Here is a 57035-nt window from a genome sequence, read left to right on the forward strand (position 1 = left end):
GTCCGGCCTCAGCGCCGCCGCGGCCCCGGCGTGACCGACACGACGACGGCCCCGGCGACCGCCACCGGCGAGGGCCCGGCAGACGCACGCCTCCTCGCCGCGGCGGCCAGGGCGGTCGACGCGCCGGACCTGGTGCTCGCGGTCAGCCGGAGGGGGGCGCGCACGGTCCACGCCGGCGGGTCCGCGGAGCCGGGGCCGGTGGGCCGGGAGCGGCTGGTGTACGAGCTGGGCTCGGCGTCGAAGCCGTTCGCGGGGCTGCTGCTGGCCCGGCTGGTGGCCCAGGGCCGGGTGCGCTACACGGACCGGGCGGCGGATCTGCTGGCCCCGGGCCTCCCGGTGCACCCGGCGGTCCGCCGCATCACCCTGCGCCATCTGCTCACCCACACCTCGGGGCTGCCGGGCCTGCCCGCCGACTTCTACCCGCAGGCGGTGCCGCGCTGGTCCACCGACCCGTACGGCGGCTACCCGGCCGACCGGGTGGTCCGCGCCTTCCTGCGGGCCCGCCCGCGCCACCGGCCCGGGACCCGCTGGCACTACTCGAACTTCGCCGTCTCGGTCCTCGGCCACACCCTGGCGGCGGCCACCGGGACCCCGTGGGAGGTCCTGCTGCACCAACAGGTGCTGGCCCCGCTGCACCTGGACGCGACCCGGATGCGCCCGGGGCCGGCGGGCACGGAGGCGGTGGGCCACCGCCGCGACGGCACGCCGGTGCCCGCGCTGGACACCGGGGGGTTCACGGCGGCGGGCGCGGTCCGGGCGTCCCCGCTCGACCTGCTGACGTTCCTGGAGGCGCATACGGGCGGGCCGGGGGACGCCGGGCCGCCGGTGGACCCGACGCTCGCCGCCGCGCTGGCGGAGGTGGCCCGCCCCGTGCTGCGGCGCGGCTGGCGGCACGCGCACACCCACACCCTCACGTGGTTCCGCCACCCGTCCCCGTACGGCCCGGTCCTCTTCCACGCGGGAGCGACCCTGGGCCAGCAGGCGTTCCTGGGCTTCCGCCCGGACACGGGCCTGGCGGTGGCGGCGACGGCGACGCGGCGGGTGCACCGGACGGACACGTTCGTGGCGACGGCGTACGCCCTGCTGACGGAGACGCCGTAGGCGTCAGGGCTTCGGCAGAGCCGCCTTCTCGGCGTTCTCCTCCACGGACTTCTCCACGGACTTCTCCACGGACTTCTCCGGGGATTTCGCCATGGACTACTCCACGGACTTCGACTCGGCCTTCGCCGCGGTCTTGGCGGCGACCACCGCGTCGAAGACGTCCCGCTTGGGCAGCCCGGCGGCAGCGGCGACGGCGGCGATGGCCTCCTTGCGTCGCTCCCCCGCCTCCTCGCGCACGCGCACGCGCCGCACGAGCTCCTCGGCGTCCAGCCCCTCGTCGCCGGAGTCGGTCGCGCCCTCCACGACGACGGTGATCTCCCCGCGTACGCCGTCGGCGGCCCACACCGCCAGCTCACCGAGCGGCCCGCGCTTGACCTCCTCGTACGTCTTGGTCAGCTCCCGGCACACGGCGGCGCGACGCTCGGCGCCGAAGACCTCGGCCATCGCGGCGAGGGTGTCGTCGAGCCGGTGCGGAGCCTCGAAGTAGACCATCGTGCGGCGCTCGTCGGCGTTCTCACGGAGTTTGGAGAGCCGTTCACCGGCCTTGCGCGGCAGAAACCCCTCGAAGCAGAACCGGTCCACGGGCAGCCCCGAGAGGGCCAGAGCGGTGAGTACGGCGCTCGGTCCCGGCACGGCGGTGACCCGGATGTCCTTCTCCACGGCGGCGGCGACGAGGCGGTAGCCGGGGTCGGACACGGACGGCATGCCCGCGTCCGTGACGAGCAGGACCCGCGCCCCGCCGGTCAGCGCCTCGACGAGTTCCGGGGTACGGGCGGACTCGTTCCCCTCGAAGTAGGAGACGACACGCCCCGAGGTGTGGATGCCGAGCGCCTGGGTGAGCCGGCGCAGCCGCCGGGTGTCCTCGGCGGCGACGACGTCGGCCCGCTCCAGTTCGGCGGCGAGGCGCGGCGGGGCGTCCGCCACGTCACCGATGGGGGTTCCTGCGAGCACGAGCGTTCCAGTCGTTCCAGTCACACCGGCCATCCTCGCAGCACGGCGGCACCCTTCGCACAGAAGCGTTCCCTACGATGGCGCGGTGACGAGTACCGCACCCGAGACCCAGCGGGGCCACGACGCCGGGGACCCGCTCGGCGAACAGCCGACCCTCTGGCAACGGCGGCTGCGCCGCTTCGGCCATGTCCCCCGCCCGGAGACCTCGCTCCGCGACCGGCTGGACCCGCCGTACACACGGCCCGGACGGCAGGTGTGGTCGGTGCTCGCGATCCCCCCGCACGTGGCCGACCGGCTGGTGCGGTGGTCCGGCTGGGGCGGCCCGCTGCTGGTGACCCTGGTCGCCGGGCTGCTGCGCTTCTGGCGGCTGGACCAGCCGCACGCGGTGATATTCGACGAGACGTACTACGCGAAGGACGCGTGGGCGCTGGTCAACCAGGGGTACGAGGGGTCCTGGCCGAAGGACGTCGACAAGCAGATCCTCAACGACCCCTCGTCCGTCCCGATCCCGGCCGACCCCGGTTATGTGGTGCACCCGCCGGTCGGCAAGTGGATCATCGGGCTCGGCGAGCAGCTGTTCGGTTTCACGCCGTTCGGCTGGCGGTTCATGGTGGCGGTGCTGGGCACGGTGTCCGTGCTCCTGCTGTGCCGGATCGGCCGGCGGCTGTTCCGCTCCACGTTCCTGGGCTGCCTGGCGGGCCTGCTGCTCGCCGTGGACGGGCTGCACTTCGTGATGAGCCGGACCGCGCTGCTCGACCTGATCGTCATGTTCTTCGTGCTGGCCGCGTTCGGCTGCCTGGTGGCCGACCGGGACCGCTCCCGGCGCCGGCTCGCCGACGCGCTGCCGGTGGACGAGGAGGGGGTGCTGCGCCCGGACGCCCGGATCGCGGAGACCCTGCGCCTGGAGTGGCGGCCGTGGCGGCTGGCGGCGGGTGTGATGCTGGGCCTGGCCTTCGCCACGAAGTGGAACGGCCTCTACGTCCTGGCCGCGTTCGGCCTGATGACCGTCCTGTGGGACGTCGGCGCGCGCCGCACGGCGGGCGCGGTGCGGCCGTACCAGGCGGTGCTGCGACGCGACCTGGTCCCCGCGTTCGTCTCGACGGTGCCGGTCGCGATCGTCACGTACGTCGTCTCGTGGACCGGCTGGATCGTCACGGACAAGGGCTACTACCGCAACTGGGCGGCCACCGAGGGCAAGGACTCCTCCTGGAGCTGGCTGCCGGACTGGCTGCGCAGCCTGTGGCACTACGAGAACCAGGTGTACGACTTCCACGTCGGCCTGACCTCGGGCCACACGTACGAGTCCAACCCCTGGAGCTGGCTCGTCCTGGGCCGGCCCGTCTCGTACTTCTACGAGGAGCAGACCGGCTGCGAGGAGTCGGCGACCGGCAAGTGCGCCAGCGAGGTCCTCGCCATCGGCACCCCGCTGCTGTGGTGGCTGGCGTGCTTCGCGCTCGCGTACGTGCTCTGGCGCTGGTTCTTCCGCCGCGACTGGCGGGCCGGTGCGATCGCCTGCGGTGTGGTCGCGGGCTGGCTGCCCTGGTTCTTCTACCAGGAGCGCACGATCTTCCTCTTCTACGCGGTGGTGTTCGTGCCGTTCCTCTGCCTGGCCGTGACGATGATGCTCGGCGCGATCGTGGGCCCGGCGGCGGGCACGGGCGCCCGGGCCGAACTGGGCCTCACCGCACCGGACCCCTCCGGCGAACGCCGTCGCACCCTGGGGGTGATCGCGGTGGGCGTGCTGGTGCTGCTGGTCATCTGGAACTTCATCTACTTCTGGCCGCTCTACACCGGGACCTCGATCCCGGAGGACCTGTGGCGGGACCGGATGTGGCTGGACACGTGGGTGTAGCGGAGCGGGTGTGACGGGAAGGGCCCGGCGCCGTGCCGGGCCCTTCCCGTCGCCGGGGGCCTCAGCCGCTGTCGGAAGCGGTCCGCGTGAGGCGCCGCAGCAGTGCCCGCCCCCACAGCGTCAGCCCGACGACGGACGCGATCACCGCCACTGCGACAACGACGGGGATGGCCCCGATCAGGAGAAAGGCGACCAGCAGCTCCCCCCAGGTCGGCTCCTCGCCCATCGTGCGACCTCGTCGCCCTCCGCGAGCCAGCCGCCCGCGGCCGGGGCGAGAACAGCCGGGACCGCCGCCTTCCGGCAGGATCTCGGCCGGCAGATGCTTGATGGGGTAAGCCGTCACCGGACCACCGCCGCACGCCCCCGCACGCCCATGTCGCACGCCCCCCGACGCTCGATCCTCGCGCACTCCCCCGTGCACTCCCGGCCAGTCCTGCCCACTACGGCCCTCGATCACACGGCAGCCCCCGGCAGCACCCGACGGGGGCGTTTCCGGCCAAGCATTCCGGTCCGGTAACAACGTCCTCGCTGCCCGCCACCACCCTTTAGGGTTCCTCACAGTTGCCCCTTGAACATGTTCCGGGGGCTCTCCTGGGGAGGGGGACGACAGGAATGCACAGCGGAGCGAAGGTAGCCGTGATCGGCGGAGCGTTCGTCCTGGTGGCCGGCGGGATCGGCTACGGGGCGTACAGCATGCTCGGGGACGCGGTCGGCGGGGACGGCGGTACGCGGAGCGCCTCCGAGTCGTCGGAGGTGAAGTCGGGACCGCCGAGCGCGGAGGAGATAGCGAAGACGTCGAAGGGCTTCTTCGACGCGTGGGCGGCCGGGGACGCGACGGCCGCCGCTCTCCTCACCAACAACGAGTCGGGCGCGGAGCCGGTGCTCGCCTCGTACGGCGAGGACGCCCACATCGGCAAGGTGAAGATCACCCCGGGCCCCGCCGTCGGCACGAAGGTGCCCTACGAGGTCGAGGCCACCGTCTCGCACGACGGGAAGTCCAAGCCCCTCTCGTACGCCTCGGAGCTGACCGTGGTGCGCGGCCTGACGACGGGCAAGGCCCTGGTCGACTGGGCCCCCACGGTCGTGCACCCGCAGCTGACGGAGGGCGCGACGCTGAAGACGGGCACCTCCTCGACGCCGACGATCGAGGCCGTCGACCACAACGGGACGGTGCTGACCAAGAAGAAGTACCCCTCGCTCGGGCCGATCCTGGACGCCCTGCGTGAGAAGTACGGGGAGAGCGCGGGCGGCTCGCCCGGCGTCGAGACCTGGATCGAGCCCGCCGACGAGACCCAGCCGGACATCAACCTGCTCACGCTGGCCGAGGGCGAGCCCGGCACGGTGCGGACCACGCTCGACGCGCGCGTGCAGGCGGCCGCGGAGCGGGCGGTGAAGAAGTTCGACGAGTCCTCGGTGGTCGCCGTGAAGCCGTCCACCGGGGCGATCCGGGCCATCGCCAACCACCGCGCCGACGGCTACAACGCGGCCATGACCGGGCAGTTGGCTCCCGGGTCGACGATGAAGATCGTGACCGCCGCGATGATCATCCAGCATGGCCTGGGAAGCATGAACGCGAAGGTGGAGTGCCCGGCGACGGTGTCGTGGGAAGGGGTGACCTTCCACAACCTCGACGACTTCTCCATCGCCGACCCCACGCTGCGGGAAGCGTTCGCACAGTCCTGCAACAGCACCTTCATCAAGCCGATCAAGCCGCTCGGCGACCGGGCCGGAACGGCTCTCGGCCAGGAGGCCAGGGACTACTTCGGCCTCGGCCAGGACAACTGGCAGACGGGCGTGGCCTCCTTCGACGGCAGCGTCCCGGAGTCCTCGGGCGCCGAGACCGCGGCCTCGTACATCGGGCAGGGCAAGGTGCTGATGAGCCCCCTGAACATGGCGTCGGTGACCGCCACGGCGAAGAGCGGCGCCTTCAAGCAGCCGTACCTGGTCGCCCGGGAGCTGGACAACCGGCCGTTCGCCACCGCCCGTCCTCTGCCGGCCGGTGTCGGGCAGCAGCTGCGGGAGATGATGCGTTACACCGCGACCAGTCCGACCGGCACCGCCACCAAGGCCATGGCGGGCGTCGGCGGCGACAAGGGCGCCAAGACCGGTTCGGCGGAGGTCGACGGGCAGACGTCGAACAGCTGGTTCACCGGCTTCAGCGACGACCTCGCCGCGGCGGCGGTCGTCCAGTCCGGCGGCCACGGTGGCGACGCGGCCGGCCCGGTCGTCGCGGAGGTGCTGCGGTCGGGCGGCTGAGCCGGGCGCGGCCGGCGCCGGGCCGGGGACGCGTGCGAGAGCCCGGGCCCGGCCCGTTAGCGTGCAGCCATGAACGCTTGCGAACCCCCCGAAACCGCTCCCTCCGCACCTGTCTCCCACGCCCACCCCCGGTTCGCCGAGGCACTGGCCGGGCTGGGCCTCCAGGTCGAGGTGCGCCGCTTCCCCGACGCGACCCGGACCGCCGCCGAGGCCGCCGCCGCGGTCGGCTGCTCGCTGAGCGAGATCGTGAAGTCGCTGGTCTTCACGGCGGACGGGGCGCCGGTGCTGGTCCTGATGGACGGCTCCTCGCGGGTGGACGTCGAGCTGGTGCGGCGTGAACTGGGCGCGGGCAAGGTCAAGCGGGCGGACGCGGATCTGGTCCGGGAGACGACGGGATACGCCATCGGGGGCGTACCGCCCTTCGGCCACGCCACCCGGACCCGGGTGCTGGCGGACCGGCGGCTGCTGGACCACGCCGTGGTGTGGGCGGCGGCGGGCACCCCGCACACGGTGTTCCCGCTCGACCCGAGAACACTGATCGCCCACGCGGGCGCGACCGTCGCGGATGTGCGCGAGCCCGCCAAGTGACCCCTCTGGTCGCGCTGGCGGTCCTCGTGGCCGCCGTCACGCACGCCAGTTGGAACGCCATCGCCCACGCGATCAAGGACCAGCTGCTCTCCTTCACGCTGATCTCCGGCGGCGGTCTGGCGATCGGCGTGGCGATCGCCCTGTTCGCCCCGTTCCCGGCGGCCGGGGCCTGGCCCTACCTGGTGGCCTCGGCCGCGCTGCACGTGGTGTACATGCTCCTGCTGATGCGCTCGTTCACGCTCGGGGACTTCGGGCAGATGTACCCCATCGCCCGGGGCACGGCCCCACTGGTGGTGACGGTCCTGGCGGCGGTGTTCGTCGGCGAGCGTCCGGACGGCTGGGCCACCGCGGGCGTGGCGGTGGCCTCGGCCGGGCTGGTCGGGCTGGCGCTGTGGGGCATCCGGGGCGCCGGCGAGCGCCCGCACTGGCCGGCGATCGTGGCGGCGCTCGGCACCGGGCTGGCCATCGCCGGATACACCACGGTCGACGGGGTCGGGGTCCGCGCCTCGGGCACCCCGCTCGGTTACGTCGCCTGGCTGATGGTCCTGGAGGGCCTGGCGATCCCGGCGTACGCGTACTACCGCCGCCGCGCCGGACTCCTCGCGCAGCTACGGCCGCACGCGGTCCGCGGCCTGCTGGGCGCGGCCCTGTCGGTGGCCGCGTACGGGCTGGTGCTCTGGGCCCAGACGAGGGCCGCGCTCGCCCCGATCGCGGCGCTGCGCGAATCGTCCATCATCGTGGGCGCGGCGATCGGCACCTTGTTCTTCAAGGAGCGTTTCGGGGCTCCGAGGATCGCGGCGGCCGGTCTGATGGTCGTCGGCATCGGCTTGATGCTGCACACGAGTTGACGCATCGCAGGTCCGGGCGGGCACGCGTGACGCCCGCTCGCCGGGCCGGCATGCGCGATGCCCCCCGCCCCTGCGGAAAGGCAGGGGCGGGGGGCATCGGGTGAGGAGGGGCCGGGCTCAGACGGTCACCTTCGTCGGCTCGTCGTCCTTGTCCCCGTCCGTTCCGCCGGCCTTGCGGGTGCGGACGTATTCGAGGAAGGTGTCCAGCTCCCGCTTGACGACGGGTGCGAGGAGGTAGAGGCCGATGATGTTGATGACGGCCAGGGTGAAGAGCACCGCGTCGGCCAGGTCGATGAGGGTCTGCAGGGTGAGCAGGGAGCCGGAGACGGCGAACAAGGTGTAGAGGGCCTTGTAGACGGTCTCGCTGGTGCGGCTGCGGCCGAAGAGGTACGTCCACGCCTTGAGGCCGTAGTAGCCCCAGGTGAGGACCGTGGAGAACGCGAAGAGGATCACCGCGACGGTCAGGACGTACGGGAACCAGGGCAGCACGGTCTCGAACGCGTCCGAGGTGATCGTCACGCCGCCGATGGAGTCGTCGTTGCGCGCCTCGCCCCAGCTGGCCGGGTTGGCGATGACGATGGTCAGCGCGGTCATGGTGCAGACGACGACCGTGTCGATGAACGGCTCCAGCAGGGCGACGAGGCCCTCGCTCGCCGGGTGCTTGGTCTTGACCGCCGAGTGGGCGATCGGTGCGGAGCCGAGACCGGCCTCGTTGGAGAACGCGGCCCGCTTGAAGCCGATGATCAGCGCACCGAGCACACCGCCCGCGACGCCCTCGGGGTTGAACGCGCCCTCGATGATCGTGCCGATCGCGGCGGGCACGGCGGTGACGTTGACCAGGATGACCACGAGACACGCGGCGATGTAGATGCCGGCCATCGCGGGGATGAGCCGGCTGGTGACCGAGGCGATGGAGCGGATGCCGCCGAGCAGCACGATGCCGACGAGGGCGGCGACGAGGATGCCGAAGAAGAGGGCGCCGGCGGACGAGCCCATCGCTCCGTCTTCGCCGCCGGTGACGGAGACGAGCTGGGCGTAGGACTGGTTGACCTGGAAGAGGTTGCCGCCGAAGAGCCCGAAGAACAGGATCATGATCGAGGCGAGCACGGCGAGGATCTTGCCGAAGGTCTTGCCGTTCTTGCCGAAGCGTTCGGCCAGCCCCTTGGGCAGGTAGTGCATCGGCCCGCCGGAGACGGTGCCGTCGGCGTGAATCTCGCGGTACTTCACGCCGAGGGTGACCTCGACGAACTTGGTGGCCATGCCGAGCAGGCCGCAGAGGATCATCCAGAAGGTGGCTCCGGCGCCACCGATGGAGACGGCGACGGCCACACCGGCGATGTTGCCGAGTCCGACGGTGCCGGAGACGGCGGCGGTCAGGGCCTGGAAGTGGTTGACCTCGCCGGCCGAGTCCTTGTCGTCGTACTTGCCGCGCACCACGTCCACGGCGAGCCGGAACTTGCGCACCTGGACGAATCCGAACCAGCCGGTGAAGACGAGGCCCGCCACCACCAGCCAGGTGACGATGAGCGGCACTTCTGCCCCGGCGATGATGACGGAGTAGAAGACGATTCCGCCGAGCCAGTCGGCTATGGGCTCGAAGAACCCGCTGACGGATTCGTCGATGTTCTGGGTTATGGAGTCGAGTGTCACGTTGGCTACCTCGATAACGCAGGAGCGGCGGACTGGGGGGCCTTAGCCGGTCGATGTGCGATGGGGGGATGAACGAACGACGCTGTCCGGTGGGCGATCCGGCGCGCCACATGGGGCGGACGACGACGGTGATCGCTCTGGCCTGGTACTGCCGGATCGGCTCCGGCGCTCCGCCTCGGCGGCCCTGCCACCTGCGAAGTTGGGCATTTGTACCACGCCGTTTACCTAACTCTTAGTGACCTGGATCACATTCTGCGATAATACGAGTGAAGATGCTGGGCAGGTGACGTCATCGTTATACGGAAGGCCGGATACGTTTATCGGACACCTATCGGCCGGGCGCGCGGATGCGGGCAGCCGGTGGCGAGGCCGGGCGCCGAAGGCGTCAACCGGCGGGACGCCTCAGCCTCCCAGAGCCGTGCGGAAGCCCTCCACCACGGCGGAGACCTCGGCCGGCGCCTCGTCCGGCAGCAGGTGTCCCGCCCCCTCGATCACGCGGAACTCGGCCCCGAGGCGACGCCGCGCGGCCGGATCGAGGACGTGCGGGGGCAGGAAGGGATCGAACCGCCCCGTGGCGACCAGCGTCGGCACGGAGCGCCGTTGATCGAGCAGCTCCGCGGGCAGAGGGGGCGGAGCCAGACTGGTGCGGCAGCAGCGGGCGACCAGCTCCATCCACGGCCCCAGGTGGCCGGGGATGTTCCCCTGCCCCGGAGCGGCCATCCGGCGTAGCAGCGCCGTCGACCGGGCGACCGTGGGCCGCAGGAGCCACGGGAGAGTGGCGGCCATGAGCGGAGCGGAAACCCGCAGTCGCGTGATGCCGGCGCTGGAGAGCAGCACGCGGCCGGCGATCCGCGGCGAATCACAGGCGAGCGCGACCGCGCCACCCAGGGAATGCCCCACCACAACGGCCGGCCCCGGAACGGCCAGCGCCAGGGCCTCGCCCAGCCACTCCCCGTACCAGGACATGCGCCCGGCGCGAGGCCGCCCGCCCGCGCTGAGCCCCGGCTGACCGGGCAGGTCCAGGACCGTGACGCGCCCCTCCCGGGCCAGCAGCTCCACCAGAGGCAGACACAGGGCGGCGTTCATGTTCGTCCCCGGCAGCAGCACGACACTCGGCTCCCCGTCGCCCGGCTCCGGGCCCGAGGTCAGGACGCTGGTGCTCCCCGCCGACGTCACGACCTCGTGGCGGACGTGAGCGGCGCCCCGGTCCGCGATCCGGTCCACACACCAGGACCGCACCGCTCTCCGCGCCTTCTCGCTCCTGTATACCGATCTCACGCTACCGCCCCGCTCCTGTTCGCTATCGGCATCGGCATCGGCGGAGGCGCGCTTCGCGGTCGGCCGGGGGCCGGTGCTCTGCGGCGTACGGGACGAAGCCGGCCCACACGGCGGGCGCGAGGGAGAGACGGGGACCACGCCTTGTCCTTCAGCACCCTCATCTCACCGTCCGTTCCCGCGCGTTCGCGACCTCGCGCGCTGATGGCTCCCGCCGGGTCGTGCGCCCGCACGCCCCGGTCACCTCGCCGCGCGTCCCGACCGGATCGTCCGGCACCGCGACCCGGCGACGCGCGACATCAACTACCCAAAGAACCAGAGGAAACAACCCCACCCGACCCACCCCCGGCAGCCACCTGACGGACCCCGGGGCGCCCTCGGGCCTCGTCACCCACACGGGTGAGTTTTTCCAACTCCGCTCGCTTTCGGGCTGGTTGTCCGGCATATGCTCACGCCAGCACAACCCAAGACATGCTTCGGCCCCCGACCGGGACTGCAATCCCAACCGAGGGCCTGGCCACCAAGGAAGAAAGCCGCTTCCCGATGGATACCCAGCAGAATACTGCGCTCACGCGCGCCCTTGCGGAGGTTCCCGGACCTCTGCCCGCCTCCGGTGTGATCCACATCGTCATCCCGCACACCAGTCGCTTCACCGTCGTGGGCAACCACCTCGCCCAGCACCCCGACCTCAGCTGCACCGCCGTCGGCATCGCCGTACGCATCCAGTCGCTGCCGCCCGGAGCCCGGGTCGGCATCAAGGAACTCGCCGCCCGCTGCCGGGAAGGCGAGAAACGCGTGGCCGCGGCCCTGCGCGAACTGGAAGCCTGCGGTTACCTGCAACGGGCCCGGGTCCGCCTGCCCGGCGGCCGGATCGTCACCCGCACGGTCTTCTGCAACCAGCCGACCGCACTGCTGCGCCCCCGACACCCGCATGCAGCCGTACAACAACGCCCCGCGCCCGTCCAGGCGCAAGCCGAGGCTCAGCCGCCGGCACCGGCACCGGCACCAACCCAGGCGTCGGCCCCGGCACCGGCAGCGCCCGCAGCCCGACCCGTGACTCCCCCCGCACCGCCCCCGCCCCTGACCCCGCCGCCTGCGCCTCCCCAGCCGCCGGCTCTCCCCTTCGTCCCGCTCGTACCGCCCCCGACCGCGCCCAAACCGCCCCCCACGCCCCTCCCCCGGCCCAGCGGCCCCACCCCGGAACTCGACCGCGCGGCCACCGCGCTCCTCGGCGACCTGCGCCGCCACGCACCGCAGTTCACCCTCTCCGAGACCGACATCCGGCAACTCGCCCCCGGAGTCGCGGCCTGGCTGGAGCGCGACGCCCACCCCGACACCATTCGCCACACCCTCACCAACGACCCGCCGCACCCGCTGCGGCACCCCGCCAAACTCCTCAGGCACCGCCTCACCGCCCTGCTCCCCCCGCCCCTCCCCGGCAGCCTCGATCTGGTCGCCCCCACGCGCCCCCGCATCGCCGTGACGCCCTTCCAGACCTGCGACGACTGCGACCGGGCCTTCCGCTCCTCCGCCCCCGGCCACTGCCGCGACTGCCGCGAAGACCGCGCGCACCGCGCTCACCGGACCGAGGACCGCGCGGGCCGGACCGAGGACCGCACGGGCCGGACCGAAGGCGTGCGGACCGCCGCATAGGACCGTCCACGACCGTTGCACCGTCAGCGAGCCGTCCGCACCAGCTATTTGACCGGTCGTTCCAGTATCGCCTAGGGTCCACACGTGGCCAGAACCAAGGAATTCGACCCGGAAGCCGCGCTGCACGCAGCCCTTGAGCTGTTCTGGCAGCGGGGCTACGAGGCGACCTCGATGGCGGACCTGGTCGACCACCTCGGCATCGGACGCGCCAGCATCTACGCCACCTTCGGCAACAAGCACGAGCTGTACCTGAAGGCACTGGACCGGTACGACGAGAACGGCGCCCCTGGCCTGCTCCGGGAGTTGTCCCAGCCGGGCCCCGCACTGCCCGCCGTGCGTGCGACAGTGCGGCGATTCGCGGCCGAGGCGAGCGCCGACGGCCTTCGTTCGAAGGGGTGCTTCGTCACCAACACGGCCGCCGAACTGGGCCCGCACGACCGGGCGGCGGCCCGCCGGGTCGAGGCGAGCTGGGGGCGCATCGAGACCCTGCTGCACTCGGCGCTGGTACGGGCCCAGGCGCAGGGGGAGCTGCCCGCCGACCGCGATCCGCGCGCGCTCGCGCGCATGCTCCTGGTGCTGATGCAGGGTTTTCGGGTCGTCGGCAAGGCGTCGGACGATCCGGGCCGGGTGCGGGACGCCGCCGAGCAGGCGCTGAGCCTCCTCGACTGATCAACACCCCCCACGGGAGGCGTTTTCTCCAGCCGCATTGCAGAACGTTCGGTCCAGTATCGACAGAGGAATGTTCCCCACCAAAGGAGTCATCACCATGACCGCACGCTTCACCGGTCAGGCCGTCCTCGTCACCGGCGCGGGCTCCGGCGTCGGCCGGGCCGTCGCTCTCGCCTTCGCCGCCGAAGGAGCCTCGGTGGCCGCGGCCGGACGCACCGCCGCGTCGCTCGACGAGACGGTCGCCCTGATCAGGAAGGAGGGCGGTTCGGCAGCCGCGATCACCGCTGACGTCACCCGCTCCGAGGACGTCGGGACGATGGTCCGACGCGTCGTCGAACTCTTCGGCGGTCTTGATGTCGCCGTCAACAACGCGGGCGTCTTCCGGGGAGGCGCGCCCATAGCCGACCTCCCGGAGGAGGACTGGCGCACGCTGCTCGACACCAACGTCACCGGTGTACTCCTCAGCCTCCAGGCGGAAGTGGCCCGGATGCGCGAGCAGCCCACCGGCGGCGCGATCGTCAACATCGCCTCCAACCTCGGCGCGCACAGCCGCATCCCGGGCGTGGCCGGCTACATCGCCACCAAGGCGGCGGTTTCCGCCCTGACCCGGGCCGCCGCCCTGGACCACATCGCCGACGGGGTCCGTATCAACGCCGTCAGCCCGGGCCCGGCCGACACCACCATGTCGCTCCTGCCGGGCGAGACCGACGCCGACCGCGCCCACCGGATGAAGGGCGCGTCGCCGCTGGGGCGGATCTCCTCCACCGCCGAGGTCGCGGCAGCCGTGCTGTACCTGGCCTCGCGGGACGCCGCTTCCGTGGTCGGCAGCGACCTGGTCGTCGACGGCGGCGCCTCCGCCTGACCCCGGACCCCGGTCGTGCACCGCTCCCGTACGGGGCGCCGACGGACAGGGCCTGAGCCCGTCCCGCCCCGTACGGGCTCAGGCGGAACCCTCCTCCCACGCGCCGCCGGAGCGGCGGAGGGGCACCGCCCGGTCACCTGCCGTCAGGTCGCACGGGCGAGGCGCGACCACGGGTTCACGGCTGGGCCATCGCCTGCCGGAAGCCCGTGTTGACCGCGAGGATGCCGCCGTCCACGCGCAGCGTCGTCCCGGTGATCCAGGCGGCGTCCGTGGAGGCGAGGAAGGCAACGGCGGACGCGATGTCCTCGGGGGCGCCGACCCGGCCGAGCGGGTAGAGGGCGGCGGCCCGTTCCAACTCGGCGTCGCGGCCCGCCCAGGCGTCGGTGCGGATCGTGCCCGGGGCGACGAGGTTGACGCGTACGCCGCGGGGGCCTGCGTGGCCCGCCAGCGTACGGGTCAGGCTGGTCAGGCCCGCCTTGGCGGCGCTGTACGCGTGGCCGCCGAAGTCCTGTTCGCCGTTGACCGAGCCGATGGTGACGATCGCGCCCCGGCCTGAGGCGACCAGGTGCGGGAGCGCGGCGCGCGCGCAGCGGAACGGGCCGGAGAGGGTGATGTCCAGGTCGCGTTCCCAGACCTCGTCCGTCTCGTCCTCGAAGAGCGGGGCGTCCTGGCCCGCCGCGTAGGCGTTGTTGACCAGGACGTCGAGCCGGCCGAAGGCGGCGACGGCGTGGGCGACGGCCGCCTCGACCGCTGCCCGGTCGGCGACGTCGCAGGCCAGGGACTCGGCGGTGCCGCCCGCCTCGCGTATCGCCGCCGCCGTGTCGGCGGCGCGCTCCGCGTCCAGGTCGGTGACGAGGACCGAGGCGCCTTCCGCGGCCAGGCGGCCGGCCGTCGCCGCCCCGATGCCCTGGCCGGCGGCGGTGATCAGGACGCTGTAGCCGTCGAAGCGCCGTGACGTGGCGGGAGTCGCTGGTGTCCCAGCCGTCGCAGAAGTCATAGCGCCGACCGTACTGCCCTGACCAGTGCCTGGGCACGGGGGTCGGCGGTGACTCCCTTCTGGAGTCCGTTGGTCACGTAGCCCAGCGCGATGCCGGACTCGGGGTCCGCGAAGCCGAGGGAGCCGCCGCGTCCGGGGTGTCCGAAGGAGCCGGGGCCCAGGAGCGGGGCGGCCGGGCCGTGCAGCATGTAGCCGAGGCCGAAGCGGGTGCTGACGACCAGGACCCGGTCCGGGCCCGCCGACTCCTCGGTGCGGGCCAGGGTGAGCGTGGCGGGGGCGAACAGGCGGCGGTGGCCGTCGACGGGGCCGATCATCGCGGCGTAGCAGCGGGCCAGGCCCCGGGCGGTCGCGATGCCGCCGGAGGCGGGGAGTTCCGCCGCGCGGTAGGCGGGGTCGTTCTCGTCGGGGAACGGGTCGATCGCGCCGAACGCCCTGCGGGTGAGGGAGTCCGGGTCGCGGTACGCCTCGACGACGGAGCGCTTGGGGCGTACACGCAGGGCGCCCGACGCGGCGGAGACGGCCGGGGGGTCCACCGGGCCGACGCGGCCGACGCGGTGGGCCTCGTCGGCGGGCAGTCCGAACCAGAAGTCGAGGCCCAGCGGGCGGGCGATCTCCTCGGCGATCCAGCGGCCGATGGTGCGGCCGGTGGCGCGGCGGACCAGTTCGCCGATCAGCCAGCTGTAGGTCTGGGCGTGGTAGCCGTGGTCGGTGCCGGGTTCCCACTGCGGGCGCTGGGCGGCGACGGCCGCGGGCCCGGAGACGCCGTCGGCGGCCTCGGCGGGAGTGAGGGCGGTGTCCAGGGCCGCGACCCCGGCCCGGTGGGCGAGGAAGTCGCGGACGAGGACGCGTTCCTTGCCGTTCGCCGTGAACTCCGGCCAGTAGGTGGAGACGGGGGCGTCCAGGTCGACCTGGCCGCGCTGGTGCAGCAGCAGGGGCACGGCGGCGGCGATGCCCTTGCCCGCCGAGCGGACGATCTGGACGGTGTCGACGGCCCAGGGCTCGGTGCCGTCGACGTCTTTCGTGCCGGCCCACAGGTCGACGACCTTGCGCCCGTGGCGGTAGACGGCGACGGCCGCGCCGCGCTCCCCGCGCTGCTCGAAGTTCCGGACGAACGCGTCCGCGACCGGTTCGAATCCGGATGCCACCGTGCCCCGTACGTCCACGCCCGCGCCTGCTCCCGTGCGTGCCGCCGGTCCGCCCGCTCCCGCACCCGTGACCGGTTCACCCGCCCCCGTACCCGTAGTTGCCGCACCTGACACCGCGTTTGCCGCTGCGCTCCCGCTCATCCCCCCATGGTGCACGCCCCGGCGGGATGCTCGGTTGGCGGGTCGCCCCGGCCGGCTGCCCGTTCCGCCTCCGTGACGCGAAGGAGGCGGCCCCCACCCCGGCGGTCGCGGGAGGTGCGTCGATGAAACCATCGGGTACACGCACGGGACGGCTCCGCTCCCTGCGGGGCCCGCTCGGTCTCCGCACCCGTACGGACGTGACCCGGCGCGCGGCGGATTCAGGAATCCACCGTCCGGTGAGCGCTTGCTCACCGTGCCACTCGCGCGAAATATGGGACATTAGTGAACAGAGCTATACATATAGGAGGAGCCGGCCTATGTCCCCCGTCATCGAAGTCCATGCCCGCGCCCGGCTCATCACGGACGGCCCGCTGACCCGTCCGGTCCCCGTCGACCTGCGCTACGACCCGGCCGACGAGCGCCGCACCGTCCACTTCGGGCTGCCGGACGGCACCGACTGGGCCTTCGGACGCGATCTGCTGGAACGCGGCATGCGCACCCCGATCAAGCGCGGCTCCGTCCGCGTCTGGCCGTGCGGCCGTACGCAGCTGATCGTGGAACTGCACTCGACGGACGGTGTCGAGGTGTTCCAGTTCGAGATCCGGACACTGATGCGCTTCCTCGCCCGCACCCGTGCCCAGGCTCCGGCCACGCCGCCGGAGACCGGCCGGGAGCCCCGGCCCCCGGCCCGAGCCGCCGGCCCGGAGAAGGGCGTCCAGGCGGCCCGCGGCTGAGGCCCCGCCCGCTCGCACGCGTGCGGCGGGAAACGAGGAAGGCCCCCGTGCGGTCGCACGGGGGCCTTCACCCGGTGGAGCCCCTCACCGAGGGGAGGGGGTCAGACGCGGGCGAACTCGCGCTGCCCCTCGCCACCGTCCCCGGGCCCCGCGGAGCCCGGCTCGTCGGTCAGCTGCTTCTGCAGCTTCTCGCCCTCCACGTCCACGTTGGGCAGCGCACGGTCCAGCCAGCGCGGCAGCCACCAGGCCCGCTTGCCCAGCAGGGCCAGGACGGCGGGCACGATGGCCATCCGGACGACGAAGGCGTCGAAGAAGACGGCGATGGCGAGCGAGAAGCCGATCATCTTGATCATCTGCTCGGTGGAGCCGATGAAGCCGGCGAAGACCGCCATCATGATCACCGCGGCGGCGGCGACCACTCGTGCGCCGTGCTTGAAGCCGGTCACGATGGCCTGCCCGGGGCTCTCGCCGTGGACGTACGCCTCACGCATCCGGGTGACGAGGAAGACCTCGTAGTCCATCGCGAGACCGAAGACCACGCCGACCATGAAGATCGGCATCATGCTCATGATCGGACCGGTCTGCTCGACGCCGAAGAGCGATCCGAGCCAGCCCCACTGGAAGACCGCGACGACCGCGCCGAGCGCCGCGACCACCGAGAGCAGGAAGCCCAGGGCCGCCTTCAGCGGGACCAGGATCGAGCGGAAGACCAGCATCAGCAGCAGGAACGCCAGGCCGACGACGAGCGCCAGGTAGGGCAGCAGCGCGTCGTTCATCTTCTGCGAGAAGTCGATGTTCATCGCGGTGGCGCCGGTGACCAGCACCTCGGCCCCGGTGTCCGCCTTGATGTCCGCACCCGCGTCGCGGATGGCGTGGACGACCTCCTCCGTGGCGACGGAGGAAGGCCGGTCCTTCGGGATGACCACGATCGTCGCGGTGTCGCCGGCCTTGTTGAACTCGGCCGGGACGACGGCGCTGACGCCGATGGACTCGATCTCCTCGGAGACCCGGTCGGCGGCGGCCTTGCCGTCGGAGCTGTTCTTCGTGTCGACGACGACCATCAGCGGACCGTTGAACCCGGGGCCGAAGCCGTCCGAGAGCATGTCGTACGCCTGACGCTGCGTGGTCGACTTCGGCTGGGCGCCGTCGTCGGGCAGGCCCATCTCCAGCGAGGCGGCCGGTACGGCGATGACACCGAGGCCGAGGACGCCGACGAGCATGACCCAGACCGGCTTGCGCAGCACGAACCGCGCCCAGCGGGTGCCCATGTTCGGCTTGGCCTCGGTGCTCTTCTCCGCCTCGGCGGCCTTGCGCGCCTTGCGGCCCACGACCCGCTTGCCCGCGAAGCCCAGGGCGGCCGGGACGAGGGTCAGCGCGACGAGGACGGCGATGGCCACCGTGCCGGCGGCGGCGAAGCCCATCTTCGTCAGCATCGGGATGTTGACGACGGCGAGGCCCACCAGGGCGATCACCACGGTCAGGCCCGCGAAGACGACCGCGGAACCGGCCGTTCCGACGGCCCGCCCCGCGGCGTCCTCGCGCTCCCGGCCCTCGGCCAGTTCGGCGCGGTAGCGGGAGACGATGAAGAGGGCGTAGTCGATGCCGACGGCGAGGCCGATCATCATGGCGAGGATCGAGGTGGTGGAGCCCAGGTCCAGCACATTGGCCAGCGCGGTGATCGTCGAGACCCCGATACCGACCCCGATGAGCGCGGTCAGCAGCGGCAGACCGGCGGCGACCAGCGAGCCGAAGGTGATGACCAGGACGATGGCGGCGATGACGACGCCGATGATCTCGGCGGTCCCGGTGTGCGGCATGACCTGGAGGGCGTCACCGCCGATCTCCACCTTCATGCCGCTCTTCTGCGCGTCCTTGCCCGCGTCCTCCAGGGCGTCCCGGGTCGCGTCGGTCAGCTCCATGGAGTTGACCTTGTAGGAGACCGAGATGTACGCCGTCGAGCCGTTCTGGCTCACGGCCTGCTTCTCGAACGGGTCGGCGACCCCGGCGATCTGGTCCGAGCCGGACCGCAGCTCCTTGACGATGCCGGTGATCTCGCGCTTGTTCGCGGGGTCGGTCACCTTCTCGGTCCCGGGGGCCTTGAAGACGACCCGGGCGGTGGCGCCGTCGGCGCTGCCGCCGGGGTTGCGCTGTTCCAACAGGTCGAAGGCGCGCTGCGCCTCCGTGCCGGGGATCGAGAAGGAGCTGGAGGTGGGGGTGGACGCGGTGGCCGCACCTATTCCGGCGACCGCCAGCAACGCCACCCAGATCAGGGCGACGTAGCCGCGGCGGCGGAAGGTGAGCCGTCCGAGCTTGTAGAGGAAAGTGGCCACGGGGGCGTACTCCCGGTCAGGTCGTGTGAATGGAAACGGGCATGAGGGACCAGCCCGACGACGAGAGCGGCGTGTCAGGTGGAGCGTCGGGGAGAGGGCCGTGCGGGCGGGACGGGGACGGGGCGTCAGACACCGAGGGCGGGGAGAACCACGGAGTCCACGTAGTCGATGAGGAACGCCTGGTCGACAGGACGGTCCTCGATCAGCTGCCGGGCGGCCAGCGCGCCGACCAGCATGTGCGGGATGTACTTCAGCGCCGGATTGTCCGGACGCAGCTCACCCCGGTCCACCGCCCGTTGCAGCAGCTGGTCGAGACCGGTCATCTCCGGTTCGATCAGCAGCTCGCGCAGGGCCTGGAACAGGTCGGGGTACTCATGGACGGCATGGCTCAGACCCCGCATCAGCGCGGCGTCCTTCTCCATCTGGCAGTCGTCGGTCCGGCTCAGCGCCGCGTGGAAGTCCCCGCGCAGCGAACCGGTGTCGATGTCGGAAAGGCTCCCCGGCTTGTTGTGCCGGAGCGCCTTCGCGACCAGCTCGGGCTTGGAGCCCCACTGGCGGTAGAGGGTGGCCTTGCTCGACCGGGTCCGGGAGGCGACGGCGTCCATGGTCAGGGCGTCGTAGCCGACCTCGCGGAGAAGGTCGAGGACGGCCTCGTACAGCTCGCCCTCACGCTCGGGGGTCAGCCTGGTGCGCGCCATGTGCCGACCTCCTTCGCTTCCGTCCGCCGATCCGGTGTTCCGCTCAGCCCCGCTCGGCATCGAACGAAACTGTTTCGTACACCTGAACCGTACCCGCACGGTCCAGCGAAACGAAATCGTTTCGCTTGTGTCCTGCACCACAAGTTGCCCCGAGCCCTCCGCGCGGAAAGCATTGGAGGGTGAGTGACGACGTCGCGTATCTCCGTTTCCCGCACCTTCACCAGGACTTGCTGTGCTTCGCGGCCGAGGACGACCTCTGGGTCGCCCCCCTCGCCCCCGCCGGGCACCGCCCAGGACGGGCCTGGCGGGTGACCGTCGACCGGACCCGGGTCAGCCATCCGCGCTTCTCGCCCGACGGCCGCACCATCGCCTACACGACCTGGCGCACGCTGGACCCCGAGATCCACCTCGCCCCGGTGGACGGCGGCCCGGCCCGCCGGCTCACCCACTGGGGCTCGACGGACGCGCGCGTCTGCGGCTGGAGCCCCGATCCGGGCGAGGCGTGCCAGATCCTCGCCGTGTCCTCGCACAACCAGCCGTTCTCCTACTTCTCCTGGGCCTACAGCGTCCCCACCGACGGAAGCCCCGGAGGCAGGCTCCCCTGGGGCCCGGTCTCCGACATCGCGGTCGCCGACATCGACGGCGAGCGCCGCACCCTGCTGCTCACCGGCACGCCCCCGCACGAACCGGCCGCCTGGAAGCGCTACCGGGGCGGGGCCATGGGCCGCCTGTGGCTGCACGGCGAACGCCTGCTCCCGGACATCGGCGGCCACCTCGCCCACCCGATGTTCGTCGGCCGCCGCATCGCGTTCCTCTCCGACCACGAGGGCGTCGGCAATCTCTACTCCTGCCGGATGGACGGCACCGGCCTGCGCCGGCACACCGACCACGACGCCTTCTACGCCCGCAACGCCTCCAGCGACGGCCACCGGGTGGTCTACCAGTGCGCCGGCGATCTCTGGCTCGTCGAGGACCTCGAATCGCCCGACGCCACCCCGCGCAAGCTGGAGGTGCGCCTCGGGGGCCCGCGCACCGGCCGGCGCGTCCACCAGGTGCCCGCCGCCAGCAACGTCGACTCGATCTCCGTCGACGAGACGGGCCGGGCCAGCGCCGTCACCGTGCGCGGCAGCCTCTACTGGCTCACCCACCGCGACGGCCCCGCCCGCACCATCGCCGACACCCCCGGCGTCCGGGTGCGGCTGCCGGAGATGCTCGGCAGCGGCGGGCAGGTCGCGTACGTCACCGACGCGGACGGGCCCGACGCCGTCGAGATCGCCTACCTGCCGCGCGCCAGCGGCGACCGGCCCCCGCGCAGGCTGGCCTCCGGGCAGCTGGGCCGGGTGCAGGAGATGATCGCCGACCCGGACGGCGAGCGCCTGGCCATCGCGTCGAACGACGGCCGGCTGCTGCTCCTGGACACGGGGGAGCCGGAGGCGGAGCTGCTGGAACCGGGGCCGGGCGCTCCGGAAACCGCGAAGAGGGCGCCCAGCGGCTCGACCCGCGCCGATCTCCACGCGGCCACCGGCGCGGCGGCCCCGGACAGCGCCGCGCCGGTCGACGAGCACCCCGGGCTGACCGAGCTGATCCGCTCGGTCAACGGCCCGGTGCGCGATCTGGCGTTCTCCCCCGACGGCGACTGGCTGACCTGGTCGCACCCGGGCGTCGGCCGCTCGCTGCGGCAGATCAAGCTGGCCCGGATCGCCGGCCCCGGCGCCCCGGTGATCGTCGACGTCACCAACGGCCGCTTCGAGGACGAGAACCCCGTCTTCACGGACGACGGCCGCTATCTGGCGTTCCTGTCCTGGCGCGGCTTCGACCCGGTGTACGACGTCCACACCGGCGACCTCTCCTTCCCGCTCGGCTGCCGCCCCTACCTGGTACCGCTCTCCTCGGCGACGCCCTCCCCCTTCGCGCTCTCCCCGGACGGGCGCCCGGCGGCGGGCGGCCTGGACCCGGTGGACGTGCCGGACGGCGGCGCGCCCGAGGGATCGACGGTGCTCGTGGAGTTCGAGGGCCTGGAGAGCCGGGTGACGCCGTTCCCCGTCTCCGCCTCCAAGTACTCGGCGATGGCCCCCGTGAGCGGCGGCGGTCTGGTCTGGCTGCGCTGGCCGATCTCGGGGGCGCTGGGTGAGACGTTCGCGAACCCGGCCGACATGTCGGGGCGGCCGACCCTGGAGCACTTCAACATCGCGAAGGCCCGCAGGACCGAACTGGTCGACCACCTCGACTGGTTCGCGGTCAGCGGCGACGCGTCCCGCCTCGTCGTGATGGACGACGGCGAGCTGCGCGCCGTACCGGCCACCGAGTCGGGCGACACCGACTCCACCGTCTATCTGGACCTGCGCCGCATCCTGCACGAGGTGGACCCGGGGGCGGAGTGGCGGCAGGCGTACGGGGAGGCGGGGCGGATCATCCGCGCCTACTTCTGGGAGCCGGACATGTGCGGCATCGACTGGGACGGGGTGCTGGACCAGTACCGCCCCCTGGTCGAACGGGTCGCCTCCCCCGACGAGTTCGCGGATCTGCTGCGCGAGGTGCTGGGCGAGCTGGGCACCTCGCACGCCTACGTCGCCCCCGCCCGCCGCAACGAGGGCCCGCCGCACTACCAGCGGGCCATCGGCCTGCTGGGCGCCAACCTGTTCTGCCGGGACGGGGCGTGGACGATCCAGCGCATCCTGCCGGGCGACTCGTCGGACTCCAAGGCCCGTTCGCCGCTGGCGGGGACCGGGATCAGGGAGGGCGCGGTCCTCACCCATGTCGACGGCCGCCCGGTGGACCCGGTGACCGGCCCCTACCCCCTGCTGACGGCGGCCGGCGGCACGACGGTGGAGCTGACGTTCTCGCCGGCGGGCGGCGGCCCCTCCCGCCGGGTGGCGATCATGCCCCTGGTCGACGAACGCCCGCTGCGCTACCAGGACTGGGTGGCCAAACGCCGGGCCGTCGTACGGGAGTTGAGCGGCGGCAAGTGCGGCTACCTGCACATCCCGGACATGGGCGGCTCGGGCTGGGCCCAGTTCAACCGCGACCTGCGCCTGGAGGTCTCCCGCCCCGCCCTGATCGTCGACGTACGGGGCAACGCGGGCGGCCACATCAGCGAGTTGGTCGTGGAGAACCTCACCCGCAAGATCCTCGGCTGGGACCTGACCCGCAACGCCCAGGCGGTGAGCTACGCCTCCAACGCGCCGCGCGGCCCGGTCGTCGCCCTGGCCGACGAGGCGACCTCCTCCGACGGCGACATGATCACCGCCGCGTTCCGGCTGCTGAAGCTGGGCCCGGTGGTGGGCCAGCGCACCTGGGGCGGCGTGGTCGGCATGACCGGCCGCCACCGCCTGGGCGACGGCACGGTGATCACGGTCCCGATGAACGCGGCCTGGTTCGACACGTACGGCTGGTCGGTGGAGAACCACGGCGTGGAACCGGACGTGGAGGCCCTGCGCACCCCGCTGGACTGGGCGGAGGGCCGCTACGCCGTCCTGGACGACGCGGTCCGCCTGGCCCTGGAACTCCTGGCGGCGCACCCGGCGGCGACTCCACCGTCCTACGACACGGCCCCGGACCTGCGACGGCCGCCGCTGCCGCCCCGGAGCTCCTGAGTGCGGGCCCCCTGGCCCGGCGGCCCGGGCCAGGGGGTGGTGGTGTCAGCAGATGACGTGGACGGCGTCGGCCCTGTTGTCGGCGGAGGCCGGGAGGGTGAAGCGCTGGCCGGGGTTGGCGTGGACGAGGTGTTCCCAGGCCCTGCCGTTCCAGTTCGCGAGGTTCACCCGGTGGCTGGTGCGGTTGTAGATGGACGTGGCCCGGTCGCCGCCGCCCGCGAGACCGATGTTGTCGAACCAGCAGCCGTCCGACGCGGTGTAGAAGCGCCCTACTCCGCCGGCCGAGTCGTACAGGCAGATGCTCCCCGCCGGGCAGTCCCACGCCGCGGCCCGGGCGCTCGGAGCCGTCGGTGTCGCGGCGGCCGGCGCGGCCGTCACGGCCAGGCCGGCGGTGAGAACCACAGCCGGCGCGGCAATGTTGAACCTCATGGATCTACTCCCCACTTCACGGACTGCCCGGGACGGACGTCCGCCTGCGGCGACCGGTACACGTCCGGTCTGGTCACCTCTCTCCTGCGCCGACCGGCCCGCCGCCAAGCCTTCGCGCGCCCTCCCGCCCGGCGAATCCACCCCCACGGCCGAGCGCACGGCCCACCGGACCCGTCGAGCCCGTGCCGGCCCGCGCACCGGCGCGCACCCGCGCCCCTCCAGCGACCGGCCCGGACGCCGGGTGCGCCGCCTACCGCCCCGCCGTCGGCGGTCATGCCGCGTCGCGGCCCGGGCCGCTCCCGCCATCGCCCGGCCCGGCGCGCGGCCTGCCCGCAAGAAGGAGGCGCACCCGGTCACCCGGGTGCGCCTCCTGACGTGACGCGTGCGCACGCGTGCACCGCAGCGCGCACGCGTCACACCTCAGAGACCGTCAACGGTCAAAACGCTCGCGCGCCTGGTCCGCCGCGTCCTGCGCACGGTCCTTCATGCCCGGCGAGGAGTCCGGCTCCTGGTCGCCGGCCCCGGAGGTCCGGTCCTGGGCCTTGTCCTTGCCCTCACCGGCCTTCTGCTTGGCCTGGTCGGCGAGCTCCTGCGCCTTGTCCTTGAACTGGTCTGCGATACCCATGCTGTTCACTCCTGGGGATGCGTGGGGTACGTGAGGGGGGCGGCCCCTGCGGGGCCTCGCCCAGCCTTACACGGCCCGACATCCCACGCATTTCGTACCGTTACGGTCGGTCAGCACGCTGCGCGCGGGCGTCCTGGTCCGCCGCTCCCCCGGCCCCCACCAGGCCCTTGGGCACCGTGTGGAGCCGCGGCTCGAAGCGCCGCATCTCGCGCGGCCCGCCGATCGCGATGACGGACGGCAGGTAGCCGCGGACCGACTGCATCCCCCGCAGCCACCACTGCGCGTACACGTGCGGGGAGCGCCGCACGATCCCGTCCACGATCCGGTCGATCGCCGGGCCGAGCGGATACGTACGGTTCAGCGGCCACGGCAGCCGCTGGCGCAGCTCGCGCATCACGTCGTCCTGGTCCGCGCCGCGCACCATGTCGGTGTCGGTCCAGGAGAGGTAGCCGACGCCGACCCGGACGCCCTTGTAGCCGACCTCGGCGCGCAGGCTGTGCGCGAACGCCTCGACGCCCGACTTGGACGCGCAGTACGCGGTCATCATGGGGGCCGGGGTGATCGCGGCCAGCGACGCTATCTGGAGGAAGTAGCCCCGGCTCTCCATCAGCACCGGCAGGAAGGCCCGCCCGGTGACCGCGCCGCCGATGAGATTCACCTCGATGACCCGGCGCCAGGCGTCCGGGTCGGAGTCGGCGAACGGGCCGCCCGTGGCGACGCCCGCGTTGGCGACGACCACGTCGACCTTGCCGAAGCGTTCCTTGACCTCGCGCGCCACCTGGGCCATCGCCTCGTGGTCGGTGACGTCGGCGAACCAGTGGCCGCTCTCGCCGTGCAGCCGCTCGGAGACCTGCTTCAGCTCGTCCGGCTCCAGACCGACGAGCGCCAGTGTCGCCCCCCGCGCGGAGAGCTTGCGCGCCAGCAGTTCGCCCACGCCCCGGGCCGCGCCGGTGACGACGACGACCTGCCCCTCCAGATTCCGCCTGCTGCTCATGCGACATCCTCCTTCTCCGCCGTGGCGGCCGCCCCCGCGGCGACGTACCCGGTGACCAGCTCCCTGATCTTCGCCGTGACGGCCTCCGGGGCCTCCACGGGCGTCATGTGCCCCATGCCCGTCAGCTCGGTCAGCCCGAGGCCGACCGGCAGGGCGGCCGCGATGGTCTGCGCGTGCACCGGCGGGGTCAGCCGGTCGTCCGTCCCGGCGATCACCGCGGTCGGCATCCGCAGTTCGCGCACGCCCGCCGCGAGGTCCAGCCCGGCAAGCACGTGCCCCCACCCGACTCTGGCCCGCCGCGGGCAGGCGTGCACGATACGCGCGCAGGTGTCGACCCGGTCCGGAGCGGAGCCGGGACCCATCGTGGCGTACTTGAGGACCTTCTTCGAAAGCGGGTTGACCGGCCCGAGCGGCGCCTTCGCGCCCAGTACGGCGGTGGTGAGCCGGGTGCGCAGCGCCCCCGCGCGGAACGGCAGGACGAGTGCCTCCGCGGCCAGCCGCATGCTGCCGGTGGAGCAGAGCAGGACGGCGGCGGCGTGCTCGCGCAGCCGGGGGCGTGCGGCAGCGGCCATCACCGTCATCCCGCCCATGGAGTGCCCGGCGAGCACCGCTCTGCGGCCCGGGGCGAGCGTCGCGGCGAGGACCGCTTCGAGGTCGTCGGCCAGCGCTTGCGTGCTGTAGCCGCCGGGGCCGGGTTCGGGGCTGAGCCCGTGGCCGCGCTGGTCGTAGGCGATGACCCGGTGGTCGGCGGCCAGGCCGCGGATCTGGGCGTCCCAGAAGCGGGTGTTGCAGGTCCAGCCGTGGGCCAGGACCACCGCGGGGGCGCCCTCGGGGCCGTGCAGTTCGACGTGGATCCGCGAGCCGTCGGCGGAACGCGCCGTCAGCTCGTCGGCGGGCACGGGAGCCGCGGCGGCGCGGCGCAGGAGACGGCTCATCGGGCGACCTCTTCGTTGAAGGATCCGTTCTCGGCTCCGGCTTTGCCTTCCGGAGCGGCGGTCACAGTCTCTCGGACGGTGCGACCGGGCTGTTCGGGTACGAGCCCGGAGCCGGCGGACCGCGCCCCGCCGCCCGCCGCGCCCACGCGGACGACGTCGTACTCGGCGAGGTCCACCGAACGCGTCTGCCGCCGGAACTCACCCGTGGTGCCGGGCCAGACCGTGGTGTTGCGGCCCTCCGCGTCCAGGTACCAGCTGGTGCAGCCGCCGGTGCTCCACACCGTGCGCTTCATCCGCTGCTGGACCCGGTCGTTCCACGCCGTGACGGCGGTGGACCGCGCGTCGAGTGCGGCGCGTCCGCCCAGCACGTTCAACTGGCGCAGGTAGTCGGCCATGTAGTTCAGCTGGGACTCGATCATCAGGATCATCGAGGAGTTGCCGAGTCCGGTGTTCGGGCCGATGATCATCATCCAGTTGGGGAACCCGGCGGCGGTCGCGCCGCGCAGCGCGTTCATCCCGCCCTTCCAGGTCTCCGCGAGCGTGACGCCCGCCTCGCCGACCACCCGCTCCGCGATCGGCATGTCCGTCACATGGAAGCCGGTGCCGAAGATGATCGCGTCGACCTCCGCCTCGCTCCCGTCGGCGGCGACCACCGTGTTGCCGCGTATCTCGCCGAGCCCTGAGGCCACGACGTCCACGTTGGGCTGGGCGAGGGCCGGGTAGTAGGTGCTGGAGAGCAGGATGCGCTTGCAGCCGATGCGGTAGTCGGGGGTCAGCTTGGCCCGCAGGGCCGGGTCCTTGATCGCCCGCGCCATGTTGGACTTGGCTATCTTCTCCACCAGGCCGAGCTGATCGGGGTGCTTGGTGAACGCGCTGACCTGCAACTCCCTTATGCCCCAGAGCAGTCCGCGGCGCGCCGTGCCGGTGGCGGGGACCGCCCGGTGGAGTGCCCGCTCGGCCTTGCTGATCGTGCGGTCCATGCGCGGCATGATCCAGGGCGGGGTGCGCTGGAAGAGCGTGAGTTTCGCGGTCTTCGGCTGGATCGCCGGGACGATCTGGATCGCGGACGCGCCTGTTCCGACCATCGCCACGCGCTTGCCGGTCAGGTCGTAGTCGTGGTCCCAGCGCGCGGAGTGGAAGACCTTGCCGGGGAAGGAGTCGAGCCCGGGTATGTCCGGCGTCTTGGGGTCGGAGAGCGGCCCGGAGGCGGAGACGACGACATCCGCGCGCAGGACGGACCCGTCGGCCGACTCGATCACCCAGAACAGGTTCTCCTTGTCCCAGGTCATCACCTTCACCTCGTGGTTCAGCCTGATGTGCGGGCGGAGCCCGAAGGTGTCGGCGACGCGCTCCAGGTAGGCCCGGATGTGCTCCTGCCCGGAGAAGGTGCGCGGCCAGTCGGGGTTGGGGGCGAAGGAGAAGGAGTAGAGGTGGGACGGCACGTCGCAGGCGCAGCCGGGATAGCTGTTGTCGCGCCAGGTGCCGCCCACCGAGTCGGCCCGCTCCAGGACGACGAAATCGGTGATGCCTTCGCGGCGCAGCCGGACGGCGGCCCCCAGGCCCCCGAATCCGGTTCCGATCACCGCCACACGTACGTGCTCCTGCTGGGCCATGCTGCCGCCTCCCGCGGTACGTCACACGACTCTGCCAGCAATCACTGGCATTGTTCGGAGAGTAGAGCAGGACCGTACTGATGGGTAGGGGGCGGACCCAGGAAAGTTACCGGCGGTACAACATAGGGTGCCCCTGTGGCTGAAGGACGCGAGCACCGCGAATACCGCATGGAGGAGCTGGCCCGGGAGGCCGGCATCACCGTGCGGACCCTGCGCTTCTACCGGGAGCGCGGGCTGATCCCGCCGCCCCGCCGGGAGGGCCGCATCGCGTGGTACGACGACCATCATCTGGCCCGGCTACGGACCATCACGGGCCTGCTGGAACGCGGCCACACCCTCAACGGCATCGCCGACCTGGCGGCCACCTTCGAGAGCGGCCGCGATGTCGCCGAGGTGCTGGGCCTGGGCGAACCGACCGAGGAGACCCCGGTCCGCCTCACTCCGGAGCAGCTCGCGGACTACTTCGAGGGCGAGGTCACGCCCGAGAACCTCGCCACCGCACTGGACCTCGGCTATCTCGCCACCGATGGCGACGAGATCGTCCACATCAGCCGCCGCCTCCTGGAGGTGTCGGCCGAGCTCGTACGGGAAGGGGTGCCGCTGTCCACGGTGCTCTCCTCGGGCCGCCGCGTCCGCGAGCACGCGGACGCGCTCGCCGAAATCTTCGTACGCGTACTGCATGCCCACACCCGGGAGACCGAACCGGCCCAACTCCGGCCACTGGCCCGCGCCGTGGTGGACGCCGAGCTGTCGATGGCCCTGGACCGCAGAATGCGCCGCGAGGACGGCAAGCAGACCCCGAAGCCCGACTGACGCGCACCCTTCGGGGCGGCCACCGGCGGACACCCGCCGGCCGCAGGGCCCCGCCCGCGGCCGATCGTCCGGGCCCCCCGCTCACCGACGGCCGCCCGCCACGGGGCCACTCGCCCGCGGACGGCCCGCCCCGCCGCCGGGGCTACCGCTCGTAGACGACCGTCACCGGCGCGTGGTCGCTCCAGCGCTCGGCGTGCGTGGCCGCCCGCTCCACCCAGGCTTTCACCGCACGCCCGGCCAGCCCCGGGGTGGCCATCTGGTAGTCGATCCGCCAGCCACTGTCGTTGTCGAAGGCCCGCCCCCGGTACGACCACCAGCTGTACGGCCCCTCGACGTCCGGGTGCAGCCGCCGCACGACGTCCACGTACGCGGCCTCCTCCAAAACCCGGGTCAGCCAGGCGCGCTCCTCGGGGAGGAAACCGGAGCTCTTGCGGTTGGCCTTCCAGTTCTTCAGGTCCGCCTCCTGATGGGCGATGTTCCAGTCGCCGCAGACCACGACCTCGCGGCCGTCCGCCGCCGCCCGCGCCTTCAGCCCCTGGAGGTAGGGCAGGAAGGCGGCCATGAAGCGCTCCTTCTCGTCCTGGCGCTCGGTGCCGACCTCACCGGAGGGCAGATAGAGACTCGCGACGGTGACACCGGGGAGGTCGATCTCCGCGTAGCGGCCGCTCGCGTCGAACTCCTCCGCTCCGGGCGCCCCGAAGCCGCCGAAGCCGATCTGGACCCGCTCGGGAGCCTGTCGCGAGTAGAGCGAGACACCGGCGCGCCCCTTGGCGGCGGCCGGCGCGTGGACGGTGTGCCACCCTTCGGGGGCGCCCACCCCTTCGGGCAGCTGGGCGAGCTCGGCCCGCACTTCCTGGAGGCAGACCACGTCGGCCTCGGTCCCCGCCAGCCACTCGACGAAGCCCTTCTTGGCGGCGGCGCGAAGCCCATTAACATTCACGGAGGTCACTGTGAGCATCCCGGAACAGTACCTACTCCGCCCCTACGCATAGATGTACGATATTCAGCATGGTTATTCAGCCACGGTCTTTCGACCACCCCGACGCCGTCAAACTCAACGACCAGGTGCAGCTCGAATACGACGAGCGCTACGGCGATGGGGGCGATCTCACACCGCTCGACCCCTCGATGTTCCTCCCGCCCCGCGGTCTGTACCTGCTCGCCTACGACGAGCTGGACCGCCCGGTGGCGACCGGCGGCTGGCGGACCCAGGACCGCAACGACGAGGGCTACTGGGACGGCGACGCCGAGATCAAGCGGATGTTCGTGATCCCCGAGGGGCGCGGCAAGGGTCTGGCCCGGCGGATGCTGGCCGCCCTGGAGGATGACGCGCGCGCCGCCGGCCGGATACGCATGGTCCTGGAGACCGGTGACCAGCAGCCCGAGGCCATCGCGCTGTACGCGTCGAGCGGCTACACGGTGTGCGAGAAGTTCGGCCACTACCGGGAGTACGAGAGCAGCATCTGCATGGCCAAGCCGCTCCAGCGGCCCGGAGCCTGACCCGCCGCCCCGGGGCCGGGCCCCAGGTGTCAGGAGCTCCAGCTCTCCGGGCCCCAGGTCCCCGGACTCCGGGTCCGAGTCTCCGGCGCGTCGGCCAGCGCACCGGCGCGACCCCCGCGTGGAAACGGCTGCGCTCCCGGGCGCGGCGGCGCGGGCCCCCTCGCGCGCCGCGTCGGCCCCGGGCAGCCGGCCGTGGGCGCGTCAAGCCGTCGCCCGGGCTGGGGAGCGAACGCTCACGCAGCCCCGCCGAGCACCAGAACCACGTGCTCGTCCTCCCCGTGCCGCTCCGTGCCGGTCGCCGCGAACCCGCACTTCTCCAGCAGCCGTATCGAGCCGGTGTTCCCGGAGACGGGGTCCGCGTACAACGGGCGTGCCGTCTCCCGCTCCAGGAACGCGGTCAACGCCACGGTGCCGACGCCCCGGCCCCAGTACGAACGGCCGAACCAGTAGCCGATGTAGCGCCGCTCCCCCTCCCACCAGGCCACGATGTTCCCCGCGGTCTCGCCGTCCACGACGACCGTCTGCACGAGGTTGGCGGGGTCCCCCAGCACCTTCGACGTCCAGTGCGCCATGAACGCCTCCCGTTCCCGGGGGGTGAAGCGCGATCTGCGGACCGCCTCCGGATCGTGCTCGTACCCGAGGAAGACCTCCAGGTCCGCTGGCTCGACATCTCTGAGAAGCACGCGACTCTCCATGCCGACCGAGTCTGGCACCCGCCACTGACAACCGGCCCGGCCGCTCAGCGCGGGGTGGCCAGCACCTGGGCCCAGTAGGGGCCGCGCGGGGAGTCGGCGATGCCCACGCCCACGTGGACGAAGTCGCAGTTGAAGATGTCGTCGTCGCGTCCGGGGCTGTTCCGCCATTCCTCGACGACCGCGGCCGGATCGCTCGTCCCGGTCGCGATGGTCTCCCCGACGGCCGACCAGTCGTAGCCCGTGGCGTCGACCCGGTCGCCCGTCCCCCGGCCCGAGGAGTCGGTGTGGTCGAAGTAGTTCCGCGCGGCCATGTCCTCCGCATGCCGCTGCGCGACCTCCGTCAGGCGGGAGTCGGTCTCCAGCTCCGGGCACCCGTTCGCGGCGCGCAGGGTGTTGACCCGGGTGACCACGCCGGCTTCCGGGCGGGGGCGCGGCTCGGCGGGTGCGGCCGAAGGCGACGGGGCGAGGGACGCCGGCGGGGAGGCGGCGGCGGTACGGCCCGGCGTCGGCGAGGGCGGGGCCGTGGAGCGCGTGGGGAGCGGCTGGGCCGGGGCGGCCGCGGGCGGCGGCGAGGGGCTGTGGGTGGCCTCCCGGCCCCGGGGTTCGGGCGGAGTCGGGGCGGAGGGCCAGATCAGCACGGCGAGGGCGGTCACGGCGGCCGCGCCTGCCATGAGCGCCGCCGCCTTCCCGGCCGAGAACGCCCCGGAGGCGGAGGGGGCCGTGGCGGAGGGGGCCGCCGCGGATGTGGCTGCGGGTGCGGCCGAGGTGGTCACGGCCACCGCCGCCTGCTGCCCGCTGTCGTGGAGCGGCACCACCAGCGCGAGCCCGGAGAGCAGGCCCTCCGGCGGGACGAGCCCCCTGCTGCCGTCCGAGCAGGAGGCGCAGCCCCGTACATGGCGGGCGATCCGCTTGCGCCACAGAGGCGTCGGCGTACCGTCCCAGTCGCCCAGCAGGTCCTCCAGGGCGGGGCAGCGGGGGTCGGACGCCAGGGCCCGGACGACCGCGCGGCCGACGTCCAGCTGGTTCTTCACCCGCTGGACGCGTACGGCGGCGTGCTGCGGGGAAAGGCCGAGCGCCTCGGCGAGTTCGGACCGGGTGAGGTCGCCGGTCGTCTCCAGCCACCACAGGGACAGCACATCGCGTTCGGCGTCGTCCAGCCAACGGGTCGCCTCGGCCGTCTCCCGCCGCTGCCCGGAGAGTTCGAGGCGCAGGATCGTCAGGTCGACGAAGTCGGCGGCGGGGTCGGCCGGTTCCTCGGTCGCCTCCAGCGGGGCGGGGCGGTGGCCGAGACCCGACCAGCGGGTGCGGACCTGGTTCATGGCGATGGCGACGAGCCAGGAGCGGAACCGGGACGGGTCACGCAGCGAGGACAGCCCGGACAGGGCCCGGAGCATGGTCTCCTGCACCACGTCGTCCACGTCCGGATGGCCGTTGAGGGCGCGTCCGACGACGTTGTAGACCAGGGGGAGGTACTGGGCGGCCAGCCGTTCCCCGGCGGCCCGGTCGCCCTCCCTCGCCGCGATCACCAGAGCGGTGCTGTCCACGCCGTCCACGCCCTTCGTTCCGTTCACTAGGTGCGTTCTCTCCACCGCGCGTTCCGTTCACCATGTGCGTTCTGACCGCGCGTTCCGTTTCACCAGGTGTCCTGCGCCCCCGCGCACGCCCCGTTCACCACCTCTCGCGCCCACCGCGCACATCCCGTCGCCGGGCACTCGCGTCTCGGGCCGGGCGGAGACGCGCGGCAGCGTCTCCGGGAGGTGTGGGACAGGTCACTCCCGGGGGTTTGTTATCCGTCCCCCGTCCGGTGGTCAACCAGTATGCGGGGGCCCATCGGCCGTTCCGCAGAGAGAGTGCCGGGAAACGGGAGGGACATGTCGAGCAGGGCGGACACCGCACGCGGACTGCCGGAGGCCATGGGCGGTGCGGGGAGCCGCGCCCCGGGTGACAGCGAGCCACCCGGTGCCACCGGGGCGCACGTCACCGCGGCGCGGACGGGCGAGGCCATCACCGCCTCGGCCCTGCACGCGGCGGCGACCGGCGCCGACACCTTCCCCGGGGCCCTACGGGAGGCGCTGAACCGCCGCGGGCTGTCCCTGCAGCGGGTGAGCGAACGGCTCAGGGTGCGCGGCGTCACCATCAGCCAGGCCACGCTCAGCAGCTGGCAGCGCGGCCGCAGCCAGCCCGAGCGCGCGCGGTCCCTGCGGGCGGTGGAGGTGCTGGAGGAGATCCTGGAACTGCCCGCCGGAGCCCTGCGCTCGCTGCTCGGCCCGCGACGCCCGCGCGGCCGGACCGCCCCGCCCGACGCGGAGGGAGCCACTCTCCAGATCCTCGGAGAGGACTCGGTGGTGGAGAAGGCGCTCGGTGCGCGCTTCCGCCACTTCAACCAGGAGACCAGCTCGCTGATGGTCCACGACGTCGTGAAGGTCGGCGAGAGCGGGACGCTGAGCGGGATCTCCACCACGAACGTGCTGCGGGCCAGCCGGGCGGGGGCCGACCGGGCGATCTTCGTGCTCAGCTTCGACGACGAGGCGGCCGAACCCGTCGACATCGAGGTGTCCTGCGGACGCCTCGCCGAGGCCACGTATCTGAAGGGGCTCAAATCCCTGGTGCTGGAGATCCACTTCGGCCGGCGGCTGGCCAAGCTGGACACCACGGTGGTGAGTTACGCGGTCGAGGTGAGCCCGTCCGAGACGCCGGCCACGCACTACGAGCGCTGGTCGCGGACTAACCTCCACGAGTATCTCCAGCAGGTCTTCTTCCACCCCGGCGCCCTGCCCTCGGACTGCCACCGCTACACCCGGGAGAAGGTCGGCGACCCGCCCCGCGCCCGGCGGCGCATCCCGCTGAGCGACGCGCACGACGTCCATGTGCTCACTTCCCGGTGCAGACCCGGTGTCCACGGGGTGGCGTGGGAGTTCGGGACGGGAACAAGTGGGACGGGAGACCGCCCAGGATGAGTGGACGGTCTCCCGCGTTCGGGGGCCTTCGGCCGGTGGTGTTCTCCGGTGCGGCTACTTGGTGTTGAGTGTCAGCCCGTAGTACGCGAGGGCGTCGTCGAGCGGCTGGAAGTAGGAGGAGCCGCGCGCGTTGACCTTGCCGTTGCAGCGCTGGCCGCTGGGGCCGCCGGACGTCATGCCCTGGGCCTGGTCACCGGAGATGTAGGCGCCTCCGCTGTCCCCGCCCTGGGTGCAGACGCTGGAGCTCGCCAGGCCGGTGACGACGGTGTCCGGGCCGCCGTTCTGGTCGGTGTAGGTGACGCTGACGTTGTACGAGCCGACCTTGCCGCAGGTCCAGCCGGTGGTCTGGCCGGACTTGCAGAGCGCGGCGCCGGACGGGGCGCGCTCGCTGCCCCTGACCGGGACGGTGCCGGCCCTGCCGTACGTGGTGACGTCGAGGCCGATCGAGTGGCCGGCGTCGACGGTGGCGATGCCCATGTCGACACTGCGGGTGCCCAGCGCGAACCGGGTGTGGGTGCCCTCGGCGAAGCGGGTGCCGTTGTAGGCCAGCGCGGGCAGGTCCTCGATGCAGTGCCCGGCGGTCACGAGCACCTGCTTGCCGCTGCGGTCCTTCGCGCCGTAACCGACCGAGCAGAGGTAGCCGTTGAAGGTCATCCGACTGCCGGGCGGAACGACGGCCTGCGTCTCCAGCTTCTCCTGCCCCTTGACGATCCGTACGGCGTCGCCGTTGCTCTTCGCGGCCTTGAGGAAGCCGCGGGTCGCGGCGTCGGAGTCGCCGTTGACCTCAATGGTCACGGTGTCCGACGCGAGGTCGACCGACCAGGCCGACACCCCGGCCGGGGCGCTCTTGAGCGCCTTGGCGTCGAGCCGCGCCTTGATGCGGCCCAGCTCGCTCTCCCCGCGCTCGGGCACCCTGGCCCGGAGCCCGGCCGCCCGGACCTCCTCGGCCGCCCCGGCGTCGGCCGCGTTGACGATCAGTGAGCCGTCGGCGGCGAAGAAGGCCCCGAGCGTGCTGACCCGGTCCTTCCGCAGCTCCGCGAACCGGTCCTGCTGCCGCGCTTCCCGGCCCAGCCGCTCCACGGCGGCCTTCTCGCTGACGCCCAGGGTCGTGGCGAGCGCCTTGACCATCTCCGGCTGGTACGCCGGCGCCGACGGCTCCGTCGTCGTACCGGCGTGGGCCCCTGTGGCGACTCCGGCCGACAGAAGGGCGCCGATCGAGGCGGCCACGATGTATCGGCGCGCGTTCTTCCTACCGTGCTTCACGCGATTCCTTCCGCTACGCAGGCGAGCGTCCAGACAATGGGGGGGTGGCCACACCGCGCCTGGGGAAGCGCGGTGTGTTCCATGGACACTGCCCGGCGGCAATGACATGTTCCTGTCGCCGCGCCCCGAACTCTGGCGCAGCCAGAACTGTCGCGACAAGAAGCGGAGATGGGGCTCTTTTCTACAGAACTGGCCGAGAACTGTAGAGAAGGGGGACGACCTTTCACCGGCTTGCACCCGGCCGGAGCTGCGCCATTGCCGTCGCCATCGCCATCGCCATCGCCGTCGCCACTGGCATCGGCATCGCCATTGCCGTCGCCATCGACATGGCCGTCAGCGGCTGCGGCTGCGGCTGCGGTGAAGCTCCAGCGGGGCACGCGACGAGGCGGACGAATCCGACGCGGCCTCCGGGCACGGGCGAGCGCACCAGCACCCTGTCGTCCTCGGCGGCGGCCAGGAAGCCCTGTTCCCCCGCGAATTCGTCCGGCTCCCACCGCGCCCGGCCGTCAGTCCCAGTGGTGGACCCAGGTGCGCCGCCCGAGGATCTCGTGGGCGGCGTAGTCGTCCAGGGCGCCGTGACGGCTCCGGGCGAGGCCGTCCGGGCAGAACGCGGCGTGCTCGACGGCCACGGCCTCCGCCTGCTCCGCGGTGGTGGGCGGCGCGGCGACCGAGAGGACGATCCGGTCCGCGGTGAGTGCCACGAGCCGGGTGCCGAAGCGCTCCTCCCAACTGCGCAGGACGGCGCTGAGGATACCGGGGTCGTCCACGTGGTTCAGCGAACCGGTCCAGCCGATGGCCGCGGGTATGTCGGCGTTGCGGTCCGTGGGGACCAGCGCGAGGCGTGGCTCTTTCAGCCAGGAGCCACTGCCTGAAAGAGCGTCGGCGATCTCGGCGGCCTGTGCGTCGGGGTCGGCGTCGGGCGGCACCGCCCCGGCGAGCCCCGGCCACGGTACGTCGAAGGGGGCCACCGCTCCCTCGGCCCGCCCCTCCCGGATCTCCTCCCAGAGAATTGCCAGCATCTCGTCGTCGCCCAAGTCCTCCGGATAGGACAGATTTCCGCACATCAGGTCCCAGCCCTCCGGGTCACCCAACGGGCCGCCGACGTCCACCAGCACCGGCACAAGGCCCGCCGCCCGGCGCGCGGCGCCCTGCGTGGACCACTGCCCGGGCACCGCGCGTGCGTCGGCCAGCCACATCAGCGGCTCCCCCCAGGACCCTTGGTACGTCTCATCCAGCAGCCTCCCCGCAGGAAGGTCGAGGCCGAGAGCCCGGCCGCTCGGGTCGGTCGCGAGGCGGGGCAGATTGTTCGTGTCCAACACCATGCGCCGACAGTAGAGGCAGGGGCTGACAGTGCGGGCGGCCCATCCGCGCTCACTGCCGTCCACGACGGCGAGCGGGCGTCGAACGGCCCTGGAACGACGAAGATCCCGCCCGATCTTGCGATCGGACGGGATCTCGTCACCATTCCTGAGCTGACTCACGAACAGTCGTCTGTGGACCTGTGGGGATTTGAACCCCAGACCCCCTCGATGCGAACGAGGTGCGCTACCAGACTGCGCCACAGGCCCTTGCGACGTGTGAAACTCTAGCACCCTCACGGGGGTGCTTGGAAATCCGTTCCTCCGCTGGTCAGCGGTGTCGGGTTTCCCGGGTCCCGCCCGTCTCACTCGTTGGCCGCACGTGGCCGGTCCTCGTCGTCGTACTGGTCGAAGAGCGGGGTCCGGCCGCGGTCGCGGTTGCGGCGGGACTGGCCCGTGCGCCGGCGCGGTGCCGGGTCGGCCGCGGGGGCCGTCGGGTGCGAGGTGCCCGTCTGGGACGGCTCGGCGGTGCTGGAGCGGGCCGCGCTCCAGGTCTCCGGGTCACCGACCTCGACACCGCCCGTGGCCCGGGGGGCGACGGGCGCGGTGACGTAGGTGGGCAGCGGCACGGGGACGGGCTCCCAGCTGTCGCCCTGGACGCGTCCGCGTTCGCGCTGCTGGTCCACCCACTCCGCGTGGTCCGTCTGCTCGACGAGGGCGCGGCGGCCGGCCTCCTGGGGGGAGACCGTCGGCGTGGGCTCCGGCTCCGGGTGGTGGGCCTCGGAGTCGTCGTCGGGCTCGGCGGGGGCGGGGGCCGGGGGCTGGTGCCTGCGGGGACGGTTCTCGCGCAGCCGCTGCGCCGCGACCTCGGCCCGGCGGCGGTCCATCGTGAAGGCGAACCGCCGGCGCTCCTGGGCGCGCAGATGCACGATGTACGTGCTCAGCAGTACGGCCGGCGCCGCGGGCGCCCACAGGAAACCGAGGCCGCCGACCGCCGCGACGACCGCGCCGAGGGTGAAGGCCAGGAAGAGGACGACGGTGGTCCTCCTGCGCCGCGCCAGGACCTGGGAGCGCTGGGCGCGCCGCGCCCGCTCGGCGTCGGCCTCGCCGGAGCGGGAGCGCCGCTGGGCAGGGGGCACATGGGCCGCGGGCCGCTCGCCGGACCGGCGTTCGGACGACTGACGGTCCGACTGCTGTCCCGCGTGACGGTCGTGCGCCGGAGGGCCGGAGGACGGGTCGCCGGCCGCCTGGTGGCCCGGGGCACGCTCGGGCGCGTGCGCCGGGTCGCTCAGTCTGGCCTCCGTGTGCGCCGGAGGCGCGGCGAAGGCCCGGACGTCCACGGATTCCATACGGTCCGTTTCCCGGTCCGGGTCGATGTCGGGCCCCGCCTCCTCGGCGGTGCGTTCCCGCAGCTCCTTGGCGTACCGGCGCTCCATCGCCGCCCGTCCGGACAGCAGCCGGATGGCGGTGCTGAAGCGTTCGGTCGGACGGGCCTCATTGAGCTCGTCCTGCCTGCGGAGCCACATCGGCACCAAGTAGGCGGCCCAGGCCCCGACGATGACTGCGTAGATGAGGCCGCTGCTGCTCACGCTCACACCGTAGAGGGGTTTGCGCGAAAGGATCCGCCAATTGGCCCGGTGTGTCGCACGATCCGGCTCATATCCCGGACTTTTTTTGTGATGGTTCGGATCAACAAGTGTCGATAGCCCGGCCCATTACGGTCACACGGCGATCATATTCGAACACCTATTTCATTTACCGGGTCTGTCCCGGCCCGGGGTCCCTCGGCGTCTCCGGCCGCGACCGCCGCCAGCGCCGGAGCATCCCGTCGGGCACTTCCTCGGCGGTGAGGGCGAAGATCAGGTGGTCACGCCAGGCCCCGTCGATGTGGAGATAGCGTGGACGCACGCCCTCCGAACGGAAACCGAGTTTCTCCACGACCCTGCGGCTGGGTCCGTTCTCGGGGCGAATGCAGACCTCGACCCGGTGCAGGCCCACGGTGCGGAAGCAGTGGTCCACGACGAGCGCCACGGCCGTCGGCATGACCCCGCGCCCGGCGACGCCCTGGTCGACCCAGTAACCGATGTGCCCGGAGCACATCGAGCCCCAGGTGATGCCCGCGACCGTCAGCTGGCCGACCAGCCGGCCCTCGTACTCGATCGCGAACGGCAGCATCCGCCCGGCGTGCGCCTCCGCGCGCAGATGGCGGACCATCTGCCGATAGGTGGGGCGCTGCGCCATCGGACCGCCGGGGGCGGGCGGCGGGACGGTGGCCTCCCAGGGGCGCAGCCACTCGCGGTTGCGCCGGTTGACCTCGCGCCACACCCGCTGGTCACGCATCTTTATGGGGCGCAGGACGATCTCGCCGTCGGTCAGCGTCACCGGCCAGGTCGCGACGTTCAGCTCGCGCTCCCCGGCCGGGGGTGGTCGCCGCCGCGGAGCTGGTCGACCGCGTGCACCAGGAGCCGCCCGAGGACCGCCAGCCCGTCGCGCACCCCACCGGTGGAGCCGGGCAGGTTGACGATCAGCGTGCGCGAGGCCACGCCCGCGAGGCCCCGGGAGAGAGCGGCGGTCGGGACCTTCGCGAGGCCCTCGGCCCGGATCGCCTCCGGGATGCCGGGGACCTCGTGGTCGAGGACCCGGCGGGTGGCCTCGGGGGTGGCGTCGGTGGGCGAGATGCCCGTACCGCCGGTGGTGACGATCACGTCGTAGCCGGCGGCGACGCCCGCGCGCAGGGCCGCCTCCACCGGATCGCCGTCGGGGACGACCTGCGGTCCGTCGACCGTGAAGCCGAGGCCGGTCAGCGCCTCGGCGATCAGCGGGCCGCCCTTGTCCGCGTACACCCCGGCGGACGCCCGGTTGGAGGCGGTGACGACGAGGGCGGCGTACGGGGAGGAAAGCGCTGCACCGGTGGGCTCGGGCGCCGGCTGCCGGTGGCCGGGCGCTCCCGGACCGGCCGGCCGGCGCTCGTGGCCGGCGGCTCCGGGCTCGGGCGGCGTCACCTGGCCGTTCCCTCCGGCGCGGTGCGCCGGTAGTCGCCGGACTTGCCGCCCGACTTCGCCTCGACCCGTACGTCGGTGATGACCGCGCTCTTGTCGACGGCCTTGATCATGTCGATCACGGTGAGGGCCGCCACGGAGACCGCGGTCAGGGCCTCCATCTCGACGCCGGTACGGTCCGTCGTCTTCACGGTGGCCGTGATCTCCACCGCGTCGTCGGCCACGCTCAGATCGACGTTCACGCCGGAGACGGCCAGCGGATGGCAGAGCGGGATCAGGTCCGGGGTGCGCTTGGCCCCCATGATCCCGGCGATCCGGGCGGTGGCGAGGGCGTCTCCCTTGGGGACGCCCTCGCCGCGCAGCAGCTCGATCACCCGCGGCGAGACGAGCACCCGGCCGGCGGCGCGGGCGACGCGGGTGGTGACGTCCTTCTCCGACACGTCGACCATGCGGGCCGCGCCCGCCTCGTCGATGTGCGTCAGCCTGTTCTGCGTACTCAACTCACTCCGCCTCGCGGTAGGGGCGCCGTTGGACCTCGGGGAACCGGAGGGGGACCCCCGGAAGGCACGGCGGCAGATACCGTACCGCCACCGGGCGGCGGTCAGCGGAGCAGGATCGCGTCCGTCTCCGTGCCGGGCTCGACCGAGGTGACGTCCTCGGGCACCACGATCAGCGCGTCCGCCTGCGCGAGCGCGGCGATCAGATGCGATCCGGAACCGCCGACCGGGGTGACCGTGCCCGCCTCCGCGTCGTAGGCGCCGCGCAGGAACTGGCGGCGGCCGTCCGGCGACGTGAGCGCCTTGTCGGCACTCAGCCTGGCGCGAACCGTGGGGCGGCGCACCTCGGGGAGGCCCATCAGGGCCCGGATGGCGGGGCGGACGAACAACTCGAAGGAGACGTAGGCGGAGACCGGGTTGCCCGGCAGGGCCAGCAGAGGGGTGTGGTCCGGACCGATGGAGCCGAAGCCCTGCGGCTTGCCCGGCTGCATGGCGAGCTTGCGGAACTCGACCCCGCCGCCCGGCTCGTCCTCGTCGCCGACGGAGGTCAGCGCCTCCTTGACCACGTCGTACGCGCCGACGCTGACGCCGCCCGTGGTGACGACGATGTCCGCGCGGATCAGCTGGTCCTCGATCGTGGAGCGCAGCGTCTCGGCGTCGTCGGTCACCGCGCCGACCCGGTAGGCGATGGCTCCGGCGTCCCGGGCCGCGGCCGTCAGCGCGAAGCTGTTGGAGTCGTAGATCTGGCCGCCGGTCAGCTGTTCTCCGGGCTGGACCAGTTCGCTGCCGGTGGACAGGACGACCACGCGGGGGCGGGGCCGCACGACCACGGTGGAGCAGCCGATGGCCGCGAGCAGACCGATCTGCGGCGGCCCGACGATCGAGCCGGCCCGCAGGGCCAGAGCGCCCGGCTCGACGTCGCTGCCGCGCTCGCGGACGTGGGCGCCCGCCACGACGGGCCGGTGCACCCTGATCTCGCCGGTGGCGTCCTCGGGCGCGTCGCTGTGGGCGCGCATGGCGGCGGCCGGGCCGCCGCCCGTACCGCCGTCGGTCCACTCGACCGGGACCACGGCCTCCGCACCGGCGGGCAGCGGTGCGCCCGTCATGATGCGGGCGGCCTGGCCCGGCCCCACGACCTGGTCGTCGGCGAGCCCCGCACTGCCCGCGGCGACGTCGCCGATGACGGTGAGCACGGCGGGGAACTCCTCGCTGGCGCCCTCGACATCGGCGATCCGGACCGCGTAGCCGTCCATGGAGCTGTTGTCGAACGGCGGCAGGGCCACCTCCACGACGACGTCCTTCACCAGGACACAGCCCTGGGCGTCCGGCAGCTGCAGCTCGATGGGCTCCAGCGGCCTCACCGTGGCGAGGATGTCGTCCAGGTGCTCGTCCACCGACCAGATCGTGCTGCTCACAGGGCTACATCTCCTCGGTGACGTACTTGCGCAGCCAGGTCCGGAAGTCCGGCCCCAGGTCCTCACGTTCGCACGCCAGTCTGACAATGGTGCGCAGATAGTCACTGCGGTCACCGGTGTCATAGCGGCGGCCCTTGAAGACGACGCCGTGCACGGGGCCGCCGATCTTCTCGTCCGCGGCGAGCAGCTGGAGCGCGTCGGTGAGCTGGATCTCGCCGCCGCGGCCCGGCCCGGTGTGTCGCAGTATGTCGAAGACCGCGGGGTCCAGGACGTACCGGCCGATGATGGCGAGGTTGCTGGGGGCGTCGGCCGGTTCCGGCTTCTCCACCAGGTCGGTGACGCGGACCACGTCCCCGTCGACGGTGGCGTCCGCGGCGGCGCAGCCGTAGAGGTGGACCTGCGAGGGGTCGACCTCCATCAGCGCGATGACGCTGCCGCCCTCGCGCTCCTGGACCTCGACCATCCGGGCCAGCAGCGCGTCACGCGGGTCGATCAGGTCGTCGCCGAGCAGCACCGCGAAGGGCTGGTCGCCCACGTGCGGGGCCGCGCACAGCACGGCGTGCCCGAGGCCCCGGGGGTCGCCCTGCCGCACGTAGTGCATGGTGGCCAGGTCGCTGGATTCCTGGACCTTGGCGAGGCGTTCGGCGTCGCCCTTGCGGGTGAGCGCGGACTCCAGCTCGTAATTGCGGTCGAAATGATCCTCAAGGGGACGCTTGTTGCGGCCGGTGATCATCAATACGTCGGAGAGGCCCGCTGTCACGGCCTCCTCGACGACATACTGAATGGCCGGCTTGTCGACGACAGGCAGCATCTCTTTGGGAGTGGCCTTCGTGGCGGGCAGGAACCGGGTGCCGAGACCTGCTGCCGGGATGACGGCCTTGCTGATCCTGGGGTGCGACTGAGTCATGTGGAGACCTTAACGGCTGCACACGGCCGGAAGTAGATATTCCGGTTAACTTTGCCCTGATATATGCCCATACGAGAATCGTGCGAGTCGCTAGTGAACACCGACAAGTCCGGAAAGGCGTCCGCCAAGAACTCCCTGCGGCGCGAACTGCTCGCGGCTCGGGCGCTCCTGACGAAGGAGGACGCCCACCGGGCCGCCGCGGTTCTCGCCGGGACGGCCCTGCATCTCCCCGAACTGGCTGACGCCCGTACGGTCGCCGCGTATGTCTCGGTGGGGCGCGAGCCGGGCACCCGCGCCCTCCTGGAAGTGCTGCGCGGGCGCGGCGTGCGGGTGCTGCTCCCCGTGCTCCTGGCCGACAACGACCTGGACTGGGCGGCCTACGAGGGCCCCGAGCACCTGCTGCCGGCCGGGCGGGGGCTCCTTGAACCGGACGGCCCGCCCCTCGGCCCCGCCGCCGTCCTGGACGCCGACGTCGTACTGCTGCCCGGTCTGGCCGTGGACGGGGCCGGGATGCGGCTGGGGCGGGGCGGCGGCAGCTACGACCGGGTGCTCGCGCGGCTGACGGCCGCCGGCGCGCACCCCGCACTCGTCGTGCTGCTGTACGACGACGAGGTGGTCGCGCGGGTCCCCTCGGAACCGCACGACCACCCCGTGGACGCCGTGGTCACACCGGCGGGGGCGCGGCGCTTCGCGCCTTGAGCCCCTGAAGGCCCACGCGTGAGCCGTACGGCTCAGGCCCACGCACGAGCCGTACGGCTCGTGCGTGCCCCGTACGGCTCACGCGTGTCCCTCGCGGCTCGTGCGTGCCGTAAGGGCTCACGCGTGAGCCGTGCAGGACTTCCGGCAGGCCGGTCCCTACGGTTTCAGGGTCAGCGTGTCGACGGTGGACGCGTCGACCGCTTCCTTCTCGAAGGACCAGTCGAGCAGTTCGCCGTCGACCCACTTGTCGGTCTGGTCGGTGTAGTGCGCGCTGAACGCGTGCCCGGAGGCTCCGCTGAGGTTGATCCAGCGGGACTTGTCCCAGTCCCCCACGTTGACGACCATGCGCATCGACGGCACCCAGACGACCTCGTATCCGCTCGCCGCGTTCCAGCCGGTGGCGTTGACCGCCGCTTCGCCGCCGCCGAGGTTCCAGGGGCCGCGGTTGAGCGCCCGCTGGAGCAGGCCCGGGCCTTCGATGCCGAGCGTCTGGTTCTTCAGCGTCAGCCGGTGCAGGCGGCCCCAGCTCCAGGTGGAGATGTTCTTGCCGAGCTTGGCGGTCAGCTCCCAGCGGGCGTCCTCCATCGCGCGGGCGAACAGGTCGTCCCGGCTCTCCAGGGCGCCCTCGCGGCCCCGGGCGGGAGCCTTCCACCACTCGTTGTCCTGGTCGTCCGCGATCTCGCGGACCACCTGGAACCAACGGTCGCCGCCGTCGGGCTGCGCGGTGTCGCCGTCGCGCTGGCCGCACTCGCGGACGAGCCGCTTCTGCTGGTCCGCCGGGCCGCTGTTCTTGGCCGGCGGCACGTTGAGGCAGTCGCCCTCGACCCGCATCTCCTTGGGCAGCTTGTTGCCGAAGGCGAGCTTCAGGATGTTGCGCCAGACGCCGTTGAAGTACGCGGCGGCGGCCGAGTCGGGCTCCTGGGTGTAGTCCCAGCCCTCCAGCAGCTTCTGAGCCTCGCGGACGCTCGGGTCGGAGATGTTGATCTTCTTCAGCTCGGGCACCAGCAGCGCGGCGATCTCGCTGAAGTTGTCCATCTGCATCTTCTGCATGTCATCGGTCGAGACCTTCTCGCCACCCTTGATCTTCTGGGTCAGAAGGTCGTTGATCCGCTGGCTGCGGGCGCCGTAGCCCCAGTCCTTGGTCAGGAGGTGGGGGTACTTCTTCTCGTCGATGACGGCCTGGTTGGCGGTGACGATGTAGCCGCGGTCCGGGTTGTACTCGTAGGGCAGCTCGTCGAAGGGGATGTAGCCCTCCCACGCGTACTCCGGGTCCCAGCCGGGGGCCGGCGCCGTTCCGTCGTAGCCCTCGGAGCGCATCGGGATCTTGCCGGGGGCCTGGTAACCGATGTTGCCCTCGGTGTCCGCGTAGATGAGGTTCTGCGAGGGGACCTCGAAATTCTCGGCGGCCGCCCGGAAGGTGGTGAAGTCCTTGGCACGGTTGAGCGCGAAGACGGCGTCCATGGACTTGCCGGGCTCCAGCGCGGTCCACTTCAGGGCCACCGCGTAGCCGTCCGCCCGGTCGGGCGCGGCGTTGCTGACGGGGGCCTTCTGGCCGACCTTGTCGAGTTCCTTGCTGCGGTCGGACACCAGAGGACCGTTGTTCGTCTCGCGGACGGTGATCTTCCGGTCCTTGCCGCCGGCGACCTTGATGGTCTCCTCGCGGGTCTCGAACTCCTTGGTCTTGCCGTCGTACAGGTAGCCGTCGTCGGAGACCTTCTCCAGGAAGAGGTCGGTGACGTCCGCGCCCAGGTTGGTGAGGCCCCAGGCGATGTCCTGGTTGTGGCCGATGATCACACCGGGCATGCCGGAGAACGTGTAGCCGGCCGTGTCGTACTGGCAGGTCTTGGAGAGCTCCCGGCAGTGCAGGCCCATCTGGTACCAGAGGGAGGGCAGCATCGGCGCGAGGTGCGGGTCGTTCGCGAGCAGTGCCTTGCCGGACGTCGTGTGCTCGCCGGAGACGACCCAGGAGTTGGAGCCGATGCCATTGCCGTTCGGGCCGAGAAGCGCCGGGATCTCGTCGAGGGTGTCGGAGAGCGCGGAGAGCTGGGTGTTCAGGCCCTCCGTGGCCCCCTCCGGGGTCGTCGCACCGATGGAGTCCGACGGCGTCCCCTCGGGGTCGAACTTCCCGGTGACCGGGGAGATCGCACCGCTCTCCACGATCGGCTTGTGCTGCTTGTACGGGTAGCCGGGGTACAGGTCCTCGATCTGGTCCTCGTCGAGGCGGCTCGTCAGCAGCGAACGGTCGATCTCGTCCTGCATGTTGCCGCGCAGGTCCCAGGCCATCGCCTTGAGCCAGGCCACCGAGTCGACCGGGGTCCACTCACCGGGCTTGTAGTCGTTGGTCAGCCCCAGAGCCGCGTACTCGACCGAGATGTCCCGGCCTTCCTTGCCCTTCAGATACGCGTTGACGCCCTCCGCGTACGACTGGAGGTTCTTCTTGGTGCCCTCGTCCAGGACTTCGTCGTACTCCTTCTGCGCCACCTGCCGCCAGCCGAGCGTGCGCAGGAAGGAATCGGTCTCCACCTGCCCGGAACCGAACATCTCGGAGAGCCGGCCGGACGTCATGTGCCGCCGGACGTCCATCTCCCAGAAGCGGTCCTGGGCCTGGACGAAGCCCTGGGCGCGGAAGAGGTCGGCGTCGGAGTCCGCGTAGATCTGCGGGATCCCGTAGGCGTCACGTTTGACCTCGACGTCGCCGGCAAGGCCGTCGAGGGTCATCGACCCGGTGGTCTGCGGGTACGAGGCCCGCACGGTGGACACGGACCAGTACGCCCCGTACCCGACACCCGCGACGAGCGCCAGCACCAGGACGAGCACGATCAGGCGGGCGCGTCGCCCCTTCTTCCTGCCGGGCTTCTTCGCGTCGGAAGGGCCGGAAGAGGCGGTTGTGTTGGCGGGCATCGCTGTCCTTCGAGGGGCAGGGTGGTCCTGGGAGTGCAGGAGCAACCATAGGCGCAGCGGAGAAGCCACTCGGACGCGGTATAGGGATGCATCCATTTGCGTCTTCCTCGCACGAACACTCGAAGACGTCAAGGAACCGTTAACGATTAGGTAAGGTAACGAAGTACCTCGCTGCCGGTGGACGATCCGGCAGGCGCACGCAGGGAAGGAACGGACCCTGACTGTCCACGCGCTCAACGAACTCCTGCTCGTCTGCTCGCTCGTCCTGCTCGTCGCCGTGGTGGCGGTACGGATCTCCTCGCGCAGCGGGCTCCCCAGCCTGCTCCTGTACCTCGGCATCGGGATCGCGCTGGGACAGGACGGCATCTTCGACGTCCAGTTCGACAACGCCGAGCTGACGCAGGTGTTCGGCTACGCCGCCCTGGTCGTCATCCTGGCCGAGGGCGGACTCGGGGCGAAGTGGAAAGAGGTCAGACCCGTCCTGCCCGCCGCCGCGGTGGTCTCGACCGTCGGCGTCGGCATCAGCGTGGCCGTCACCGCCTCGGCCGCGCACTACCTCGTCGGCCTGGAGTGGCGCCAGGCACTCATCATCGGCGCGGTCGTCTCCTCCACCGACGCGGCAGCGGTCTTCTCCGTGCTGCGCAAGGTGCCCCTGCCGCACCGGATCAACGGGGTCCTGGAGGCCGAGTCGGGGTTCAACGACGCTCCCGTCGTCATCCTGGTCGTCGCCTTCTCCGCGGTCGGCCCGGTCGAGCACTGGTACGTCCTGGTCGCGGAGATCGCCATGGAACTGGCCATCGGAGCGGCCATCGGCATCGCGGTGGGCTGGCTGGGGTCCCTGGCGCTGCGGCATGTGGCCCTGCCCGCCTCCGGCCTCTACCCGATCGCCGTGATGGCCATCGCCGTGTCCGCGTACGCGGCGGGCGCCATGGCCCACGGCAGCGGCTTCCTCGCCGTCTACCTGGCCGCGATGATCCTCGGCAACTCCAAGCTGCCGCACTGGCCCGCCACGCGCGGCTTCGCCGACGGGCTCGGCTGGCTCGCCCAGATCGGCATGTTCGTCCTGCTCGGACTGCTGGTGACGCCGCACGACCTGATCGACGACTTCTGGCCGGCCATCGTCGTGGGCCTGGTGCTGACCATGGTGGCGCGGCCGCTGTCGGTCTTCCTGAGCCTCGCGCCGTTCCGGCTGCCGACCCGCGAGAAGGTCCTCATGTCCTGGGCCGGGCTGCGCGGGGCGGTGCCCATCGTCCTGGCGACCATTCCGATGGTGTCCGGGGTGGAGGGCAGTACGAGAATCTTCAACATCGTCTTCGTCCTGGTCATCGTCTACACCCTCGTCCAGGGCCCGACGCTGCCGTGGGTCGCGAACAAGCTCGACATCGCCGACGATCCGGCCGAGGCCGACGACCTGGGCATCGAGTCCGCTCCCCTGGAGCGGCTGCGGGGCCATCTGCTGTCGGTCACCGTCCCCCCGAAGTCGAAGATGCACGGGGTCGAGGTCAGTGAGCTCCGGCTCCCGGCCGGCGCCGCCGTCACGCTGGTGGTCCGCGACGACAAGAGCTTCGTGCCGTCTCCGACGACGGTCCTCCGACGCGGCGACGAGCTCCTGGTGGTGGCCACCGATCCGGTGCGCGACAGAGCGGAGGAGCGGCTGCGGGCGGTCGGCGAAGGGGGCAAGCTGGCCGGCTGGCTGGGCACGGGCGGCAGCGCCGTTTCCGGCGCCCGCCGTCCGGCGGCCCCCTCTGGCGGGTCGGCCATCCCCCACGCGATGAAACTGGCCAGGAAGCTCGGCGGCGCCAGTGCCGCCGGAAGCCGCGGCGCCGGAAGCCGCGGCGCCGGCGAAGGCGGCGGCGGCGCGGGTGGAACGGACGGCAGAAGCGGCAAGGGCACGAAGACCCGCTCCTGAAACGCCCTGCGCCCCCGCCCCGGCCCGCGGCACCGCTGCCCCGCCCCGCCCCGCCCCGACCACGCGACTCAAGGAGACGAAGCAGGCGGGCGACAGCGGACGCGTCGCAGATCACAGGCCGGCACGGAAACCCTGTGCGCAATCACAGGCGCACGGACTTTTCTGCCTGTAGCATGAAGGTAAACCTGATCGACCAACTCTGTCTGAAGCAGAGCTGGCGCGACCGTATGGCGGTCGTGGTGTCTCTTCGCCCGGCGTTTCTTCGCCGATGGCAGCGAGTCGCCCGGCATCTACCGCAGTTACGCGCGAAGAGGACAGCTCTCGGCCGCTTCCGTCCGGCCCGCCCCACAAGGGCGCCGGGAAGCAGGGCTACCAGGCGGCAGAAAGGCAAGGACCGTGGCGACCACGGTCTCCGACCGCCCCGGATACGGGCAACTGCTGCGCACCCCTGGTGTGTGGACCTTCCTCCTCCCGGGCTTCGCCGCACGGCAGCCCTTCGCGATGCTCACCATCGGCATCGTCCTCCTCGTGCAGCACACGACCGGTTCGTACGGCAGCGCGGGCGCCGTCGCGGCGATCTCCGGCGTCTCCATGGCCCTGTTCGCCCCGCAGAGCGGCAAGCTCGCCGACCGCTTCGGCCAGCGTTCCGTCCTGCTGCCCGGGGTCCTGCTCCACGCCGTCTCGGTGAGCGCCCTGACCGCACTGGCGCTGGCCGACGCACCCCTGTGGGCGCTCTTCGTCGCCGCCGTCCCGACCGGCGCCTCGATCCCGCAGATCGGCCCCATGGTGCGGGCCCGCTGGGCGGCGATGCTGGGGGCGACCCCCGACCGGCCCGCCTCCCCGCTGATGTCCACGGCTGCCGCCTTCGAGTCGGTGACCGACGAGTTCACGTTCGTCCTGGGCCCGGTGATCGCCACCGCGCTGTGCACCGGCGTGCACCCGGCGGCCGGACTGATCGCGGAAGCCGCCCTGACCCTGGTCGGCGGCCTGCTCTTCGCCGCGCAGCGCGCCACCCAGCCCGCCCCCCGCGACGCGGCCACCGCGGCCGCACCGCACACCTCGGCGCTCGCCGTGCCGGGTGTGCGCGTCCTGGCCGTCACCTTCCTGGGCATCGGCGCGGTCTTCGGCGGGATGCAGGTCTCGCTGACCGCGTTCTCCGAGGAGATCGGGCACCCCGGAGTGAACGGCGTGCTCTACGGCATCTTCGCGGCGGGCAACATGCTGGCCGGCATCGCCTGCGGCGCCATCGCCTGGAAGAGCAGTCCGCGCCGCCGGCTGATCGTCGGGTACGTCGCGCTGACCCTGACCGCGTCCGGCCTGTGGGCCGTGCACTCGGTCCCGCTGCTCGCCGGACTCGGCCTGCTGGTCGGCCTCTGCATCGCCCCGGCGCTGATCAGCGGCTACACCCTGGTCGAGGACCTGGTGCCCGCCGGCGCCCGCACCGAGGCGTTCACCTGGCTGACGGGCGCGGTGGCGCTCGGACAGGCGGCGGCCGTGACCGTGGCGGGCCGGCTCGCCGACGCCCACGGAGCGAGCACCGGCTTCCTGGTGCCCCTGGCCGGGACCGCGCTGGCCCTGGTGACCCTGCTGACCCTGCGCTCGCGGCTGACTCCGAAGCCCTCGGGGCGCACCGTGGCACGTGGGATCGGTCACCGGGAGCCGGTCACAGTGGACTGATCCGACGGAATACGTCAGTATGGAGCGTCGTTAGCACTCATTGAGTGAGAGTGCCAGGAGGAGCAAGTGCCGACCTACCAGTACCAGTGCACCGAGTGCGGCGAGGGCCTCGAGGCGGTGCAGAAGTTCACCGATGATGCCCTGACCGTATGCCCGAGCTGTGACGGACGCCTCAAGAAGGTGTTCTCCGCGGTCGGCATCGTCTTCAAGGGTTCCGGTTTCTACCGGAACGACAGCCGTGGCTCCTCGTCGAGCAGCACACCGGCGTCGGCGGCCGCGAAGTCGTCCGACTCCGCGTCGTCCTCGTCGTCGGGTTCGGACTCGAAGGCGAGCGCGTCGTCGTCCTCTTCGTCCGCGTCCTCGTCGTCGGCGTCGTCCACACCGGCCTCGACGAGCGGTACGTCGGCCGCCTGAGCCCGCGTACGCCCCACCTGCTTCGCACCGGACCCCGCCGAGACCACTCGGCGGGGTCCGGTCGTCCGCCCTGGGAGACACCGCTCCGGATACGGTGACCAGCATGGCGAACGCACATACGGAAACGGGCTCCGGTACGGGTACGGCGGGTACCGAGGATTCCGCGGAGATCGGTGTCATCGGCGGCTCGGGCTTCTACTCCTTCCTGGAGGACGTCACCGAGGTCTCTGTGGACACCCCCTACGGGAAGCCGAGCGACTCGGTCTTCCTCGGCGAACTCGGTGGCCGGCGGGTGGCTTTCCTGCCCCGGCACGGACGCGGCCACCATCTGCCGCCGCACCGCATCAACTACCGGGCCAACCTGTGGGCGCTGCGCTCCGTCGGGGTCCGGCAGGTGCTGGGGCCGTGCGCGGTGGGCGGGCTGCGGCCGGAGTACGGGCCGGGCACCCTGCTCGTTCCCGACCAGCTGGTGGACCGCACCAAGGCCCGCGTACAGACGTACTACGACGGTGAGCCGAGGGCCGACGGAACCCGGCCGAACGTCGTCCACCTGGGCTTCGCCGACCCGTACTGCCCCGAGGGGCGCAAGGCCGCGCTCGCCGCGGCCCGCGGACGCGACTGGGAGCCGGTGGACGGCGGCACCCTCGTGGTGGTCGAGGGCCCCCGCTTCTCGACCCGCGCGGAATCGCGCTGGCACGCGGCGATGGGCTGGTCGGTCGTGGGCATGACGGGCCACCCCGAGGCCGTCCTCGCTCGGGAGCTGGGGCTCTGCTACACGACGATGACCCTGGTGACCGACCTGGACGCGGGCGCCGAGGCGGGCGAGGGCGTCTCGCACGAGGAGGTGCTCCGGGTGTTCGCGGCCAACGTCGACCGGCTGCGGTCGGTGCTGTTCGACGCGGTGACCGGGCTGCCGCGGAGCGGAAGCCGCAACTGCACGTGCGCCCACGCGCTGGACGGGATCGACACCGGGATCGCGCTGCCGTAGCGGTGGCCGCGGTCACCGTGGTGGGGCGTTGTCGCCGGAACGGGTGATGGAGTTCTCCCCAGTGCGGCCGCTGTCCACAGGCGTCAGCGGGATCCGCGCGGACCGTGGAGAGTGAGGGGAGTTCGGCCGGGTCAACCGGGCCGGGCTCCCCTTTCCGTTGCGCCGGTCGGCCCGATTCCTGGTGGTGCCATGTCCACGTGCCCGTCCACGCCCGCCCCTCTCACCCCGCCTCCGCCCACACCCCCGGCCGCGTCCACACCCCCGTCCACTCCCCTCGCCCCGACCACGCCCCCGCCCGCTCCCTCCTTCCCGTCCGCGTCTCCTTCCCCCGCTCCGCTCAGCTCGTCCACGCGCCCGCGCTCCGCGCACGGCTCCCCGGCGTCCGTCCCCGCCCACGCCTCCGCCCGCTGGTCCGGGTCCATGCCCGGGTCCGGGTCCGGGTCCGTGCCCGGGTCCGTGCCCGGGTCCGTGCCCGGGTCCGTGCCCGGGTCCGTCCACGCTCCTGCAGCCGGGGGCCGGGGAGCGTCGCTGCCCCCGCTCCTGCCCCCGGCACCGGCACCGGTGACCGCGCCGTGCGGGGTGAGGCCCTTCGCGCCCCTGCGGGTCAGGGGCAGTGGCGCGGACCGGCTGCGACGGGCACTGCGCCGGCAGCGGCGTGCTGCGGCCGCGGGGCTCGCGCTGGCGGGAGCCGCGCTGGCCACCACGGGGCTGGGCGCCGAAGGGGAGGCCGGCCCGTCGGGCGTTCCGTCGGGGGCCGGCCGGTCGGCCGATCGGCTGGTCTCCGCACCGGTGCGGATCGCTGATCCGGAGACCGTACGACTGCTGCGACCGGGAGACCGGGTCGATGTGATCGCGGTCGGTGATGCCGGCGGCGACGCGCGCGTGGTGGCACAGGGGGTACGCGTGGCGGAGGTCCCGCATACGGCCGTCGGACCCGGCGGCGCCGGGACCGAAGCACCGGGCTCCGGGGCGAAGGGCACGGCCCCGGCAGCCGGCGCCGAAGGGGCGGGGGTGTCGGCCGGGACCCTGGTGGTGCTGTCCGTGGAACGGCCGACGGCCACGGAGCTGCTCGGCGCGAGCGCTTCGGGGCAGCTGGCCGTGGCGGTGTCCGATGCGAACTGACGCACTCTCACGTCACCCGTGGGAAGTACCGGATTGGACAGTGCCGCCTGCTCCCGCCTTAGGTGACGGAGCAGTTCGCTCCCCCTACCGCACACGCGAAGGAAGGCTCACCTGTGAGCGAGAAGAAGGTCAGCCTGCTGGACGGCTTCAAAGCCTTTCTGACGCGCGGCAATGTGATCGACCTCGCGGTGGCTGTCGTCATCGGCGCCGCGTTCACCAACATCGTGAACGCGGTCGTGAAGGGCGTCATCAACCCCCTGGTCGGCGCGTTCGGCACCCAGGACCTGGACAACTACAGCTCCTGCCTCCAGGGCCCCTGCACCACGGACCCGGAGACCGGGGAGATGGACGGGATCGAGATCCTGTGGGGTTCGGTGCTCAGCGCCGCCCTCAGCTTCCTGATCACCGCTGCCGTCGTGTACTTCCTGATGGTGCTGCCGATGGCCAAGTACCTGGCCCGGAGGGCGGCGATGCAGGCCGCCAAGGAAGGCGTGCAGGAGACGCTGGAGGTGAGCGAGCTGGAGGTGCTGAAGGAGATCCGCGACGCCCTCGTCGCGCAGCGCACCGGCGGCACGCCCGTTGCCGATGGGCCGGACTCGCAGGACGGCCCGGGCGGGGCCGGCGGGACCGCTGCGGGCCCCCGCGAGGACCGGTAGCGCTCCGGGCGACCGCTCAGACGTGGTGGGGCGGCTTCTCGTCCAGGAAGCGCGCGAGGTCCGCGGCACCGCCGCCGGTGAGAGGCCGCTCGCCCCACCCCTCGTCCGTATCGTCCGCGGACTGCCGGTCCAGCGGATCGTCGAAGACCAGAACCGGCTTGGGTTTCGGTTCCTGGTGCGGCGGCTCCTGTGGCTGCTGCTGCTTCGCATCGCGCGGGCGGGGGGCGGGGGCGGCGCTCATGTCTCCAGGGTACGGCGGCCCGCCACGAGGTGTGAGCCGCCGCGGAGCCGGACGGCGGGCGTCAGCGGTCCTTCGGGTCGATGAGCCACAGGCCGAGCACGACGAGAAACGACAGGCAGAGGAAGCCGGCCCCCCACCAGGCGGTCGCGGTGTTGCCCTCCATCCACTCGTCGATCAGAACCGTCAGCCCCCAGAGCTGACCGATGACGACCGTCATGGCCAGGGTGAGCCGGGCGGTCAGCTTCGAGGAACGCTCGGGGTTCTGGTCGGTGCCCGCTCCGGGCCCGGGGCCGGTGTGCCAGACACGCGGGTCCCCGTACCCGCTGGTGGGCCGGATCTGCGGGTACCGCTCGTGCACCGGCCGGTTCAGCGCGGGGTCGGCGCTGCCGGGGTGGTAGGCGGGGAAGTGGCTGCCCGGGGGTGGCAGTGGCTGCTCGGGGTGCGGAGTGTCGTTCATGCCCGCCTGCCCGGAGCCCCGTCGGAGGCGGAGGCCGCACCGGATCTCCGCCCGGGGCCCGCCGCCTGGCCGGCGGCCCGGTCGCCCGGGACCGTTCCGTCGCCGTCCGGGGGCGCGGGCCGCGCACCAGTGCCCCGGTGCCGGGCTCGTGGACCGGCGGCCCGGGGCGGGGACTCGGCGCCGCCGCCGATGTCGGGGCAGCCGATGCGGGAGGCGAGGTCGGGGCGCTCGCCGCCGAGCTGGCGGCACAGGCCCTCCTCGACGCTCTCGCCGGAGCGAGTGGTCCCCACCGCCCAGACGCTTCCGTCGTCCTGCTCGATGACCACGACCTTCGGCAGCCCGCGCGGCGGCGGCCCCGCGGTGACCTCGCCGGACCGGGCGTCGAAGACTCCCTCGTGGCACGGGCAGTACAGCTCGCCCTCCGTGCCCCGGTCCTGGCGCCAGAGCACGGCGCAGGCGAGGTGGGTGCAGACGGCGGAGTAGCCGACGAGGGTGCCGTCGTCGAGGCGGACGGCGACGGCCCGGTCCTCCTCGCCCGGGTAGCGGAAGGCGATCGACTCGCCGGGCAGGAGTCGCGGGGCGATGCGCTTGGCCTCGGGTGTTTTGCCCTCCTCGCCGTCGCCGTGGCGGTGGAGCATGCCGGCGGCCACCCCGATGCCGCCGACGGCGAGACCGCCGGAGACGGTGGTGACGATCCGGAGGTAGTCCCGCCGGGTGGTGAGGGAGTCGGCGGCGATCCGGTCCCGGAGCGCCTCGCGCGGGTCTCCGCCGGCGGGGTGCTCGCCGCCCGGCTGCTGGTCGGTGACGCTCATCGGCGGACGTCCTTCCCGTTGATCTCGACGACGGGAAGTCCGCCGGGGACCGGCCACTGCACCCGTTCGGCGGGGACGACCATGGCCACGCCGGTGCGGACCTCCGTCTCGCCGAAGACGAACGTGTCGGCGACCTGGACCCCGGGGCGCTCCGCCTGGAGCTCCTCGACGGTTCCGTAGAAGAGCGCTCCGGTCGGACAGACGGTGGCGCACATGGGGGCCAGGCCGTAGGCGGTGCGGTCGTAGCAGAGGTTGCACTTCATCTGCAGCTTCGCCTGGAGGTCGATCTTCGGTACGCCGAAGGGGCAGGCGTTGACGCAGTTGGAGCAGCCGATGCAGCGGGTGGTGTCGGCCTGCTGCACCACACCGTCGGCGGTCACCAGGATCGCGTCGGCGGGACAGACCTCGGCGCACGGGGCGACCGGGTCCTCGCAGTGCATGCAGACGGTGGGAAGGGAGGCGACGGACCGGCCCTCGTCCGTGTAGTCGAGGTGGATCATCGACTTGCCGCGGTGGGAGTCGCATTCGCGGCAGGCCGAGACACATGCCTGGCAGCCGATGCAGCGCCCCGGGTCGATGAAGATCGTTCTGCCCATCATGGGGCCTCAGCTCCTCTCCGAGGTGCCACGGCCCTGGGGGGCCGTGGGAGGCAGCGGGTCGGTACGGGAGACCTGGGTCTCCGGGTAGGCGACGTGGCCGGGGGCGACCGGCGGGGCGGGGACCTCGTCGATCCGCTCGGCGTGCTCGATGCGGCAGGCGCACACCTTGTACTCCGGGATCTTGGACCGGGGGTCGAGGGCGTCGATGGTGAGGGCGTTGGCCGCGGTGGGGACGGGCCAGTGGTACGGCACGAACACGGTGTCGGGGCGGATCGCCTCGGTGACCAGGGCGGGGAAGACCTCGCTGCCGCGCCGGGTGACGACGCGGACGGGCTCGCCGTTGCGGAAGCCGTGCGACGGGTGGATCTCGGCCCAGGGGCGCGGAGTCTGTTCGACGAGGGCGCCGAGCCTGCGGGTCTGGTTGCCGGAGAGGAAGTGGGCGACGGTGCGGCCGGTGGTGAGGGACATCGGGTGCTCGTCGTCGTACGGGTCCATCGGCGGGTGCCATTCGACGACCTGGAGGTGGATCTTGCCGTCGGGGTGGTAGGTCTTCCCGTCCTCGAAGAGCCGCGGGGTGCCGGGGTGATCGGTGGTGGGGCAGGGCCAGGCGATGCCGCCGGTCTCCTCCAGGCGTTCGTAGGTGATGCCGTAGTAGTCGTTGACGGTGCCGGCCGAGGCGACGCGCAGTTCGTCGAAGACCGACCGGGAATCGGGGAAGTCGAACTTGTCACCGGCGCCGAGCCGCCGGGCGAGTTCGCACATCACCCAGGTGTCGGTCCGGACGCCGGGGGGAGGGTCCTGGGCCTTGTTGTGCTTGACCACGCGGGCTTCCGCGTTGGCCATCACCCCTTCGTCCTCGGCCCAGGTGGTGACGGGAAAGACGACATGGGCGTTGGCGGCGGTCTCGGAGAGGAAGAAGTCGAATTGCGCGTGGAACTCGGTGGCGTCGTATCCCTCCTTGACCACCCGGTAGTTGGGCAGGGAGACGAAGGGGTTGTTGCAGATGCCGATCAGTCCGCGGATCTCGCGGCGCTGCATCTGCCAGACCATTTCCATCATGGAGGTCCCGGCGAGCGGGAGCTCGGACTCCTCGATGCCCCAGATGTCGCAGATCTGGCGGCGATGCTCCTCGTTCGTGATGGAGCGTCCACCGGGGAGGAGGTCGGACTTCTGGCCGTGCTCGCGGCCGCCCTGCCCGTTGCCCTGGCCGGTGATGGTGCCGTACCCGGCGCCGGGTTTCCCGATGTGGCCGGTGGCGGCGCAGAGGCTGATCACGGAGAGGCAGTTCTCGACGCCCTGCGAGTGGTGCTCGATGCCCCGGGCGTGCCAGGCCATGGCCTTCGGTGCGCGGGCGAAGGCACGGGCGACCTGGACGATCTGCTCGGCGGGGATCCCGCAGATCGCGGCGGCACGGGAGGGCGGGTACTCGGCGGCCTTGGCCTTGACCTCCTCCCAGCCGGTGGCGTGGGCGGCGAGGTACTTCTCGTCGGTGAGCCCTTCCTCGACGACGACATGCAGGACGGAGGTGAAGAACGCCGAGTCGGTGCCGGGTTTGAGGGCGACGTGGATGTCGGCGGTCCGGGCGATGGCGGTCTCGCGCGGGTCGACGACGATGAGGCCGGCCCCGCGGTCCCGGGCTCCCCAGACGTACTGGGTCATCACGGGGAAGCACTCGCCGACGTTGGAGCCGGCGATGAGCAGGCAGTCGGTGAGCAGGATGTCGGAGAAGGGGTTGCCGGCCCGGTCGATGCCGAAGGCCAGTTTGTTGGCGCCTGCCGCGCTGACCATGCAGAGGCGGCCGTTGTAGTCGACGTGCCGGGTCTTGAGTGCGACCCGGGCGAACTTGCCCACCAGATACGTCTTCTCGGAGAACAGGCTGGCCCCGCCGAGGAGCCCGAAGGCGTCGTTGCCGTGGGCCTGCTGGATGCGTTCGACCTCGGAGACGGTGAAGTCGAGCGCCTCCTCCCAGGAGACCTCGCGGAACTCCTCGTCGCGGGAGCGGCGCATCAGCGGGGCGGTGAGCCGGTCGGGGTGGTTGACCTGCTGGTAGGCGTTGATGCCCTTGGGGCAGAGCCGCATCCGGTTGATGTCGTGGTTGCGGGGTTCGACGCCGAAGACCTTGCCGCCCCGGTCCACGCGCAGATACATCCCGCACTGGACTCCGCAGAAGCAGCAGTGGGTCGGTACCAGCGTCTCGCCGTTCTGGTCGGCGTGCCACTGGTCGGCGGGGATGCCTCCGGCGTCCCGGAAGGCGCGGGTGCCGGGAGGCGAGAGGGA

51 protein-coding genes and 1 tRNA gene (2 of these 52 only partly in view) are annotated in these 57035 nt (G+C 72.3%); 21 read left to right on the top strand and 31 right to left on the bottom strand.

Annotated elements, in window-relative coordinates; translation table 11 throughout:
- Both ACIQMU_RS20805 and ACIQMU_RS20810 read left to right on the top strand, forming a co-directional pair.
- Positions 1–34: the end of a DUF6895 family protein gene (locus ACIQMU_RS20805; RefSeq protein WP_402689411.1), read on the top strand. The gene continues 896 nt to the left of window position 1, outside the view; 34 of the gene's 930 nt are visible here — the last part of the coding sequence; its start codon lies beyond the left edge, outside the window; its stop codon occupies positions 32–34.
- Positions 31–1101, top strand: coding sequence for a serine hydrolase domain-containing protein (locus ACIQMU_RS20810; protein ID WP_402689412.1), 1071 nt, complete (start codon positions 31–33; stop codon positions 1099–1101). The genes ACIQMU_RS20805 and ACIQMU_RS20810 overlap by 4 nt, the downstream gene beginning before the upstream one ends.
- 96 nt (positions 1102–1197) lie before the next feature.
- Here the strand turns inward: ACIQMU_RS20810 and rsmI are convergent, their stop codons facing one another.
- Entirely contained in the window at positions 1198–2085 is an 888-nt protein-coding gene (rsmI, locus tag ACIQMU_RS20815; protein ID WP_402689413.1) for a 16S rRNA (cytidine(1402)-2'-O)-methyltransferase, read from the bottom strand.
- Positions 2086–2137: 52 nt separating this feature from the next.
- On the opposite strand from rsmI, the gene ACIQMU_RS20820 reads away from it, so the two are divergent.
- The gene (locus ACIQMU_RS20820) at positions 2138–3904 is read left to right on the top strand and encodes a dolichyl-phosphate-mannose--protein mannosyltransferase (RefSeq protein ID WP_402689414.1); all 1767 of its coding nucleotides are present in this window, start codon (positions 2138–2140) and stop codon (positions 3902–3904) included.
- A gap of 61 nt (positions 3905–3965) precedes the next feature.
- On the opposite strand, the gene ACIQMU_RS20825 is transcribed toward ACIQMU_RS20820, so the two are convergent.
- On the bottom strand, positions 3966–4130 hold the full coding sequence (locus ACIQMU_RS20825; protein ID WP_402689415.1) for a hypothetical protein: 165 nt from the start codon (positions 4128–4130) through the stop codon (positions 3966–3968).
- 386 nt (positions 4131–4516) lie between these two features.
- On the opposite strand from ACIQMU_RS20825, the gene ACIQMU_RS20830 reads away from it, so the two are divergent.
- The 3 genes from ACIQMU_RS20830 (at position 4517) to ACIQMU_RS20840 (ending at position 7596) form a co-directional block, all read left to right on the top strand.
- Positions 4517–6160 (top strand): penicillin-binding transpeptidase domain-containing protein, encoded by a 1644-nt coding sequence (locus tag ACIQMU_RS20830; protein WP_352240022.1) that lies wholly within the window; start codon positions 4517–4519, stop codon positions 6158–6160.
- Between the two features lie 69 nt (positions 6161–6229).
- The gene (locus ACIQMU_RS20835) at positions 6230–6748 is read left to right on the top strand and encodes a YbaK/EbsC family protein (RefSeq protein WP_352240023.1); all 519 of its coding nucleotides are present in this window, start codon (positions 6230–6232) and stop codon (positions 6746–6748) included.
- On the top strand, positions 6745–7596 hold the full coding sequence (locus ACIQMU_RS20840) for a DMT family transporter (protein WP_352240024.1): 852 nt from the start codon (positions 6745–6747) through the stop codon (positions 7594–7596). The genes ACIQMU_RS20835 and ACIQMU_RS20840 overlap by 4 nt, the downstream gene beginning before the upstream one ends.
- 117 nt (positions 7597–7713) lie before the next feature.
- Here the strand turns inward: ACIQMU_RS20840 and ACIQMU_RS20845 are convergent, their stop codons facing one another.
- A complete protein-coding gene (locus ACIQMU_RS20845) occupies positions 7714–9246 on the bottom strand; it encodes an alanine/glycine:cation symporter family protein (protein WP_356727063.1) in 1533 nt (510 codons plus the stop codon).
- A 402-nt stretch (positions 9247–9648) separates the two neighbouring features.
- Entirely contained in the window at positions 9649–10524 is an 876-nt protein-coding gene (locus ACIQMU_RS20850; protein ID WP_352240026.1) for an alpha/beta hydrolase, read from the bottom strand.
- Between the two features lie 540 nt (positions 10525–11064).
- Here ACIQMU_RS20850 and ACIQMU_RS20855 point away from each other — a divergent pair.
- The 3 genes from ACIQMU_RS20855 (at position 11065) to ACIQMU_RS20865 (ending at position 13705) form a co-directional block, all read left to right on the top strand.
- Positions 11065–12174, top strand: coding sequence for a hypothetical protein (locus ACIQMU_RS20855; RefSeq protein ID WP_402689416.1), 1110 nt, complete (start codon positions 11065–11067; stop codon positions 12172–12174).
- Between the two features lie 84 nt (positions 12175–12258).
- Positions 12259–12843 carry a TetR family transcriptional regulator gene (locus ACIQMU_RS20860; protein ID WP_352240028.1) on the top strand — a complete coding sequence of 195 codons (585 nt, stop codon included), beginning with the start codon at positions 12259–12261 and terminating at the stop codon, positions 12841–12843.
- A 97-nt stretch (positions 12844–12940) separates the two neighbouring features.
- On the top strand, positions 12941–13705 hold the full coding sequence (locus tag ACIQMU_RS20865; protein ID WP_402689417.1) for an SDR family NAD(P)-dependent oxidoreductase: 765 nt from the start codon (positions 12941–12943) through the stop codon (positions 13703–13705).
- A gap of 175 nt (positions 13706–13880) precedes the next feature.
- Here ACIQMU_RS20865 and ACIQMU_RS20870 read toward each other — a convergent pair whose 3' ends face one another.
- Positions 13881–14702 (bottom strand): SDR family NAD(P)-dependent oxidoreductase, encoded by an 822-nt coding sequence (locus tag ACIQMU_RS20870; protein ID WP_352240030.1) that lies wholly within the window; start codon positions 14700–14702, stop codon positions 13881–13883.
- Entirely contained in the window at positions 14699–15865 is a 1167-nt protein-coding gene (locus tag ACIQMU_RS20875; RefSeq protein WP_402689418.1) for a serine hydrolase domain-containing protein, read from the bottom strand. Before ACIQMU_RS20875 ends, ACIQMU_RS20870 begins: the two co-directional genes overlap by 4 nt.
- A gap of 440 nt (positions 15866–16305) precedes the next feature.
- Between ACIQMU_RS20875 and ACIQMU_RS20880 the strand changes: the two genes are divergently transcribed.
- Positions 16306–16722, top strand: a complete 417-nt coding sequence (locus ACIQMU_RS20880; protein WP_352240032.1) for an SsgA family sporulation/cell division regulator — start codon at positions 16306–16308, stop codon at positions 16720–16722.
- Positions 16723–16823: 101 nt separating this feature from the next.
- On the opposite strand, the gene ACIQMU_RS20885 is transcribed toward ACIQMU_RS20880, so the two are convergent.
- Both ACIQMU_RS20885 and ACIQMU_RS20890 read right to left on the bottom strand, forming a co-directional pair.
- Positions 16824–19052, bottom strand: coding sequence for an MMPL family transporter (locus ACIQMU_RS20885; protein WP_402689419.1), 2229 nt, complete (start codon positions 19050–19052; stop codon positions 16824–16826).
- A gap of 125 nt (positions 19053–19177) precedes the next feature.
- Positions 19178–19750: a TetR/AcrR family transcriptional regulator gene (locus tag ACIQMU_RS20890; protein ID WP_352240034.1), complete on the bottom strand. Its 573-nt coding sequence runs from the start codon at positions 19748–19750 to the stop codon at positions 19178–19180.
- Between the two features lie 179 nt (positions 19751–19929).
- Between ACIQMU_RS20890 and ACIQMU_RS20895 the strand changes: the two genes are divergently transcribed.
- Positions 19930–23343, top strand: coding sequence for a S41 family peptidase (locus ACIQMU_RS20895; protein ID WP_352240035.1), 3414 nt, complete (start codon positions 19930–19932; stop codon positions 23341–23343).
- A gap of 45 nt (positions 23344–23388) precedes the next feature.
- On the opposite strand, the gene ACIQMU_RS20900 is transcribed toward ACIQMU_RS20895, so the two are convergent.
- From ACIQMU_RS20900 to ACIQMU_RS20920, 5 genes are all read right to left on the bottom strand, one after another.
- Positions 23389–23772, bottom strand: a complete 384-nt coding sequence (locus ACIQMU_RS20900) for a peptidase inhibitor family I36 protein (RefSeq protein ID WP_402689420.1) — start codon at positions 23770–23772, stop codon at positions 23389–23391.
- A 430-nt stretch (positions 23773–24202) separates the two neighbouring features.
- Positions 24203–24397, bottom strand: coding sequence for a hypothetical protein (locus ACIQMU_RS20905; protein WP_352240037.1), 195 nt, complete (start codon positions 24395–24397; stop codon positions 24203–24205).
- A gap of 100 nt (positions 24398–24497) precedes the next feature.
- Positions 24498–25391 carry an SDR family oxidoreductase gene (locus tag ACIQMU_RS20910; protein ID WP_402689421.1) on the bottom strand — a complete coding sequence of 298 codons (894 nt, stop codon included), beginning with the start codon at positions 25389–25391 and terminating at the stop codon, positions 24498–24500.
- A complete protein-coding gene (locus tag ACIQMU_RS20915; RefSeq protein ID WP_402689422.1) occupies positions 25388–26326 on the bottom strand; it encodes an alpha/beta fold hydrolase in 939 nt (312 codons plus the stop codon). The genes ACIQMU_RS20910 and ACIQMU_RS20915 overlap by 4 nt, the downstream gene beginning before the upstream one ends.
- On the bottom strand, positions 26323–27939 hold the full coding sequence (locus ACIQMU_RS20920) for a flavin-containing monooxygenase (RefSeq protein ID WP_402689423.1): 1617 nt from the start codon (positions 27937–27939) through the stop codon (positions 26323–26325). The genes ACIQMU_RS20915 and ACIQMU_RS20920 overlap by 4 nt, the downstream gene beginning before the upstream one ends.
- Positions 27940–28107: 168 nt before the next feature.
- On the opposite strand from ACIQMU_RS20920, the gene ACIQMU_RS20925 reads away from it, so the two are divergent.
- Positions 28108–28752: a MerR family transcriptional regulator gene (locus ACIQMU_RS20925; protein WP_352240192.1), complete on the top strand. Its 645-nt coding sequence runs from the start codon at positions 28108–28110 to the stop codon at positions 28750–28752.
- Positions 28753–28894: 142 nt separating this feature from the next.
- On the opposite strand, the gene ACIQMU_RS20930 is transcribed toward ACIQMU_RS20925, so the two are convergent.
- On the bottom strand, positions 28895–29710 hold the full coding sequence (locus ACIQMU_RS20930; protein ID WP_352240041.1) for an exodeoxyribonuclease III: 816 nt from the start codon (positions 29708–29710) through the stop codon (positions 28895–28897).
- 50 nt (positions 29711–29760) lie between these two features.
- Between ACIQMU_RS20930 and ACIQMU_RS20935 the strand changes: the two genes are divergently transcribed.
- Positions 29761–30252 (top strand): GNAT family N-acetyltransferase, encoded by a 492-nt coding sequence (locus ACIQMU_RS20935; RefSeq protein ID WP_352240042.1) that lies wholly within the window; start codon positions 29761–29763, stop codon positions 30250–30252.
- Positions 30253–30485: 233 nt separating this feature from the next.
- On the opposite strand, the gene ACIQMU_RS20940 is transcribed toward ACIQMU_RS20935, so the two are convergent.
- Together ACIQMU_RS20940 and ACIQMU_RS20945 are read right to left on the bottom strand one after the other, a co-directional pair.
- A complete protein-coding gene (locus tag ACIQMU_RS20940) occupies positions 30486–30947 on the bottom strand; it encodes a GNAT family N-acetyltransferase (protein WP_402689424.1) in 462 nt (153 codons plus the stop codon).
- A 44-nt stretch (positions 30948–30991) separates the two neighbouring features.
- Positions 30992–32500 carry a sigma-70 family RNA polymerase sigma factor gene (locus tag ACIQMU_RS20945; RefSeq protein WP_352240193.1) on the bottom strand — a complete coding sequence of 503 codons (1509 nt, stop codon included), beginning with the start codon at positions 32498–32500 and terminating at the stop codon, positions 30992–30994.
- 318 nt (positions 32501–32818) lie between these two features.
- Here ACIQMU_RS20945 and ACIQMU_RS20950 point away from each other — a divergent pair, with 318 nt between their 5' ends.
- Complete coding sequence (locus ACIQMU_RS20950) at positions 32819–33904, top strand: multiprotein-bridging factor 1 family protein (RefSeq protein WP_402689425.1); 1086 nt, start codon at positions 32819–32821, stop codon at positions 33902–33904.
- A 54-nt stretch (positions 33905–33958) separates the two neighbouring features.
- Here ACIQMU_RS20950 and ACIQMU_RS20955 read toward each other — a convergent pair whose 3' ends face one another.
- From ACIQMU_RS20955 to galU, 9 genes are all read right to left on the bottom strand, one after another.
- On the bottom strand, positions 33959–35167 hold the full coding sequence (locus ACIQMU_RS20955; RefSeq protein WP_402689426.1) for a S1 family peptidase: 1209 nt from the start codon (positions 35165–35167) through the stop codon (positions 33959–33961).
- Positions 35168–35673: 506 nt separating this feature from the next.
- Complete coding sequence (locus tag ACIQMU_RS20960; protein ID WP_402689427.1) at positions 35674–36489, bottom strand: DUF4253 domain-containing protein; 816 nt, start codon at positions 36487–36489, stop codon at positions 35674–35676.
- 172 nt (positions 36490–36661) lie between these two features.
- A tRNA-Ala gene (locus ACIQMU_RS20965) sits at positions 36662–36735 on the bottom strand.
- 95 nt (positions 36736–36830) lie between these two features.
- Complete coding sequence (gene glpR, locus ACIQMU_RS20970; RefSeq protein WP_352240047.1) at positions 36831–38054, bottom strand: gephyrin-like molybdotransferase receptor GlpR; 1224 nt, start codon at positions 38052–38054, stop codon at positions 36831–36833.
- 166 nt (positions 38055–38220) lie between these two features.
- On the bottom strand, positions 38221–38847 hold the full coding sequence (locus tag ACIQMU_RS20975) for a GNAT family N-acetyltransferase (protein WP_402689428.1): 627 nt from the start codon (positions 38845–38847) through the stop codon (positions 38221–38223).
- Positions 38848–38864: 17 nt separating this feature from the next.
- Entirely contained in the window at positions 38865–39308 is a 444-nt protein-coding gene (locus ACIQMU_RS20980; protein ID WP_402689475.1) for a molybdenum cofactor biosynthesis protein B, read from the bottom strand.
- Positions 39309–39463: 155 nt separating this feature from the next.
- Positions 39464–39964: a cyclic pyranopterin monophosphate synthase MoaC gene (gene moaC / locus ACIQMU_RS20985; protein ID WP_352240050.1), complete on the bottom strand. Its 501-nt coding sequence runs from the start codon at positions 39962–39964 to the stop codon at positions 39464–39466.
- Between the two features lie 101 nt (positions 39965–40065).
- Positions 40066–41376 (bottom strand): gephyrin-like molybdotransferase Glp, encoded by a 1311-nt coding sequence (gene glp, locus ACIQMU_RS20990; protein ID WP_352240051.1) that lies wholly within the window; start codon positions 41374–41376, stop codon positions 40066–40068.
- A gap of 4 nt (positions 41377–41380) precedes the next feature.
- The gene (gene galU, locus ACIQMU_RS20995) at positions 41381–42283 is read right to left on the bottom strand and encodes a UTP--glucose-1-phosphate uridylyltransferase GalU (RefSeq protein WP_352240052.1); all 903 of its coding nucleotides are present in this window, start codon (positions 42281–42283) and stop codon (positions 41381–41383) included.
- 93 nt (positions 42284–42376) lie between these two features.
- Here galU and ACIQMU_RS21000 point away from each other — a divergent pair, with 93 nt between their 5' ends.
- Positions 42377–42982, top strand: coding sequence for a 5-formyltetrahydrofolate cyclo-ligase (locus ACIQMU_RS21000; RefSeq protein ID WP_402689429.1), 606 nt, complete (start codon positions 42377–42379; stop codon positions 42980–42982).
- Between the two features lie 156 nt (positions 42983–43138).
- On the opposite strand, the gene ACIQMU_RS21005 is transcribed toward ACIQMU_RS21000, so the two are convergent.
- Positions 43139–45883, bottom strand: coding sequence for a penicillin acylase family protein (locus ACIQMU_RS21005; protein WP_352240054.1), 2745 nt, complete (start codon positions 45881–45883; stop codon positions 43139–43141).
- Positions 45884–46160: 277 nt separating this feature from the next.
- Between ACIQMU_RS21005 and ACIQMU_RS21010 the strand changes: the two genes are divergently transcribed.
- The 6 genes from ACIQMU_RS21010 to ACIQMU_RS21035 all read left to right on the top strand — a co-directional run bounded on the left by ACIQMU_RS21010 (position 46161) and on the right by ACIQMU_RS21035 (position 52649).
- A complete protein-coding gene (locus ACIQMU_RS21010; RefSeq protein WP_402689430.1) occupies positions 46161–47792 on the top strand; it encodes a potassium/proton antiporter in 1632 nt (543 codons plus the stop codon).
- 396 nt (positions 47793–48188) lie between these two features.
- Entirely contained in the window at positions 48189–49469 is a 1281-nt protein-coding gene (locus tag ACIQMU_RS21015) for an MFS transporter (RefSeq protein WP_402689431.1), read from the top strand.
- Between the two features lie 66 nt (positions 49470–49535).
- The gene (locus ACIQMU_RS21020) at positions 49536–49883 is read left to right on the top strand and encodes an FmdB family zinc ribbon protein (protein WP_352240056.1); all 348 of its coding nucleotides are present in this window, start codon (positions 49536–49538) and stop codon (positions 49881–49883) included.
- Between the two features lie 103 nt (positions 49884–49986).
- Positions 49987–50871: an S-methyl-5'-thioadenosine phosphorylase gene (locus ACIQMU_RS21025; RefSeq protein ID WP_352240057.1), complete on the top strand. Its 885-nt coding sequence runs from the start codon at positions 49987–49989 to the stop codon at positions 50869–50871.
- A 579-nt stretch (positions 50872–51450) separates the two neighbouring features.
- Positions 51451–51993, top strand: a complete 543-nt coding sequence (locus ACIQMU_RS21030) for an RcpC/CpaB family pilus assembly protein (protein WP_352240058.1) — start codon at positions 51451–51453, stop codon at positions 51991–51993.
- A 113-nt stretch (positions 51994–52106) separates the two neighbouring features.
- Positions 52107–52649 (top strand): MscL family protein, encoded by a 543-nt coding sequence (locus ACIQMU_RS21035; protein WP_352240059.1) that lies wholly within the window; start codon positions 52107–52109, stop codon positions 52647–52649.
- Positions 52650–52665: 16 nt separating this feature from the next.
- Here ACIQMU_RS21035 and ACIQMU_RS21040 read toward each other — a convergent pair whose 3' ends face one another.
- The 5 genes from ACIQMU_RS21040 to ACIQMU_RS21060 form a co-directional block, all read right to left on the bottom strand.
- On the bottom strand, positions 52666–52890 hold the full coding sequence (locus ACIQMU_RS21040) for a hypothetical protein (protein ID WP_388539482.1): 225 nt from the start codon (positions 52888–52890) through the stop codon (positions 52666–52668).
- Between the two features lie 61 nt (positions 52891–52951).
- The gene (locus tag ACIQMU_RS21045) at positions 52952–53347 is read right to left on the bottom strand and encodes a hypothetical protein (protein WP_402689432.1); all 396 of its coding nucleotides are present in this window, start codon (positions 53345–53347) and stop codon (positions 52952–52954) included.
- Positions 53344–54159, bottom strand: a complete 816-nt coding sequence (locus ACIQMU_RS21050; RefSeq protein ID WP_352240062.1) for a Rieske (2Fe-2S) protein — start codon at positions 54157–54159, stop codon at positions 53344–53346. Before ACIQMU_RS21050 ends, ACIQMU_RS21045 begins: the two co-directional genes overlap by 4 nt.
- The gene (locus tag ACIQMU_RS21055; protein ID WP_044371306.1) at positions 54156–54758 is read right to left on the bottom strand and encodes a 4Fe-4S dicluster domain-containing protein; all 603 of its coding nucleotides are present in this window, start codon (positions 54756–54758) and stop codon (positions 54156–54158) included. Before ACIQMU_RS21055 ends, ACIQMU_RS21050 begins: the two co-directional genes overlap by 4 nt.
- A gap of 6 nt (positions 54759–54764) precedes the next feature.
- On the bottom strand, positions 54765–57035 hold the 3' portion of the coding sequence (locus tag ACIQMU_RS21060; protein ID WP_402689433.1) for a molybdopterin oxidoreductase family protein. Its footprint extends 57 nt past the window's final position; only the last 2271 of its 2328 coding nucleotides appear in the window; the start codon falls outside the window, past its right edge; its stop codon occupies positions 54765–54767.

This window comes from Streptomyces sp. NPDC091649 (assembly GCF_044756785.1).
Taxonomy (GTDB): domain Bacteria; phylum Actinomycetota; class Actinomycetes; order Streptomycetales; family Streptomycetaceae; genus Streptomyces.

Coding starts and splice junctions, on each gene's coding strand:
- rsmI (WP_402689413.1), bottom strand. CDS start 2,085: ATGGCCGGTGTGACTGGAACGACTGGAACGCTCGTGCTCGCAGGAACC.
- ACIQMU_RS20825 (WP_402689415.1), bottom strand. CDS start 4,130: ATGGGCGAGGAGCCGACCTGGGGGGAGCTGCTGGTCGCCTTTCTCCTG.
- ACIQMU_RS20830 (WP_352240022.1), top strand. CDS start 4,517: ATGCACAGCGGAGCGAAGGTAGCCGTGATCGGCGGAGCGTTCGTCCTG.
- ACIQMU_RS20835 (WP_352240023.1), top strand. CDS start 6,230: ATGAACGCTTGCGAACCCCCCGAAACCGCTCCCTCCGCACCTGTCTCC.
- ACIQMU_RS20855 (WP_402689416.1), top strand. CDS start 11,065: ATGGATACCCAGCAGAATACTGCGCTCACGCGCGCCCTTGCGGAGGTT.
- ACIQMU_RS20865 (WP_402689417.1), top strand. CDS start 12,941: ATGACCGCACGCTTCACCGGTCAGGCCGTCCTCGTCACCGGCGCGGGC.
- ACIQMU_RS20870 (WP_352240030.1), bottom strand. CDS start 14,702: ATGACTTCTGCGACGGCTGGGACACCAGCGACTCCCGCCACGTCACGG.
- ACIQMU_RS20880 (WP_352240032.1), top strand. CDS start 16,306: ATGTCCCCCGTCATCGAAGTCCATGCCCGCGCCCGGCTCATCACGGAC.
- ACIQMU_RS20890 (WP_352240034.1), bottom strand. CDS start 19,750: ATGGCGCGCACCAGGCTGACCCCCGAGCGTGAGGGCGAGCTGTACGAG.
- ACIQMU_RS20900 (WP_402689420.1), bottom strand. CDS start 23,772: ATGAGGTTCAACATTGCCGCGCCGGCTGTGGTTCTCACCGCCGGCCTG.
- ACIQMU_RS20905 (WP_352240037.1), bottom strand. CDS start 24,397: ATGGGTATCGCAGACCAGTTCAAGGACAAGGCGCAGGAGCTCGCCGAC.
- ACIQMU_RS20910 (WP_402689421.1), bottom strand. CDS start 25,391: ATGAGCAGCAGGCGGAATCTGGAGGGGCAGGTCGTCGTCGTCACCGGC.
- ACIQMU_RS20915 (WP_402689422.1), bottom strand. CDS start 26,326: ATGAGCCGTCTCCTGCGCCGCGCCGCCGCGGCTCCCGTGCCCGCCGAC.
- ACIQMU_RS20920 (WP_402689423.1), bottom strand. CDS start 27,939: ATGGCCCAGCAGGAGCACGTACGTGTGGCGGTGATCGGAACCGGATTC.
- ACIQMU_RS20925 (WP_352240192.1), top strand. CDS start 28,108: ATGGAGGAGCTGGCCCGGGAGGCCGGCATCACCGTGCGGACCCTGCGC.
- ACIQMU_RS20930 (WP_352240041.1), bottom strand. CDS start 29,710: ATGCTCACAGTGACCTCCGTGAATGTTAATGGGCTTCGCGCCGCCGCC.
- ACIQMU_RS20935 (WP_352240042.1), top strand. CDS start 29,761: ATGGTTATTCAGCCACGGTCTTTCGACCACCCCGACGCCGTCAAACTC.
- ACIQMU_RS20940 (WP_402689424.1), bottom strand. CDS start 30,947: ATGGAGAGTCGCGTGCTTCTCAGAGATGTCGAGCCAGCGGACCTGGAG.
- ACIQMU_RS20950 (WP_402689425.1), top strand. CDS start 32,819: ATGTCGAGCAGGGCGGACACCGCACGCGGACTGCCGGAGGCCATGGGC.
- ACIQMU_RS20960 (WP_402689427.1), bottom strand. CDS start 36,489: ATGGTGTTGGACACGAACAATCTGCCCCGCCTCGCGACCGACCCGAGC.
- galU (WP_352240052.1), bottom strand. CDS start 42,283: ATGACTCAGTCGCACCCCAGGATCAGCAAGGCCGTCATCCCGGCAGCA.
- ACIQMU_RS21005 (WP_352240054.1), bottom strand. CDS start 45,883: ATGCCCGCCAACACAACCGCCTCTTCCGGCCCTTCCGACGCGAAGAAG.
- ACIQMU_RS21025 (WP_352240057.1), top strand. CDS start 49,987: ATGGCGAACGCACATACGGAAACGGGCTCCGGTACGGGTACGGCGGGT.
- ACIQMU_RS21040 (WP_388539482.1), bottom strand. CDS start 52,890: ATGAGCGCCGCCCCCGCCCCCCGCCCGCGCGATGCGAAGCAGCAGCAG.
- ACIQMU_RS21045 (WP_402689432.1), bottom strand. CDS start 53,347: ATGAACGACACTCCGCACCCCGAGCAGCCACTGCCACCCCCGGGCAGC.
- ACIQMU_RS21050 (WP_352240062.1), bottom strand. CDS start 54,159: ATGAGCGTCACCGACCAGCAGCCGGGCGGCGAGCACCCCGCCGGCGGA.
- ACIQMU_RS21055 (WP_044371306.1), bottom strand. CDS start 54,758: ATGATGGGCAGAACGATCTTCATCGACCCGGGGCGCTGCATCGGCTGC.